Origin of the sequence: Streptomyces sp. D2-8, assembly GCF_023184515.1 — a bacterium.
Lineage (GTDB): Bacteria > Actinomycetota > Actinomycetes > Streptomycetales > Streptomycetaceae > Streptomyces.
Map to the genome: position 1 here is coordinate 1 of NZ_JAAHBP010000018.1, position 56,776 is coordinate 56,776.

The following is a 56,776-nucleotide window of genomic DNA, read 5'->3' on the forward strand; positions in this document are numbered from 1 at the left end:
ACCAGCAACACCGAACGCACCGAGGCCCTGGCAGACTTCCTCCACACCTACAACCACCACCGCTGCCACACCGCACTCGGCGGCCACCCACCGATCAGCCGTGTGAACAACGCTTCAGGTCAATACAACTAGCGGGTATGAGGAGGGCACCGCGGAGTGGAGGCGCATGCGGCTTCCTGGGCAGCCATGACCTCATCGCCATGCTCGAAGGCCCATGCTCCGACGGCGTCGATAGGTGCCAACAGGGTCCGGCCCAGAGCGGTTGAGTTGGTACTCGACCCGTAGCGGCGCTCCGGGATGGGCGTGCCGTGCCACCAGTCCGTTGAACTGCAGGCGCCGCAGGGTCTCGGTGAGGACCTTGGAACTGATTCCGCCGATGCGCTCGCGCAGTTCGGCCGGGCGCCTGGGACCGTCACGCAGCGCCCAAAGCACCACGGCGTTCCAGGTGTTGGAGAGCAGGTCGAAGGCGAGGCGGGCGCGGCAGTCGGCGAGAAGGGCGCCGGTGGTCACGTACCACATGGTGCCCGACGGGCCACCTAACCTCGTCGCGAACGGTCGAAGCAGGCATGGAGGGAGAACGCACGATGAGAATCGGCGTACTGGGAACGGGCAACATGGCGGACGCACTCGCCACTCACTGGGCGCGAGCCGGGCACGAGGTGACCATCGGCGGACGGGACACGCACAAGGCGGAGCGGCTCGCGAGGCGCATCGGCAGCGGCGCGATGCCCGCCAGTCTGTCTGCGGCGGCCGAATTCGGGCAAGTGGTACTGGCCGCGCTGCCCTTTGAGGCAGGGGCGGGCGTGGTACGAGAGCTGCGAGCGGCCCTGGAAGGCAAGGTGCTGCTCGACTGCTCCAATCCGCTCGGGCCTGGCTTCCGGCTTCTGACGGACGGAGGCCCCTCGGCCGCGCAGCAGCTGGCCGCGGCGGCACCGGGAGCCCACGTGGTCAAGGCGTTCAATCTGTGCCACGAGGACGTGTGGCGCATGCGGCCACCGGTCTTCGACGGGCGGGCACTGGCCGTTCCGGTCTGCGGGGACGACCAGGTGGCCCTGGCGTGTGTACACGAGTTGGTGCGGGATGTGGGCTGTGAGCCCGTGGCCGGCGGCGGTCTCGCACGGGCAGGACTCCTGGAGGCGACCGCCGCACTGTTCATCGCCCTGTGGGTGGGCGAGGGAGCGGATGCCCAGGCCATCGCACCTCCGCTGGCGTATGCGGCCGGCGCATGAAGTACGTCCTGTTCGATGTCGACGGCACGTTGATCGACGCCGTGAGCAACCAGCGCCGGGTCTGGGGAACCTGGGCGGAGCGGTACGGGCTGGATGCGGACGAGGTCTACCGGGTGGCGCTGCGGACACGGCCGATGGAGACGTTCGCTCAGGTCGCCGCGGACCGTGATCCGCGCGAGTGCCTGGCCGTGCTCCACGAGTTGGAGGACGAGGACGTGCGATCCGGCGTCTATGCGGCTTTCGACGGCGCCTCGGAGCTGCTGCACAGCCTGCCGTCGGGGGCCTGGGCCCTGGTGACGTCGAACTACGAGCACCGGGTGCGCGGCCGTTTCCTGCGGACGGACCTGCCCGTGCCGGACGTGATCGTCGACGCGGCCGCCGTCGAAGAGGGCAAACCCTCTCCCATGCCCTATCTGCAGGCCGCCGCACGGCTGGGCGCCGAGCCGGGGGACTGCCTCGTCATCGAGGACGCGCCCTCCGGAGTACGGTCCGGGCTGCGCGCCGGGATGACGGTGTGGGGCGTGAACGCAGCCGCCGCGGTGGAGGGCGTGCATCGCCACTTCGGCAGTTTGCGGGAGGCAGCCCCTCACATCCTGGCCTGCATGTCCAGCCCTCAATGAGGCGGCTGCGACAACGCCAAGTCGGGTCACCTGCCCCTCGTTCGATCAGTCGATCAGGACGCCAGGGTTGAGGATGCGATGGGGGTCCAGGGCCTCCTTGGCGGCGCGCAGCGCCAGCGCAAAGGGCTCCGGGCGCTGGGAGTCGTAGCCGGGGCGGTGGTCTCGGCCGACGGCGTGGTGGTGGGTGATGCTGGCGCGGTAGCGGTGCAGGACGTCGCTCGCGGCCGCCTTGATGTCGTCCCAGACGGCGACTTCGTCGCCGGGGCGGCCGGCGACGGCCACGGTGAAGTAGGGGGCGGCGCCGTCGGGATAGACGTGCGTCAGGCGGCAGTTGACGGTGGCCGGGTGTCCGGTGGCCTTCGCGGCGGCGGAGCCGACCTCGGTGCGGACGGCGTCGATGAGGGCGGGAATCCTGTCCCAGGTGGCGGCGGTCTCGAAGGTCTCGACGACGGCACCCATGCGGGCCAGGCCGTCGCGCAGATAGGGCATGCGCAAGAACGCCGAGCGCCAGGCGCGCACCGCCGCGTCGGCCGGGACGGCGCGATCCGCCGAGGCGTCGCCGCCGTTCGCCGTCGGCGCCCCACCCCGGCCACCATGAGCCCGCGCCACCTCCAGGGCGCTCACGAGGCGGTCGTCGACACGACGAGTGGCGGACTCGAAGCCCAGCACCAGGACGGAGGAGCCGTCGCGCGAGGCGCCGGACAGCAGCGCCTCGCCGGGATCGAACAGGCGGCAGTTGGCGGGGGAGAGGTCGGACTGGGCGAGGGTGCGCACTGCCTCCAGCGCCTGTTGGAAGTCGCTGAAGGCCACCGACGCCGAGGCCTTGTGGCGGGGGCGTTCCTGCAGGCGCATCCACGCCTCGGTGATGACGCCGAGCGCACCCTCGGAGCCGAGGAAGAGACGGTCGGGTGACGGCCCGGCCCCGGAGGCGGGCAGCCGCCAGGACGTGCCCGAGCCGGCGGGCGTGACCACGCGCAGGGACTGTACGAAGTCGTCGATGTGGGTGTGGCCGGTGGCGTAGTGGCCCCCGGCCCGGGTGGCCAGCCAGCCGCCGAGGGTGGAGAACTCGAAACTCTGAGGGAAGTGGCGCAGGGTGAGGCCGTGGGGCCGCAGCTGCTCTTCCAGCACGGGACCGAGCGCCCCGGCCTGGATGCGGGCCGAGCGACTGACGGTGTCGACCTCCAGAACCCGGTCCATCGACGTCAAGTCGAGCGACAGGACGGCACGGTGGGTGTCACCGCGGTACTCCACGCCACCGACCACCGAGGAGCCGCCGCCGAACGGGATGACGGCCACGCCCTGCCCGCCGGCCCAGTCCAGCAGGTCGGCCACCTCCCCGTCGTCGGCCGGACGGGCGACCAGGTCGGGGATCCGTCCCGGCCGGCCGCGCAGGGCCCGGATGATGTCGCGGTAGGCCTTGCCCATGGCGTGGGCGGCGCGCACGTCCGGATCGGCGGTGACGAGGTGCGCCAGCGCGGGCGGGGGTGTCACGCCGGGCCGGGCGATCGCCAGGTCGGCGACCCGGGGCGTCGGCAACGGGCGGGCCAGGGTGCCAGGCAGCAGGGCACCCATCGCGACGCATTCGGCATCGTCGGGGTGGGCGTCGGCGTAGCCCCAGCCCCACCAGGAGCGGGTGCGGGAGGTGCCGTGACCGGAGGGTGAGGCAGGCATGCGTGTGCTCCCAGCGAGGCCCGTGAATTTACCCTACGGAAAATTACCGTAGGGTAATATCGATCCCATGACAACGCCCCCCTCGAAGGCCGGCACCAAGGGCGTCCCCCGCGCCGCCCGCGTACGACAGGTCCTGGCCGAGGCCACCGAGGAGTTCGGCCGCCGCGGCTACGAAGCCACCACCATGGCCTCCATCGCGACCCGAGTCGGCGTCACCAAGCCCCTGCTGCACCACTACTTCGGCAGCAAACAGGACCTCTACCTCGCGTGCCTCAACCCCGTGGGCGACCGGCTCCTGCACGCCATCGACACCGCCATGACCGAACCCGCCTCCCCGGCGCAACCCACCGCCCTGCGCGTGCTGCACGCCCTGTTCACCACTCTGGACGGGCAGCGCGAGGCGTGGTTCGTCCTCTACGACGCCACGCTGCCGCCCGACAGCGACGCCGCCCACCGCGCGGCGTACTACCGCCGCGCCATCGACGACCTCGCTGCCACCGGCACCGCCGACCTCCTGCGGACGGCCGGATCCAGCGACCCACTGGACGCCGACGCCCTCACCTACGCCTGGCGCGGCCTGTGCACCGCACTGGTCCGCTGGTGGGTCAACCACCCCGACCAGTCACCCGAAGCCATGACCCGACGCTGCGCACGACTCTTCGCGGCCGGCCGCACCCTCCTCGCCGCCGGCGACGAGCCCCTGTGATCACCGGACCGCCGAATGGCCTCTGGCGGGCGCGCGCGTTGCCGGTGACGGGCAGCAGCCCGGTCACTTGAGGTCGCGCGGGAACGCGGGGATCTCGTCGCGGGTCGGATGGTTCGGCAAGGGTGCCGGCCTGCCCTGAAGGAACGCGGTGATGAGTGGCCGCCGCTGCCGACACGTCGACAACGGCGGTGTACTCGCTGCTCGGTGGCAAGGACGGGTTGATCGGCGCCGTGCGCGACCGAGCCGTCGCCGGCCTGTTCCAGGACGTGTCGGCGGTGCCGACCTCCGCGGACCCGCTGGCCGACCTCTACACGCTGGCCGTCGCCTACCGTCGCTGGGGCGCGGCCACAGCCACCTGTACACGGTGCTGTTCGGTGGTGTGCAGTCCTTCGACACGTCGGGGGAGGTCGGCGCGAGCGACCCGATCCGCCCGCTCCTCGCGGCCATCGATCGCGCCCTGACGGAGTCGGTCCTCGCCGGCGAGGCGACGTCGATCGCCCTGTCGATCTGGGCAGCCATGCACGGAGTCGTGACGCTCGAACTGTCCGGGGCCCTCGACGCCGCCACCGCCGAAGGCGCATTCCGGTCGACGATGCACGCCACGCTGCGCGGATGGACGACCCCCGCGGTGTTCAGCGGCCTGCGCCGGGCCGAAGTCGCTCCTTGACGCGACGGATGCACGCGCGCTCGTGCTTGGACCTCGGTGGCGTCAGGCGGTGCGGCGGATCAGGAGTACGTGATCGGTGACCTCGGCCGTGCGCCCGTCCGGGCCGGTCGTGATCCTGCGGGGCGCGTCGGCCCGCTCGACCGTCCATGTCCTCGGGTCCAGGTCGATTCCGGCGGCGACCTCCCGCGGGCTCGGGTACCGGGTGTCGAAATCCTGGTTCCACGACCACGGTGCGGCCGATCCGTGGTCCACCACCAGCAAGCGTCCGCCCGGGCGCAGCGCATGCGCGGCTGAGCGCAGCACGGTCGACCGGTCCAGACCGAAGGGGGTGTGCAGATAGTGGGCGCAGACGAGGTCGAATTCACCGGGCGGGAAAGACGCTTGCAGGTCGTGCCGCACCGCGGTGACGCGCTCGCCCAGGCTGTGTGAGCGCGCGAGGCCGGTGAGCCGCTCGACCGCCACGGCCGAGATGTCGACCGCGGTGACCTGCCACCCCTGGCCGGTGAGCCACAACGCGTCGCCGCCCCCGCCGCATCCGAGGTCCAGCGCGCCACCGGGCGGAAGGCCGAGGCCGGTCACCGTCTCGGTGAGGCGAGCGTTGGGTTGTGGGCCGTCGACTGCCGGGCGGGCCGCGTACACGCCGTCCCAGAACGCGACCGCATCGGTGGTGCTCATCAGGCCTCCTTGTGGCGGAATGCGCCCAGTCTTGCCAGGCCCCCGCGGCTCGGCACGGATTCTTGCGGTTACGGCAAACGGCCTCCCCGGCCGGAGACCGGCGGCGCCCCGGCCGACGGGATGTCCCTCGGCCGGGGGCGGCTGGTACGGGCTCGTCACCGGGGCGGGGGGGCATGGTGCCGCCCCGCCGATGGGTGACGTTGCTGTCATCGGGCGCGGTGCGAACGCCCGGCGCGGGGCGTCAGTTCGAGAAGGGGACGGCGTCGGCCGGGTCGGCGTGCCAATTCGTGGCCTCGGGCCGGTCGACCGTCGTGGTCTCGGGGAGGGCGAGGGTGACGGCGTTCGTCTCGTCGCCTGCGACGGAGAGGTGGAGGAAGTCGAACTCCCTGCCGTGGTCGTCGTTCGTGGTCTTGGGGTTGATGCCGGCGTAGGCAGCGGTGGAGCCGGACAGCGTGACCCTGTCGCTGACAGCATGCTCGGCCGGCGCCACCTCGGTGTCGGCTGAGGAGCCGAAGGAGGCGGAGGGGAAGACGCCCTCCAGGTAACAGGTGACGCCGGACTTGGCCTTGGCCGTGACGAGGAAGTAGCCGCCCGCCTGTGTCTTCAAGCTGATCTTGAAGCTCAGGTCCTTGGTGGCGCAGGCCCGCACGGTGGTGCTTCGGCTGTCGGCCGTGGCCGTCGCGGTGGCGGTCGCGGTCGCGGTGGCAGTGAGGGCCACAGCCGCGGTTGCGGCCAGGGCGAGTCGGGCGGAGGGGGCGGCAAAGCGCGAACGCATCGAGATCTCCATCGTGCGAAGTGGGTTGTCCAGCGGACTGCTTGGACGACCTCAGCCTGTTCCGTGACGCGTCCCACCCGCCACAACGGGCGGTCATTCCGGGACGCCGGAACGCTGGAACGGGTTCTGACCAGCGCGGACGCCGACTGCCTGGAACGGCATGCCGGGATGCGGAGGGTGTACCGCGTCAGCTGCCGAACGCCCGGCTGAACGTCGGCCTGTCAGGAACCCCCGGGGGCCCGCTCGACAGCTCAGGGCGCGATGCCCACCGAGGGCAGTCGGCTCCACTCCTTGTCCTGGTGAGCGGAGAGGGCCGGCCAGTTCAGACCGTCTGGGCGCGGGCTCCTCGCCCAGGGGTCCGGCCCGCCGTGTGCGGTGTATGACCAGGGCGCCGTTCCACCGCTTGGGAAGGACGATCGCGTAGTGGGCGCCGTCCGCGCTCTGCCCGGTGGCGGCGGCAACGACCGCGGGAAGCCCAAGGCAAGCACGCCGGCGCATGGCCCGCGGTCCGCGCGGTGCTCGTCCCGACCGCCCAGGGCGCGGGCTGGCCAACAAGCGTGCTCAGGTCGGCCCACTGTGGCGCTCAGTCACATCAGGATGAATTTCCATAGCGGGTGGCAAGCTCGGCGGCACGGTTGTGCAGGGACGTGCGCAACGCCCCCGGGGCCAGGGCTTCCGCGTCCGTGCTGAGCTGCCACAGCGCCCACTCGGCGTGTCGTAGGTCCTGGAAGGTGACCTCCAGCCGCAGCCAGCCGTCGGTGTCGGGTTCCGCGGCGCGGACGGCCACCGCGGTGCTCAGCAGGTCCTCCCGCCGCTTCGGGTTCACCCGTACCAGCACGGCGATGTGGTCGCTGGACAGAAACCGCGCGCAGCGTTCCCGCCAGGCCCGGTCCAGATCAACCCGGTCCGGTCGCTGTGCCGGTTCGGGGAGTTCCTCGGCGGCCCGCACCCGCGACAGCCGGTAGGTGCGGTCCGCTCCGGATCTCGTGGCCAGCAAGTAGCTCCGGTCGCGTACGGTGACCAGGCCGATCGGGTCCACCGTGCGCCATTGTGGTGCCTGGTCCGTGGCCGCGTAGTGGATGCGCAGTCTGTGTCCGGCGAGCACCGCGCGCCGGATCTCGATCATCGTCGTAGCGGGCACCTCCTCCGTGGCCGGCCGGCGTGAGAGCAGGTCGGTCTCCGGTTCGACGAGGAACCGCTGCGCCGCGTCGCTCGCGGTGGCCTGATGGCTTTCGGGCAGTGCGTCGACCACCTTGCGCATGGCGGAAGCGAGCGCCGAGCCGAGGCCGAACACCCGCTCGCCGCGCCCCGATCCGGCGGCCAGCAAGGCAAGGGCCTCGTCGTGGTTCAGTCCCGAGAGCTCGGTCCGGAAACCGGGCAGGAGCGCGAACCCGCCGTGCCGGCCGCGTTCGGCGTAGACCGGGACACCGGCTGCGGACAGCGCCTCGATGTCGCGCAACACGGTACGGGTGGACACCTCCAACTCGCGGGCGAGCGTGTCCGCGGTCAGCCGACCGCGCTGACGGAGCAGCAGCACCAGCGAGACCAGCCGATCAGCGCGCATACGAAAACCCTATCCAATACATGACCAAGGGTGTCGTGATTGTTCGGAAGGCTCGTGAGCACGGACGTCGACGATGGCGGCTACCGCGCCGAAGGACGTGCGCACGTACTCCCATGACGGGAATGGAGCTGATGTGACAGTGGAACGAACGGCCGTCAACCCGGTGACGTGGTCGGTGGGGATGGGGTTCAACCAGGGTGAGATCGTCTCCGGGCACACCCGGACCCTGTACTGCTCCGGACAGACCGCGATGAACGCCGACGGCAAACCCGAGCATGACGGTGACATGGCCGCACAGTTGGCGCTCAGCCTCGACAATCTGGAGGCCGTGCTCGGCGAGGCCGGCATGTCCCTCGCGAACCTCGTCCGGCTCAACGTCTACACCACCGACGTCGATCAGCTGTTCCCGCACTACGGCGTGCTGGCGTCCCGGTTGGGCGCGGCCGGGGTGGCACCGCCCACCACGATGCTCGGGGTGACACGGTTGGCCATTCCCGGCCAGATGGTCGAACTCGAGGGGACCGCCGTCGCGTGATGCGACCTGGCCGCCTCTGCTGCCCGTGCCGGATCAACCGGCACGGGCAGCAGGCAGAAGGGTGATGGCCGATGCTCAGAATGGTGACGATCGGTGTCTACGGCTTCGACGGTGACTCCTTCCTGCGACGCCTGCGGCACGCAGACGTCCGCGTTCTGCTCGACGTACGTCAGCGCCGAGGCGTCCGCGGACCCGAGTACGCCTGGGCGAACTCACTCCGGCTGCGGGCGGCCCTCGCCCACGCCGGGATCGCCTACGAGCACCACCCCGAGCTCGCCCCGACCACCGAACTGCGCCGGCTCCAGTACGCCGAGGACGACCGCCGAGGCGTCGGCAAGCGCACGCGCCGCGAGCTCGCCGCCGAGTACACCCGCCGCTACACCACCGAGATCCTCGACCGCGCCGACCTCACACCGGTCGTGGCGGCGCTGCCGAGCAGCGGAACCGCAGCGCTGTTCTGCGTCGAGCGCGACCCGGAGGCCTGCCACCGCTCGCTGATCGCTCAGCGATTGGCCGAGCGGCACCACGTCACGATCGAGCACCTGCGCCCGGGGTGAGGGACGAGCCGAATGCCGGACCGCACCGGCTCTGGTTGCGGAACCCCTGAGTCCTAGGCCCAGGGGTCGGTGATCTGCCTGAGCAGGGTGAGTGCTTCCCGCAGTTGCTTCATCCGCCGTTTGCCGAGATGCGCCTCCCACTCCCTCTCCACCTCGGCGACCACCGCGTCGGCGACCTCCTTGGCCGCCCAGGCCTTCTCCGCGCCGCGGACCAGGCGGGCCCGCTTGTCGGTGGGGTCGGGTACGCGGGTGACGTAGCCCGCCTTCTCCAACTGGTCGACGAGGAAGCCCGCGGTCTGTTTGGTGATCTGGGCCTGTTCGGCGAGCTCGGTGAGGCGCGTGCCCTCGGGGCCGATGCGTTGCATGACCCGGGCCTGGGCGGGCGTGAAGTCGTCGAAGCCGGCCTCGGCGAGCGCGGCGAAGATGCGGTTCTCCAGGGCCCGGTAAGGCAGGAACAGGAGCACGCCCGTGTTGAGGTCGCTTTCCGTCACCCTTGCCGGCTCGCTTCCCGCACCCATGGGTCGGTGCACACCCCGCTCCCCTTGACAGTAGTCAGCCTCCCTGACTACTTTGGTCAGAGAAGCTTACCATTTGGGTGGGTGATGTCGTGGGTGCAGTGCTGGACACCGACGAGCTCTGGCAGATCGTCGACCAGGAGCGGACGAGCTTGGCCGACCTGCTGGACGGCTTGAGCCTTGAGGAGTGGGAGACGCGCACGCGGTGCGGGGACTGGCGGGTGCGGGACGTGGCCGAGCATCTGACCATCGCGGCGCGCTACTCCCACGGGCAGGTCGTACGGGAGATGGTCCGGGCCCGGGGCAACTGGAACCGGATGATCCACGACTCGGCGGTGCGCGAAGCGGCGCTGCCCGTCGCCGAGATCGTGGCCAATCTCCGCTCCATCGTCGGCTCCCGCCGCCTGGCACCCACCACCTCACCCCGCGAGCCGCTCCTCGACCTCCTCGTCCACACCCAGGACATCGCCCTGGCGCTCGGCCGGACGCACCAGATGCCCCTGACCGCCGCCCGTGACGCCGCCGACCGGGTATGGACCATGCGCATCCCGCCCCGCCCCTGGCCCCTGCCCAAGGCCCGACTCGTCGCCACCGACACCGAGTTCACGCGCGGGGACGGCCCGGAGATCCGCGGACCGATCGCGGCCCTGCTCCTCCTGCTCACCGGCCGCCCGGAGGCGGCCCGGGAGTGGGCCGAACGCACCGGGGAGCCGTGGACGGGGGTTGCGACTCCCCGGTAGTACGCCCGGTAACTGTAGTACGCCCGGTAACACGGCTCACTCCACCGGCCGCAACACTGCCCGTCCTGCGCCGACGGCCGTATTGCGTCGCTTGCCTGGACTCAACGCATCCAGGGCAGGCGACGCAGCTCGTCGACCTTCAGCAACCGAGCGAGAAGGAGGTACGTCACGGCTGTCGCGACTGCTCCGGCAGCCAATGCGACGGCAGTAGGCCACGTTCCCTCTCCCGGGCCGGCGCACCCACGTGCCACGGCCCAGCCCAGCCCTGCGGCCGGACCGGCGGCGCAGAACAGCTTCACGTAGGTGCGGCGCAGTCCGCCGTCGTCGATACGAACCCCGAGCCGCCTGCGCAGCAGGACCGCGGTCAGCGCGAGACCGGCCACGTAGGAGAGGGTGTAGGCCCCGGCCATGCCCACCACCGCCCAGCGGGCGGACAGCAGCAGATGACAGGCCGTGGCCAGGGCGATGTTCACGCCCGCGATCCAGGCCGCCATGAAGAACGGTGTGCGCGTGTCCTCGAAGGCGTAGAAGCCGCGCAGCAGCAGGTACTGGGCGGAGAACGGGATGAGCCCGAGCGCGAAGGCCTGCAGCATGTACCCCAGCGGGCGGACCGAGGCGGCGTCGGACGCTCCGTGGGCGAACAGCAGCGAGGAGATCTGCGGGCCCAGGGCGAGGAAGAGGAAGGCGGCGGGCACGATGACCACCCCGCTGATACGCAGCGCCCGAGACAGATCCGCGCGCAGATCCGGGATGCGCCCCTCGGCGACGGCCCGGCTCATGCGCGGCAGCAGCGCCGTCACCAGGGACACCGTCACGATCGACTGCGGCAGCATCCAGATGGCCTGCGCATAGGTGTAGGCCGAGTAGCCCGCGCCGGCCTGGGGCAGTTCCTGGTCGGCGGCGTTGGCGTAGTTCGTCACCACCGTCAGAGCGACCTGGTTGGCCAGGACGAACAGCAGCGTCCACTTCGCCGCGTGGACGCTCTTGCCCAACCCGGTGCCACGCCAGTCGAACCGCGGCCGGAACCGGAATCCCGCCGCCCGCGCGAACGGAATCAGCGCCAGCGCCTGCACGGCGATACCCGCCGTCGTTCCGATCCCCAGCAACCGCACCTGGCCGGCGGTGATGTCCTCCACCCGGTCCGGCACCGTCATCAGCCCCAGGTAGGCGGCGAACATGCCGATCAGCACGACGTTGTTCAGCACCGGCGTCCACATCATCGCGCCGAACTTCTCGCGGGCGTTCAACACCTGTCCGTAGATGCTGAACAGCCCGTAGAAGAAGATCTGCGGCAACAGGAACCGGGCGAACGTCACCGTCAGCTCGAACGCCGCATGGCTGTCCGCAGTGTCCCGCATGTACAGGCCGACGATCTGAGGCGCCGCCCACACCGCCAGCGCCGTCCCCACGCCCAGCACGCACAACACGAGGGTGACCAACCGCTGCTCGTAGGCCCGCCCGCCGTCGGGCTGCGTCGTCCGGGCCCGCACCAACTGCGGCACCAGCACGGCATTGAGCGCGCCGCCGATCAGCAGCGTGTACAGGCTCGTGGGCACGGTGTTCGCTGTGTTGTACGTACTGGCCAGCAGGCCCGTTCCCAGTGCCGCGGCCTGCAGCACCTGACGGATCAGTCCGGTCGCCCGTGACACCACCGTGCCAACCGCCATCAGCAAAGACGAACGAGCCGGCCCGCCCTTGTCCTTGTTCCGCCGGACGGCACGCCGCCCCCTCGTCTGCTGCTCCTGCGGCATGGTCTGCTGCGCCGCGGAGTTCGCCCCCTCCACCATGCCGTCAACCTATGCCCCAAGGTTCTACGGCCCCAATTCGCCGGTCTCACCTACCGGTTCAGCGAACCCTGTCCGGCACAGCCGTGACCGTAGCCAGACGCTTGGCGACGGGAGAGACATCGTGACGAAGCAGGCCGAGAGCGCAGCCGTCGAGCGCCCGGCCCGCGGGCGCGGGCGCCGCCCGGCCGACGAGGTCCGCGCGGACGTCTTCCGCGCGGTCGGAGAGGTGCTCCTGAAGGAGGGGATCGCCGACCTGACCTTCGAACGGGTGGCCCGCTTCGTCGCCCTCCCCTCCAACCTGATCGACGGCATCACCCCACCGACCGGACACCGCCCCGCCAACTCGTCCCGGCGTGCTCGGACTGTCAGCTGTTGGCCAGCGTGCGTCCGAGGAGGGGGAGCAGGCGGTCCCAGTGGTGCTGCAGGGCGGACGGGTTGAAGGCATCGGTGTCGGACATGGTGAAGCCATGGGCGGTGCCGGGGTAGATCTCGGAGGTGTAGCCGATACCTGCGGCATCCAGAGCTTGGTTGAGCTCGCCGAGGGCCTCGGGCGCCAGGTCGGTTTCGGCGTGACCGAGGTGGACCTCGGCGGTGAGCTTGGACAGGAGGCCGCGCAGACTCTCGGGACCGTCGGCACCCACGGGCCCGTGGAATGAGGCGAGGGCAGCCACCTGGCCGGGGTGGGCCGCGGCGGTGCGCATCGCCAGGAGGCCGCCGATGCAGTAGCCGGTCACCCCGACCGGCCCTGCGTTGACCTCGGGCCGGCTGGTGAGGAACCTGAGCTAGGCGTCGGCGTCACTCAGGACGCGCTCGTCGGTGTGCGCCTGGATCAAGGGCATCAGCTGGGCGAAGAGCGCAGTCCGGGCTTCTTCTCCGATGTGCTCGGGAAGTTCGATCACCGGTGCCGGACCGTGCCGGTAGAAGAGATTGGGGACCAGCACGTAGTACCCGTGCCCGGCGAGTTCGCGGGCCATCTCCCGCAGCACGGGCCGGATGCCGAAGCCGTCCGCGTACATCAGCACCCCGGGGTGCCGCCCGCCCTGGTCGGGAAAGGCGGCGAAGGCGTCGGCCCGGCCGCCCGCGGTGGGAATCTCCAGTGTCTTGATGGGCAAGATCTGCCTTCCTTGAAGTTCACTCGAGTACCGTTAGTCATACTAACGGTTAAGGGTCCGAGTGAACCTACGTCGTTAGTCGCACTAACACAACGAGTAGGGTCGGTGCCATGATCAGAGCCGAAGCAGCGGACATGCCCGACGACGGCATCCGCAAGACGCCCGACCGGCTGCGTCGGCGGGCGAGCCGACTGCTGTCGCAACTGACCATGCGGTCGGACCGGCTGATCACCGAGGGGCTGGCCCAGGCCGACGCCCGCAACTGGCATTACGCCGTGCTCGCTTCACTCCAGGAGTTCGGTCCGGCAAGCCAGGCGGAGCTGAGCCGGCGCTCCGGCATCTACCGCAGCGACATGGTCGGTGTCCTCAACGAACTGGCCGAGCGCGACCTGGTCGACCGGGCACCGGACCCCGACGACCGGCGCCGCAACGTCATCACGATCTCCTCCCGAGGCCGCCGCCACCTATGCCGCCTGGACAAGGTCCTGGACGACCTCCACGACAACCTCCTCGCACCCCTGAGTCCGGCTGAACGCGACCAGTTCGTGCACTTGCTCACTCGCTTGCTGGACCACCACACCCGGGGCTCTTGAGTCGTGCGGCGGGCTCGAACCTGGGGGTATGAACCGGTGGAGACGGTCAGCCGGGCCGTCCCGCACCTCGAGCCGGGATCTTGATCACGAGGCGTCCCGCCTGTGATCATGGAGCGTGTTGATCGCAGATGAGAGCAGGGCGGAGAGCGAGCAGGAGCCCGACGGGTGGCCGGACATACCCGGCGACACAGCCTTCACCATCAAGATCCGAGAGGCTGATCCGCTGGTCCGGGCCGGATTTCCCGCCCATGTGACGGTGCTCTACCCATTCGTCCATGAGGACCGCATAGACGCCCTGGTCCACCATGAACTGTCCGGCATCTTCGCAAGGCACCGCTCCTTCGCCCTGACCTTCGCCGCATTCGGCCGCTACCCCGGTGTGCTGTACCTCGATCCACACCCGCACGACCCGGTCAAGGCGCTCACCGCGGACCTCACTCAGCGCTGGCCCGAGCTCGTTCCGTACCGGGGCATCTTCGGCCCCGGACTCGACCCCCACCTGACGATCGCGAACCACGAGGGCCCCGCGACTCAGGACGCCGCCTACGACACCTTGCAGGCCGAACTCGCGCCGCTGCTGCCGCTGCGGTGCCACGTCGACGAGGTCGAACTCATCGTCTGGGACGGGGAACGCTGGCGGAATCGAGCCACGTACCCGCTCGGCGTCGCGCAGCGCGGTGTTCGCGCCGATGCCGTCTCCGTCGAGCGGATGGCCGAGAGCTGATAGAGGGCGCAGATCGGGGTACCTGCGTCGGCATGGCTTCCGAAACTGATCACGCTGAATCCGTACGAGCCCTGCGGCAGCTGCGCCGGATGCGCACCTTCTACGCCGGGGGTGCCATCTTGTGGGCTGTTTCGGCCACATCGGCGGGATGGGACGACCCTGGAAGCCGGCAGATGTGGGTATCGGGACTGCTCCTGGTGGTCTTCGTAGCTCTGCTGGCCATGACCTGCCTGTGGCTGAGGCGTCACCAGGCTGACCACTCGGATGAGCCCGTGCACCATGCCGCTCCGCGCAGGACGGCCTGGCGTCGCCACGCCAACGCCTGAGCGCGGGCGTTCGGCCTTCGGACCGTTCCGTTCCTCGCCTAGGACGTGTGATCGTCTCCCACCGGCCGGGTGGACTGCGACCGGTCGTACTCTTCCGGGCTCGGCCGGAAGTCGCCCGGCCGGTCGCGGCGGCGTTCCTCGTACCGCTGCGCGTAGGCGTCGACGGCCTGGTGAACCGTGCAGCCCAATGTCTCGTGGATCGTAGCGATCGCGGCGATGCTCCTGTGCGCCAGGATGTCGTGGTCCACGCTCGCGGGCAGTCGGTCCATGAGGGTGAGACTACCGGGCGGACGTGGTCGGCCATCAGGTGAGCGGAACGGGGTGGCGACCGAGCACGCTCGCTCGCCACGATGTCCGCATCTTGACGTGATCACTCCGCCGTTCGAGGACGGTTCGGTTCGTTGCGCGTGTGAGAACCCCCGGCGTCGGGAGAGGCGGGATTACGCTCCGTGTCCCAGGAGGTGGGACATGCGTAGACGAATGAGGCGCCTACTGGCCGGCGCCGGTGTCCTGGCGAGCGTCATTCTGCTCGCCTCGTGCAAGGGCTCGTCCGATCCCAGTCGCGATTCTTCCCCCACGCCGTCGCAGTCGGAAACGGCACCTTCGGAAACCGAGACGCCCCCCACCACCGCAACGACCCTGGGCAATCCGACCCCCACTACCGGGCCTGCCGACACGACGGCGGACCCCGGCAGAACGTCCATCCCTCCGCCCCCGCCTCCGCCCACCCGTACGCGCAGGGCTACCCCAGGGCCTTCGCTGGCCCCCTCCGAGACGGTGGTACCGGATTCGCCGCCGGCTCCTGAGGTCACATGACGGAGCCGCGGGGCAAGCCCGGCGCCGGCACCGTCACTCCCGAGCAAGAGGAACGAGGACTGGCCGACGCGGCGACGCTGGGCAAGGCCGTCGTGGCGCAGGCATCCTTCATCGCCGCCCTGATGTTCTACCTGGGCGCGATCTACACCAGCGCCTACTACGCCTACTACCACGTCTCGCTGAGCCTCCTCGGATTCGGCTTCGCCCAGCTGGTGCTGCAGAGCCTCCATCTGCTGCGGTACGAGGTCCTGATCGTGGTGGTCGTCGCCCTGCTCGCCATCGAGGCGTCAAGGAACCCCGGGCGCCTGCGCCTTCCCCGCTCGCTGAGGCGCGGCCTGCGTGCGGGATGGAAACTGCTGGCGCAGTGGCACCTTGTAGTCGTCGCTGCCGGGCTGGCGCTGCTGGTGATGTGGCCGTACGTCCAGCCCTATGCGTGGACGGCTCCCCTCACGATTGCCTTGGGGCTCCTCCTGGGGCAGAGCCGCACGGCTCAAGGCGACCAGCCGCGGCAGCGTGGCAGCAGATCCGTGATGATCCTCGCGGCCGCAGCCTTCCTGTTCTGGACGGTCACTCAGGCCGCCTGGCAGTTGGGCGATCACGACGCACGGACACGTGCGCGCGAGGTCGTGAGCTGGACAGGCGTCGTCGTCCACAGCACCGAGCGCCTTACCTTCCCCACCCAGTCGGTAGCGGAGGAAGACTTCAACACAGGATGGCGACACCGCTACCGCTACACCGGCCTACGACTGCTCCTGGAACGCGACGGCCGCTACCTCGTCGTGCCGATGGACTGGGACGCGGACAAGGACCCCATCTACGTGGTGCTGGAAGACGCGAACACGTGGATCGGCCTCACTCCTGGCGAGCAGCTCCCTGTCTGAGCCTGCGAGTTCCGGGGGCCGGCCAGAAGTCCGTACGGGTCAGTGGAGGGTGGGTCGGTAGACGAGCTCTCACCGCTCACGACGGTTGCGTTCGGCCAGTCCAGGGGGGTCTTCCAGCGTCGTCGACACGACCGTTGTCGGCAGGCTCCTCATCCGCGTCACTCATGGGTCGCGCACGTCGGATTCCTCAGTGCTCGAGGCCAGCATCTGTGCGAAGGCCCGATAGGTGTGGGCCCCGAAGACCATCCGCTGCTCCCCTCCGTATTGGGCGAGGCGGTGGTCCAGCAACTCGGGTCCTTGCTTACCCCAGTAGCCGGTCCAGTTGGCGCTGGCGGCGCCGTAGCCGTCGAGGCTGGAGAAGACGTCGAAGGTGTAGGTGGCGGTCATGCCGTTCTCCTTGCATGGGGTTGATCGTCGCACCCATATGGACCCAGCACGATCCCGGAATTCATCGCCGGGCCCGCCGGACATGGCCTTCAACCGCCCGGACGGCGGAAGTCACGCGGAGCACCTGCGCAGCTCGCTCCACTCCGCCGCCCGTCCTCATCAATGTTGGACTGCCGCCTATTCAGTTGCAGACGGGTCTCACAGCTCGGCACTGTGCGTGCAAGCCTGGTTTCGCATCACCTCCAAGAGAAGCGGGAGGGCAGCGCGGCGGCGGACCCGGGCGAACGGGAGCCGGCCGGCTGGGCGTCGGCAGTCTCGGCGTCGGCCCGCTTCGCCGCGGCCGTGCGGAAGGCCTGCTCGATGAAGCCGTCGCCCAGCAGGTTCTGGAACACCGAGGGGCGGTGCTGGCCGCTGCCGCCGTCGGCGAAGGCCTCGGTCACCACGTCCCAGGAGTGGTGTGGCCGCACGCGCTGACCGCGGGCCGTCGCCCGGTTCACGATCTGGTCGGCGGGGCCGAACGTGAACGAACCGCCGGCGGCTGCGGCCAGCGCTCGACGGCGTCCCATGTCTTGATGAGGGCATGACATATCCATGTCGGTCTCCTTGTGTGGCCGAGCCGTTGCTGGTGGGCGCTGTGACTCGGCGAGTCTCACGGCCGAGGAGGGGGGCGCTGTGCTGACGTGCTGTGTGTGGGGGCGTGCTTCGTCTCGCGATAGCGCAGCGGCCGGGCCCGTCCATCTCGGCCGGACCCGTCCATCTCGTTCGGGATGTCGGACCACTGCCGACACATCGAGCAACCTGAAGGATCAAAGGCTGGAGAGGCCCGTCAATACCTCTCGCATGATTCGCTTTTCACTTCGAAATGTTTCGCTCCGCCTGAGCGCTCCGAGTGGTCGGGCGCCGATCGCGTCTCAGGGGTGTCAGGTGCTTGATCCATGCCTTCGCGGTGATGAAACACTGCGGTCCGTTCCTCCGTGACCCTTCCGAGGGCCGTGTTGATGCAGGCTGCGGAGCGTTTCCCGGATCGCGCCAGCTCGTCCGCGGCTCAAATGGGACCGGCGTGCGCGGGATCCGTCGACAGGTCCGTGGCGCCACCCTGTGGTGTCGTGGACCGCAGCCGATGAATCGAAAGATGCTGCCAGTTGCCCCTTGCATCAGGCCTTGGTCGCCCAACTTGATCGATAGACTGAGTCGATATACTCGGGTTCATGGCTCACGTTTCCGCGGCTGAGCGCCGCCCCCAGCTCATCAAAGCGGCCATCGACCTCATGGCCCGGGAGGGTGTCGCGGCCGGAAGTACCCGGGCCATCGCGGCCGAGCTCGGCGTGGCGCAGGCCACCGTTCACTACACCTTCGGCACGAAGGAGGAGCTGTACCGCGCCGTCATGGAAAGGCTCACCGCAGACCTGATCGCGCAGGTCGAGCAGGCCACCCCCGAGCAGGCGGGATTCGAGGAGACCATCGGCGCTCTGGCCGCTGCCCTGTGGCAGACCGTGCGCGAGCAGCCTGCCAGCCACCAGTTGCTGACGGAACTCCTGATGTTCGCGTTGCGCACACCCTCTCTTGTCGAAGCACGGCAAGCCCACTACCGCGACGTGACCAAGGTGGCGGCGAGGATCGTGGCCGAGGCGGCCGAGCGAACGGGACAGGCGCTCGTCCAGCCCGGGGAGACCATCGCTCGTTACTTCCTCGCCGGATTCGACGGCCTCGTGATGCAGCACCTTTCCCTGCCCGACGAAGAGGCCGAGCAGATCTGCCTGCGAGCCCTCGTCTCCGCGGTGCTGGCGCTCGCCGACGGCCGGCTGGAGCCCACCGCGATTCCCGCCGAGGCGAGCTGACCGCGAGACCGTCCCCGGCACAGCGCAGGCCCGCCGGCACCGAGGTGGCGGCGGGGTGGCTCCACCGCAACTGCGACCTGGCCACCCGACTATGATCGACATCACCCCTGGGTATGCGGCATCCCGAGCAGGTGACAAGGAACGTAGAACTCCATCGCCGGCACGTCCCCGATGGCCTCTGGGGTGATCTTCGCACCCAGGACCCGGTCAGGTCGGACGTGCCCGCGAGAACGGTCACGGAAGGAGTTCGCGTTGTCTTTGACGGACAAGGCCATCGAGCAGATCCGTGAGCTGATCCGCACCGGCGCCCTTCCTCCCGGCTCGAAGCTCCCTCCGGAGGCGGACCTGGCCGCACAGCTGGGCCTCTCCCGGAACCTGGCCCGTGAAGCGGTCAAGGCACTGGCCGTGGCGCGAGTCCTGGAGGTCCGGCGGGGCGACGGCACCTATGTGACCAGCCTGCAGCCGAGCCTGCTGCTGGAGGGGCTCGGCGGGGCCGTGGAGCTGATGCAGGGCGACTCGGCCGCCCTGCTGGACCTCATGGAGACACGAAGGCTCCTCGAACCGGTCGCGACGGCGCTTGCCGCCACTCGGATCTCCGACGCTCAACTGGCTGAAGTGAAGCGGCACCTGGATGCCATGCGTGAGGCCCGTGACGACGTCGAACGGCTCAACGCTCATGACGCCGCCTTCCACCGGGCCGTCATCTCGGCCACGGGCAACGAAACGCTCCTCACCCTCCTGGAAGGGATCTCCGGCCGCACCCTGCGGGCCCGCATCTGGCGGGGCCTGGTCGACGACAAGGCCGCGGGCCGCACGCTCGCAGAGCACGAGGCGATCTTCAACGCGCTGTCCACCCGTGACTCCGCCCTCAGCCAGGCCGCAGCCCTGCTTCACGTGAGCAACACCGAGCATTGGCTGAGGGAGTACCTGACCTCAGGCGAAGCCCCACTCTTTGGAACGACAGCGCGCGCGTGAGGCGGCGGGTGCCCCCACGCGGCCGCTGATGTCCGGTCCGTGGCCGCGCGGGTCAGTTCTCGCCGGATGCCCGGTGAATACGTTTCCTCCAAGCCCGTGAAGCGGGATGAACGAGGAGGCAGGCCGTGCAGGAAAGCCAGTTTGATACGTGCGTGATCGGGGCGGGACCCGCCGGGCTGGCGGTCGCCAGAGCCCTCGCGGAGCGGAATCTGCCGTACACCCACCTGGAGCGGCACACCGGGCCCGGCGGCATCTGGGACATCGACAGTCCCGGCAGCCCGATGTACGAGTCGGCCCACTTCATTTCCAGCAGGACACTCTCGGGGTTCGGCGGTTTCCCGATGCCCGACCACTTCGCGGACTATCCGCCGCACCGGCAGATCCTGTCGTATCTGACGTCCTTCGCCGATGCCTACGGGCTCACCGACCGCATCGAGTTCGGCGTAGAGGTCGACGGTGTCGAGAAGAACGCGGACGGCACCTGGACGGTCACGCGGGCCGACGGGCGGGAGAGCGTGCATGGGCAGGTCGTCGTGTGCACGGGCTCGCAGTGGCACCCCAACATCCCCGAACTGCCGGGGGAGTTCAGCGGAGAAGTGCGGCACACCGTCGGCTATCGCAGCGCGGAGGAGCTGCGGGGCAAGCGCGTCCTGGTCGTCGGCGCCGGGAACTCCGGCTGCGACATAGCCTGCGACGCGGCCCGGAGCGCGGACCATGCGGTGATCAGCATGCGGCGCGGGTACTGGTTCATCCCCAAGCACCTCTTCGGCCGGCCGGTGGACACCATCGCCAACAGCGGCCCGCACCTGCCGATGTGGCTGGCGCAGCGGGTCTTCGGCGGCCTCCTCCGGATCATCAACGGCGACCCGACGCGGCTGGGGCTGCCGAAGCCGGACCACAAGCTGTTCGAGACCCACCCGGCCATCAACTCGTTGCTGATCCACCACCTCCAGCACGGCGACATCACCGCCAAGCCCGGGATCTCCCGCGCCGAGGGCAGGACCGTGCACTTCACCGATGGCACGAGCGACGACTTCGATCTCGTCCTGCTGGCCACCGGCTACGTCCACAAAGTGCCGGTCGCGCAGCGGTACTTCGGCGACGAGCAGCACCCGGACCTGTACCTGTCGTCGTTCTCGCGCGAGCACGAGGGCCTGTTCGGCATCGGCTTCGTCGAGACCAACTCCGGTGCGTACCAGCTCTTCGACGCCCAGGCGCAGCTGATCGCCGGGTACCTTCACGACGCGCGGCACCGGCTGCCGAACGCGGAGCGCTTCGCCCGCATGATCCGCACCGACCGGCCGGATCTGTCCGGCGGGCTGAAGTTCGTCGACTCGCCCCGTCACACCGGCTACGTCGACAGCGGGGCCTTCGTGAAGTACCTGGGCAAGGTCGCGGGACAGCTGGGCTGGAGTACCGAGGGCCGACCGCCGCGGGTACGGCCCTCGCGACCCGCGGAGGCGACGGCATGAGCGGGTTCGACTTCACCGGCAAAGTCATCCTGGTGACCGGCGGCGCGGGCGGCATCGGGAGCGCGCTGTGCCGCCGCTTCGCCTCCGGCGGCGCCCACTGCATCGTCGTCGATATCGACGGGTCCCGCGCCATGAACGTGGCCGCGGACCTTCCGGGCGCCGGGCACAAGGGCATCGGATGCGACCTGCTGGAGCGCGCCAAGGTGGAGCGGCTGTTCGAGGTGGTCGCCGAAGACCACGGTCGCCTCGACGTACTGGTCAACAACGTGGGCATGACCAGCGCGGAACGCTTCGACGTCCGCAGTGTCGAGAGCATCGAGCGGGAGATCACCCTCAATCTCACCTCACCTCTGGTCGCGACCCGGATCGCCATTCCCCTTCTCATGGCTTCCCGGGACCCCCGAGTGGTCACCACGGTCTCCCTCGGCGGGATCTTCCCGCTGGGCGAGACGCCGATCTACACCGCTTCCAAGTTCGGGCTGCGTGGCGCGATGCTGGCAATCGGGCTCGACCTGCGGAGCAAGGGCATTCTGGCCGGTTCGGTGCTCCCGTCGGCGACCGACACCCGGATGCTGCGTCAGGAGGCCGTGGACGGCGGGAACTCCCTGCAGTTCCAGGACCGGCCCCAGCAGCCCGCCGACGTCGTCGCGGCCGTGGTGAGCCTACTGGACAAGCCCCGGCTGGAGGCCTACCCCCGGGCCGGTGAGTCCCGTCTGGTGCGGTTCGCGATGCTCGCGCCGAACCTGCTGCCCCGGGTCTTCCCGCTGTTCCGCAAGCGCGGTGACCGCGGCATGGCCCGCTATCTGGAGGAACTCCGCGGGCGCGGACTCGCCCGCCGGACCGACGGGCGCTGGGAGCTGGTGGAGGAAGCATGACCACGAACGAGATGCTGCAGGTCGTCAACCCCGCCACCGGTGAGCCCCTCACCACCCTGCCCGCCGCGAGCGCCGACGACGTCGCCACGGCCGCCGAGCGGGCCCGGCAGGTCCACGACACCGGGGTGTGGTCGCGGCTGCCGGTCCGCGAGCGCGGCGCGGTGCTGCTCCGGCTGGCCGGCCTCATGGAACGCGACGCGGAGATCCTCGCCCGGCTGGACAGCGAGGACGCGGGCAAGCCGGTCACGGAGTGCCGTACGGGTGACGTACCGGGCGCGATCGAGTCGATCCGCTGGTTCGCCGATGCGGCCGACAAGCTCTTCGGCCGCATCGCGCCGAGCGGGCATGAAGGCCTCGGTCTCATGAGCCGCGAACCGGTCGGGGTCGTCGCGGCGATCCTGCCGTGGAACTACCCGCTCGCCATGACCGCATGGAAGGTCGGACCGGCCCTGGCCGCAGGCAACTGTCTGCTGGTCAAGCCCGCGGAGGCGACCCCGCGCTCGGCCCTGCACCTGGCCGCGCTCGCCGCCGAGGCCGGCTGCCCGGCGGGGTGCTCACCGTGCTGCCCGGGTACGGCCGGGAAGCCGGCGCGGCCCTCGCCCGTAACCCCCAGGTAGGAACGCTGTCCTTCACCGGGTCCACCGCGACCGGCCGCCGCATCCTCAAGGACGCCGCCGAGAGCAACTTCAAGCGCGTCTCGCTGGAGATGGGCGGCAAGAGCCCCCAGGTGCTGATGGCCGACGCGCTGTCCTACGGCGACGAACTCATCGACAACATGATCGAGGCCGCGTTCCTGACCATGGGGCAGAACTGCACGGCCGGCTCCCGGGTTCTGGTGCACCGCAGTATCGCCGAGGAGGTCCTGGAGAGGTTCACGGCCGCGGCTAGGGAACTCGTCATCGGCGATCCGGCCGACCCGCGCACGCAGATGGGGCCGCTCATCGACCACACCGCCTTCGACCGGGTCGCGGGAGTCGTGGAAGCCGCCCGGGCCGGCGGGGCCCAGATCCACACCGGGGGACTGCCCCACGGGTTGCCTCCGCGCGGCGCCTACTACCCGCCCACCGTGATCACCCGAGCCCCCGACGACAGCGACGTCCTCACCAAGGAGTTGTTCGGCCCCGTCGTCACCGTCCAGACCTTCACCTGCGAGGACGAGGCGGTACGCAGGGCCAACGCCACCGAGTACGGGCTCGCCGCCTCGGTCTGGACCCGCGACCTCGACACCGCGCTGCGGCTGGCCCGCGGCATCGAGGCCGGCGTGGTCTCCGTCAACGCCTACAGCGAGGGCGACATCACCACCCCCTTCGGCGGCTGGAAGCAGTCCGGATTCGGTGGCGTGGAGAAGTCCACCGATGCCTTCGATCAATGGACCCGGGAGAAGACGATCTGGATCCGCACCCGCTGACCTCGCCCTCAGAGGCGATCCGAACGAATCCGCTCCCGCAGGCGGCCGGGGGAGGCGCCGTGCCAGCGGTGTACCGCGCGACGCAGCGCGCGTTCGTCGGAGAAGCCCGCCCGGCGGGCGATGTCGCGCAGTGTCATTTCCGGGCGCAGCAACAGCTGCTCGACACGTTCCCGGCGCACTCCCTCGACGAGTGCCTCGTACGTCGTGCCGCAGTCGGCCAGACGACGGCGCAGCGTCCGCTCGCTCGTCGCGTACCGTCGCGCCTGCTCGCCGAACGACGGCACCACCGGGAGGCTCTGCGCGACGGAGACCTCCAGGACCTCCAGCAGATCCTGCTGATCACGGCGGGAAGACATCTGCGCGTCGAGCATCTCCAGCGTCGACGCGTAGCTCACCGAATCCCGGCCGGGCATCGGGGTACGGGCCCACGCGCCGTCGATGACCATGCGGTTCGCGGGGGCAGCGAAGCGGACCGGACAGCGGAACAGCGCCTCGTGGAGGTCGAGTCGGCGCGGTGGCGGACACGAGAACTCCACCGCCCGTGGCGCGAAGGCCCGGTCGACGGCCAACCGGGACAGGGTGACCACGGACGCGAACGCCTCCTCGCTCAGGAAGGAGGCCACGGCCGGGTCCATGGCGGGATCGGGAAGATCGGCGCGCAGCTCGAAGGCGTCGTCCTGCTCACCCGCACAGGCCGACCACACCACCATCGCCCCGGACAGGTTCTGGTATTTCACCCCGGTCTCGATGGCGTGCTGAAGCGTGTCGTCGGCCATCAGGGCGAAGCCGAGCAGCCCCCATGCGGTCAGGTGCTGCGCCGCGCCGACCTTCAGCCCCAGGTGCTCGTCCCCGGTGAGCTCCAGCGCCCGACGGATCACCGCGCTGCCCTGCCGGTACGACACCCGCAGCGCGGCGGAGCGCATGACCGTCTCGTCCAGTCCCATCTGCTGCAGCAGGGGGCGCAGATCGACGCCGCGCTCGTCGGCGACCACGACGAGACAGCGCAGGATGTTCGGCTGGATCGTCGCCGACGTGCTGCGGCTGGTGCCGGGAGGGTCTGCCGGGCCGGGGGCAAGGGACATCGCACTCACCTTCTGCTGGGTGGCCACCGTAGGCACCGGACGCCATCGGTCGCATGCTCTGGCCGCCGGAGCCCCCTGTACGACCCCTGGTGTCCTGAGCCAGTCCTCTGCGCATGGCTACGTATTCAGTGTGTGCACGCCCTTCCGGCGGATCGACCCGCTTATAGATCCGATGTGTAGGGAATCCTCGTCGGCGTAGCCGCCCCTCAGGCTCTCGTCACCTTCGAGAATGCTCCAGAGAATCGCTTCTGTCAGGGACTTCTATCCCACCCCTAGACGTGGCTGCCACCTCGCCCATATACATACATCCGATGTCTCTCTTCGACTCTGCGCGGAACAGAGTGCTCAGGCCGGAGTTCCGCTCCCAACTCCCCGCCCTCCCTCCCCCCTTGACACATGGAGTCGCACCCATGTCCTCAGCTCCCCTCAGCAGACGCTCTCTGATGAAGGCCGCCGCCCTTGCCGGAGGAGTGGCGGCCTTCGGGCTGCCGCAGGTCTTGTGGCCTTCCACCGCCGAGGCGTACACCGTCCCCTCGAAGCTGGACTGGTGGTACCAGGCGCGGTTCGGGATGTTCATCCACTACGGGTCGTACTCGCAGCTCGGCCAGGGCGAGTGGGCGTTCACCACCCAGCAGTGGAGCAAGGCGAACTACCAGACCCAGGTCACCCAGAACTTCAACCCGAGCCAGTTCAACGCCTCCCAGATCGCCGAGCTGGCCAAGAACGCCGGCATGAAGTACCTCGTGATCACCGCCAAGCACCACGAGGGCTACGCGATGTGGGACTCCAACGTCGCGGGCTTCACCGACACCACCGGCACCAAGCAGTACAACCTGCGCGACTTCAACGGCATCCAGAGCGACCCGCTCATGAGCCTCAAGACCGAGTGCGAGAGCCGCGGGATCAGGTTCGGCCTGTACTACTCGATCCTCGACTGGAGCCACCCTTCCCAGACCGATCGCCACGACAACGGCCTCACGACGATGTCGTCGCAGGCCGCCCGCACGGGCTACATCGCCGACATGAAGGCGCAGCTTCAGGAACTGCTGGACCGCTACGACCCGGCGGTGCTGTGGTTCGACGGCGACTGGTTCGGCGAGCCCTCCAGCCCCACCCTCGAGAACTGGTGGCTGGAATCGGACGGCGTCGACCTCTACAACTGGCTGATCGCCCGCAAGCCCGGCCTCATCGTCAACGAGCGGGTCAAGCGGGGTCACCGTCTCGGTGACTACACGGTCGCGGAGTTCGGGATACCCGACGAGCCGCTGGGCCGGCCGTGGGAGCGGTGCGTCACCATGAACGACGCATGGGGCTACAACGCGGCGAAGGAGAACTCCTACCGATCCGTCAAGGACATCGTCCAGGAGCTCGTCACGGTTGTCTCCCGGGACGGCAACCTCCTGCTGAACATCGGCCCCAAGGGCGATGGCTCGGTCACAGCGGGATCCCAGACCGTCCTGAACGGCCTGGCCTCATGGATGTCGACGCACAGCGACAGCATTTACGGCACCAGCGGCAGCCCGTTCGCCGGCGAACCCGCATGGGGGAAGGTCACCAAGAAGAGCGGCAAGCTCTTCGCCCATGTCTTCACCTGGCCCACGAACGGCCAGCTGCGGATCCCGAGGGTCGACAACACGATCAACCGCGTCCATCTGCTGAACAACCCCTCGGTCTCGCTCTCGTACACCGTCACCGACCAGATCAATGTCTCCGTGCCGGCCACCGCGCCGAACGTCACCCTCCCCGTGGTGTGCGTCGAGGTCCAGGGCATGCCCACGAGGGTCTCACCGTCGGTGTTCCAGAACGTCGACTACCAAGGCACCCGCGGCGTTCTGCAACTGGGCAGCTACACTTCCTCCCAGCTGTCCGCCGCCGGTCTGGGGCCCGCGATGGCCTCCTCCATCCTGGTGCCCAACGGCTACCGCGTGACGGGCTACTCCGGTGACAACTTCACCGGCACCGCCTGGACGTTCACCTCGAACGCCGCCGACCTCCGGGCGACCGGCAACAATGACGCCATCGCCTCGCTGAAGGTGACGTTCAACCCGGCCACGTACTTCCGCCTGGGCAACGTCACCAGCGGCCTGGTGCTGGACAGCGGCGGCAGCTTCTCCAGCGGCTCGAACCTGAAGCAGTGGGAGCCGATAGACCACCCCAATGTCCAGTGGCAGGCGATCGACCTCGGAAACGGCTACTACCGGCTCGTCAACCGCGGCAACGGCATGGCCGCCGACGGCTGGGGCGCCACCAACAACGGCGACCCGGTCCGGCAGGCTCCCTGGAACGGCGGCACCAACCAGCAGTGGCAGATCACCGACCGCGGTCAGGGCCGGTACTCGATCCGCAACCGCAGCACGGGGCTGGCCCTCGACGGCGGCGGCATGGTCTCCGAAGGGGCCGTGGCCAAGCAGTGGACGTGGCAGGACAGCACCAACCTGCTGTGGACGTTCGGGGCTTGACCGGAGGTCCGTGCCCGGCGTCGAGGACGCGGCCGGACGGCGGGACCGTCTGTCGACCGTGGCGGCCCGCACCTGCCGTCTGCGAGCGCGGCCCTCTCGGCCGCGCTCGTCCGCCCCGGCGGCATGGCCACCGCCCGGGCGACGGTCGGTTCCGCACAGATAAGCCCTGCTGCCGCCGAAAAGCCGTCCCGCCGCTCGACGACCACCGGACGGACACACGGCGATCCGGGCGTAGGCGTCGAGCGCGATCGGTTTGAGCCGGGCGAAGACGCTCACGTCGGGCCGACCGACAGCTCACATTCGGCCGCCTCGCCCGTCAGTGGCCTTCCCGGGGCGCCGACCGCGGTCAGCCTGCTCGTCGAGGAGAGCGCGGCCGAGGCGCCCCGATCCTTGGCGATGCGAGCCAGGGCGATGCGCATGTCCGGCAGGGCGAGCAGGTCGGGCGGGGTGTGGCCGGAGAAGTGCTTGGCCTTGCCGTCGTGGACATAGAGGGTCTCGCGGGGGACGACGGCCTGGTAGGTGCCCACGCCCACTTCCTGGGCCAGTGCCAGGATGTGGTCCTGGGTGGGGCCGACGAACTGCCTTCCGATCTCCGTGACGTGGCCGTCGCCGAGGTCGTGGTCGAGCAGCCGGCCGCCGACCCGGTCACGGGCTTCGAGGACGGCCACTGACGTGCCCGCCGCGACGAGCTCCAGGGCCGCGGTCAGCCCGGCCGGCCCCGCACCGATCACCATGACGTCCGTGGTCCGCCTGCTGCTCATGATCATTCTTTGTCACTCGACAAGATCGTGCGGTCATGTCGTCCGACTGGATTTCTCGGGTGAGGAGAAATCGCTGTTCAGAGGTGTCTTGACTGAGGTGTGACCTAAGTTATTCGATCGACAAGGCCAAGTGACTTGAGCGACTGATAAAGTCGGCCGCTCAAACCGATCCCCTCACCGACTCCAGGGAGTTAGCCATGGCCGTCCTGCTCCATCGGCTGGGCCGCAGTGCCTACCGCCACCGCAAGCTGGTGCTGGGCATCTGGCTCGTGGTCCTCGCCGCGCTCGTCACGTGCGTCAGCGTCTTCGGCGCCAAGCTCGACGACCGCTTCACCGTGCCGGGCACTGAGTCACAACGGGCGCTGGACACGCTCGGCACGACACTGCCCGAGGCCTCCGGAGCGGACGCCCAGATCGTCTTCACCGCACCCGAGGGCCATCGCGTCACCGAGAAGTCCTACGGGACGGTCATCGCCCGATTCGAGTCGGCGGCCGCGAAGGCGCCCCAGGTCGGTACCGTCATAGGCCCGGGCGCCTCCGGCGCCGTGTCAGCCGACCGGACCACGGCGATCGTGCAGGTGCAGTACTCGCAGCAGCGGGCAGAGGTGCGCGCCTCATCGCTGGACGCGATCGAGCAGGCGGCCGAGGCGGCGGAGCGGAGCGGGCTCAAGACCTTCGTGGGCGGGAGTGTCTTCGGCAGCAACGGTGTCCACATCGGCCCGTCGGAGATCATCGGTGTCGTCGTCGCCTTGGTCGTCCTCGTCGTCACGTTCGGCTCGCTGCTCGCCGCCGGCATGTCGCTGCTGCCGGCCCTGCTCGGTGTGGCGGTCGGACTGACCGGGCTGCTCGCCCTCTCCCCGGCGGTAGGCATCTCCTCCACGGCGGTCACCCTCGCGCTGATGCTGGGCCTGGCCGTCGGCATCGACTACGTCCTGTTCATCCTCTCCCGCCACCGCCAGCAACTCGCCCGTGGCATGGACCCCCAGGAGTCCATGGCGCTGGCCAACGGAACAGCCGGCAGCGCGGTGGTCTTCGCCGGCAGCACCGTGATCATCGCCTTGGCCGCACTCGGTGTCATCGGCATCCCGTTCCTGACCACGATGGGTCTCGGTGCCGCAGGAGCCGTCCTCGTCGCCGTCCTGGCCGCGATCACCCTGCTCCCGGCCATCGCCGGATTCGCCGGTGCCCGGCTGACTCCCCAGCGCGGCGGCAAGGCGGCACAGCGAGCGGCCGGCCCCGACGCGTCCACCGGACGGGCCGCCCTGGGCGCCCGCTGGGTGAAGACGGCCGTCGCCAGGCCTTGGCTGACCCTTCTGGGCGTCGTGGGCATCCTCACCGCGCTCGCCCTCCCGGCGGCAGACCTGCGCCTCGCCCTGCCGGACAACGGTTCGGCCCCGGTCAGCTCCACCGAGCGCAAGGCCTACGACGTGGTCAGCGACAAGTTCGGCCCCGGCTTCAACGGCCCGCTCCTGGTGCTGACCGAGACCGGCGACAACTCCGGTGCACAGGCGGGTGCTCAGGCCGCACAGAGGCTGGCGGCTCTCAAGGGAGTCAAGGCGGTGCTGCCGCCGCAGCCCACCCGCGACCGCGCGCAGAGCGTCATCCAGGTCGTCCCCGAGACCGGTCCCGACAGCGCCCGCACCGACCGACTCGTCCGCGACATCCGAGCCGCCGCGCCGGGCATCCATGAGGCCACCGGAGCCTCCGTCGCGGTCACCGGAACCACCGCCGTCAACATCGATGTCTCCAACCGGCTCAGCGACTCCCTGCTGCCGTTCATCGCGATCGTGGTCGGTCTCAGCCTGATCCTGCTGACCATGGTGTTCCGCTCGCTGGTCATCCCGCTCAAGGCCGCCGTCGGATTCCTGCTGTCGGTGGCCGCCTCGCTCGGCACGGTCGTCGCCCTGTTCCAGTGGGGCTGGCTGGCGGACACCTTCGGCCTGGCCCACACCGGTCCCGTCGTCAGTTTCCTGCCGATCATCCTGATCGGCGTGCTCTTCGGACTCGCCATGGACTACGAGGTGTTCCTGGTCTCAGGCATGCGGGAGGAATGGGTCCACACCGGCAGGGCACGCCGGTCCGTGACCGAAGGCGCGCGGCACAGCGTGCGGGTCGTCACCGCGGCGGCCCTGATCATGTTCACCGTCTTCGCCGGGTTCTTCCCCCTCGACGACGCCCTGATCAAGCCCATCGCCTTCGCGCTGGCCGTCGGCGTGGCCATCGACGCCTTCGCCGTCCGCCTGACCCTCGTACCGGCAGTCCTCGCCCTCGCCGGACGACACGCCTGGTGGCTGCCCGCCTGGCTGGGCCGTGTCCTGCCCGATCTCGACGTCGAGGGCACGTCTCTCCAGAAGACCCCCGCGGCGCAGCCCAAGGAGCCTGAGCGAGTCTCCTGACCGGATGGACCGTGACCGAAATGGCCCGCCGCCACCCGGTCGGGGCATGGGAGGGGGAAACCGGATGGCGGCGGGGGCGGAGGGAAGGGCGAGGTCAGTCGTCGATCGCTCGCAGCGGGTCATCGGTCAGACTCGTGGAAAGCCACTGCTCCACGGCCGTGATGTGGACGGTCGCCGCAGCGGCGGCGAGCAGCGTCGCGTGACTGCAGCGCGCTGAGGATCTGCTCGTGGTCCTCGTGAGCGTTGTTCAGGGCGTCCCTGGTCTGGCTGCCGCGGACGATGCGGACACGCTGGGTGCGGGTGGAGAGCACTTGCAGCAGCATCGACAGCACGGGGTTGCCGACCGCTTCGACGATCCTGAGGTGGAAGGCGATGTCGTGGGCGACGAACTCCTCCACGGTGGCGACGGTCCGAGACCGCTTGAGGATGTTGCGCAGTTCCCTGAGGTCCTCCGGCTTGAGCAGCGCGGCCGCCAGCCCCGTCGCCTGCGGTTCGAGCAGGCGTCGCACTTGGAGCAACTGCAGAGCCGTGTGGCCATGGGAGACGTCGGCGGCGAAGGAGAGGCTCTCCAGCAGGAGGTGGGGCTCCAGGCTGGAGACGTATGTGCCGTCGCCCTGACGGGTGATCAGGATGCGCATGGCGGTCAGCGCCCGGACGGCCTCACGCAGGGAGTTCCGGGACAGGCCGAGCTGTCCGGCGAGGATCTCCTCCTTGGGCAGCCGGGAGCCGGGCGCGAGTTCCCCGGCGACGATCATCGCCTTGATCTTGTCGATCGCCTCGTCCGTCAGTGCCACGAGGGTGCCTCTCTGAGTGGGGGACGCGCCGGCCGGCGACTTTGCCCGGCCCGACGCGGACCGGCGGAGCCGCTCGCGGTGCGGGGCTATTCCTGCTTCTCGCCGGAGGCGAACCGGGAGATGATCAAAGCGACGATGATGATGGCCCCGTTGAGGAACTGGTTCCACAGCGCCGGCACTCCCGCCAGGGTCATGACGTTCACGACCAGTTGGAGGGTGAGGACGCCGGTGAGGGCGCCGAACACCGAGCCCTTGCCGCCGTTGAGGCTGACCCCGCCGATGACGGTCGCGGCGAAGACCTGGAAGATCCAGCCGCTGCCCTGGGTGGCGGAGATGGAGCCGTAGTGGCCGCTGTAGAGAATCCCGGCGAACGCGGCGAGGACGCTGCCGATGATGAGGACGCTCCACACGATGCGGTCGACGCGGATGCCCGCGGTACGGGCCGCCTCCGCGTTGCCGCCGATCGCGTACAGCGCCCGGCCGTGACGCAGCCAGGCCAGTGCACTGCCGCCGAGGGCGAAGAGCACGGCGCACACCCAGATGGCCGCGGGTACACCCAGCCAGGACGCCTTGCCCAAGTAGGTGAAGGAGGAGGGCAGCTCGACGATCGACTGGCCCTCGGAGAGGGCGACCTGGAGGCCTCGGAGCATGGTCAGGGCGCCGAGGGTGACGATGAAGCCGTTGAGGCGCAGCTTGAGGATGAGGAAGCCGTTGACGGCACCGATCACCACGCCGACCAGCAGACAGAGGGGTATCGCCGTCCACTCGGGAAAGAGACCGAGCCCGTTGAACCGGCCGCCGCTGCTCGGCAGGACGAGCCACACGGCGATGACGGGAGCCACACCGATGGTGGACTCGAGTGACAGGTCCATCCGTCGGGCGACCAGGATGAAGGTCGTGGCGAGCACCAGCAGGCTCAGTTCGGTGGACTGCTGGGCCACACCGATGAGGTTGTCGGCGGTCAGGAAGGCCGGCGAGACGATGAACCCGATCAGGCCGAGGAAGAGGATCGCCGGGACCAGGGACAGTTCACGGAAGCGCCCGAAATCGACCCGGCGGCGCGTGGCGTCCACGGCGACCGGCTCGGCCTTGCTCACTGCGGGGTCGGTGAGATCTGTGGTGGCGGACATGACTACCTTCCGTGCTCGTCTGCGCCGTTGGAGGCGGGTACGGCGGATGCGGGGGACGCGGTGGCGGGGGCCGTCGCGCCGCCGACGCCCTCGATGGCGGCGACGAGGACCTCGTCCTTCCAGCCGCGCTCGAACTCGGCGACCAGGCGCCCGTGGAACATGACGACGACCCGGTCACAGACCTTCAGGTCGTCCAGTTCGTCGGAGACGATCAGCGCGGCCTTGCCGCCGTCCGCGACCTGCCGGATGCGTCCCAGGAGGAATTCCTTGGACTTGACGTCCACCCCGTTGGTGGGGCGGATGGCCACCAGGACGTGCGGATCGGTGGCCAGGGCACGGGCGACGACGACCTTCTGCTGGTTGCCGCCCGAGAGGGCCGAGACCGGCGTCGCGGCTCCCGGGGTCTTGATGTCGAGGTCCCGGATCATGCGCCCGGCGAACGCCCTGGTGCGGGCCGGCAGCACCGTGCCGAACGGACCGAGCTGGTCGGTGACGGTGAGCGTCGCGTTCTCCGCCACGCTGCGGTTGTGCACCAGCCCCTGGAGGTGGCGGTCCTCGGGAACCAGACCGACGCCGACGGTGAGCGCGGACGGCACACTGCCGGTGCGCACCCTCCTGCCGCCGACCGTGATCCGGCCGTCCGTGGCACGGTGCAGACCGGCGATCGCCTCACCCACCTGGACATTGCCGCTCGCGGTGGCGCCGGCGAGCCCGACGACCTCACCGGAGCGGACCGAGAGGGAGATGTCCGTACAGACGCCGGGCAGCGTCAGGCCGTCGACCGCCAGCAGTTCCGGGGCATCCGCCCGTGCGGCCGGAGACCGGCCGGCGGTGGCGGTGACCGTGGAGGCCGACTCGCCCGTCATGGCCTCCACCAGTGCCTGGTGGCCGAGTTCGGCGACGGGCGCGGTCAGGATGTGGGCCGCGTCGCGGTAGACCGTGACCGTGGTGCACAGGTCGTACACCTCTTGCAGGTGGTGCGAGATGAAGAGGAAGGCGACGCCCTGACGCTGGAGGTCGCGGAGCTTGTCGAACAGCCGGTCGATGCCGCGGGCGTCGAGTTTGGCGGTCGGCTCGTCGAGGATGATGAAGCGTGCGCCGAACGACAGGGCCCGGGCGATCTCGACGAACTGCCGTTGCTCGACGGTGAGGTCCTTGGCCCGCGCGGTCGCGTCGACGGCCACGCCGTACTCGCCGAGCAACTCCTCGGCACGCCGGCGCAGTTGCTTCCAGCGGATGGGCCGCACCGCCCCGGCGCTCTGCCGGTTCAGGAAGAGGTTCTCGGCGACGGTCAGGTCACCGATGGTGGTGGAGTGCTGATAGACGCAGGCCACGCGTGAGCGCCAGGCGTCGATGTCGCCGAAGGCGGGGGCCGGTTCGCCGGAGAAGCGCAGGGTGCCGGTGCCGGGTGGCAGGAGGCCGGTGAGGATGGACACGAGCGTCGACTTGCCGGCGCCGTTGCGGCCGACCAGGGCGTGCGCCTCGCCGGGGGCGACGGTGATACAGGCGTCGCGCAGCGCGACGGTCGCGCCGAATCGTTTGCTGATGCCGGTCGCCTCGGCCACAGGGGCCGGGGTGCCGGGGCCGGTCGCCGGGGCGGTCGCGGTGTCCGCCATGGTGGATACCGTCCTTCGTGTACGGAGGCTGGAGCCGAGGGGCGCGGGGGCTACCCGCGTCGGCGGGGCGTCAGGGGCGGGGGATGTGCGCCCCCGACACGGCGGGCGGGAGGTGCGGGTCGTCAGCCGACGTTGTTGCCCCACAGGGTCTTGTCGTCCACGTTGTCCTTGGTCACCAGCGGAGCCGCGAGCTGGTCCTCGAGGCCGTTGGGCAGCTTGATGATGGTGGAGTCGTGGTCGGTCTCGCCCGGCTTGAAGGTCTTGCCCTCGGCCGCGGCCTTGGCGTAGTACAGCGCGTACTTGGCGTACAGGTCCGCGGGCTGGGAGACGGTGGCGTCGATCTGACCCTTGCGGATGGCCTCGAACTCCTGGGGGATGCCGTCGTTGGAGACGATCGAGATGTGCCCCTTCCGGCCGGCGGGCTTCAGCAGACCCTTCTGCTCGAGGAGGGCCAGGGTCGGCTGGAGGAAGGCACCGCCGGCCTGCATGTAGATGCCGTTCAGGTCGGGGTGCTGGGCCAGCAGGCTCTGCAGCTTGGCGGAGGCCACGTCGCCCTTCCACTCGGTGGGCAGCTCGAAGACCTTGATCTTCGGGAACTTCTCCTTCATGCAGGCGGCGAACGCCTCGGAGCGGTCCCGGCCGTTGATGGAGTCCAGGGAGCCCTGGAACTCGGCGACCTTGCCCTTGCCGCCCAGCTGCTTCCCGAGGAACTCGCAGGCCTTGGTGCCGTACGCCCGGTTGTCGGCGCGCACGACCATGTAGACGTCGCCCTTGTCGGGCCGGGTGTCGACGCTGACCACGGGGATCTTCTTCGACGCGAGGGTGTCGAGGGTGGAGGCGATGGCCCCGGTGTCCTGCGGAGCGATGACCACGGCCTTGGCCCCGGTGTTCTGGAACACCTGCACGTTGGCGACCAGCTTGGTGACGTCGTTCTGCGAGTTGCTGATCGGCAGCGCTTTGATGCCTTCGGACTTGACGTCCTTCTTCAGGTACTCGGCGTAGGAGTTCCAGAAGTCGGAGTCGGAGCGCGGCAGGTCGATGCCGATGGCGGGCTTGTCGCCGCCCGAGGCGGCCGAGTCCGTGCCTTCGCGGTTGCACGCGGTGGCGAGGGCCAGTACCGCGAGGACGGCGGTGGCGGCTGCTGCGGTGGAGCGGGTGCGAGCGAGGTTCATGGCCGTGTTCTCTCCTTAGCCAGGGGCACTGGGCCGCAGGGCAACGGTGGGGAGGGCGTCCCTGCCTGCGGGGGAGGTGCGAGGTCGCCGGACGGGCAGTTGCCGATCCGGCGCGGAAACGCGCGGATCATGCCCTGAGGGGTGGGTGTGAGGGTGAGCCGGGGACCGAGCATGCGGAGATGGGGCGACCGCATCCTTGTGAGCCGAAGGGGCGCACTGGAAGGTGCAAACCATTCCTCCGATGTATCTCGGACGTCGAGGACGTTACGACGGCGTTGACGACGTTGACAAGAGTTCGCCGCCAGAGATTTGCGGGACATCAGGCCGTAGGACGCCCCGGCGCCGCCCCGACCTCGCGACTTCGCACCGGTACCTGCTGCGACCTGCAAAGTTCCGGTCCTCGTACGTGACGGGCGAGGCGCTGCGGCTGCTCACGATTCGACAACGCAGCCGCCTGGGCCGGCTGAGGGAGGGGCGGGAATGGGCGCCCGGCGGAGCCGCGTCTCCCTCGGGCAACCGGGGAATGCCTGTCCGTATCGCTCTCACCAGTGGAGGAGGCGTCTGCGGATCACATCGGATTCATCGGAGGGCGCCTCGCGTGTCGGTCCCATTCCCTTGCGCGGCCATGGTCAACATGCCTTTGTGAGTCCTTGAGCGGCAACGTCCGAACAAATACATCCGAGGAATCCATTGTCAGGTGCGGTCTCCCCCTCTAGGGTCACTGTGCCGCCATACATCCGATGACTATGGATGTGGGTGAGCGAAGCCCGCCGGCAGGCCCGGCCCGGCGCACTGCAGGCGGCTCAGCCCCACGGCCGCCCGTCACTCAGACGAAAACCCGCATGACGAGGGAGCCCCCAGTGAAACTGCTACGAGTCGGCGCCCCCGGTGAGGAGCGACCCGCAGTCCGGACCGACGACGGCCGGCTGCTGGACCTGTCCTCTGTGACCCGGGACATCGACGGCGACTTCCTCGCCTCCGGGGGAGTGGACCGGGCCCGCGCGGCCGTGGTGGCGGGCGGGCTGCCCGAGCTCGACACCGACGGCCTGCGGATCGGCGCCCCCCTCGCCCGACCCGGCAAAATCATCTGCGTCGGGCTGAACTACCGCGACCACGCCACCGAGACCGGCGCCGCGATCCCGCCCCGCCCGGTGGTCTTCATGAAGGACCCGGGCACGGTCGTCGGCCCCTACGACGAGGTGCTGATCCCCCGGAACTCGGTCAAGACCGACTGGGAGGTCGAACTGGCGGTCGTCATCGGACGGCGGGCCCGCTACCTCGACGGCCCCGAGGCCGCGCGGGCCGTGATCGCGGGCTACGCGATCAGTCATGACGTCTCGGAGCGCGAGTTCCAGCTGGAGTACTCCCCGCAGTGGGACCTGGGCAAGTCCTGCGAGACCTTCAACCCGCTCGGCCCCTGGCTGGTCACCGCCGACGAGGTCGCCGACCCGCCGGACCTCGGCCTGCACCTGAGCGTCAACGGAGTGAAGCGGCAGGACGGCCACACCGCCGACATGATCTTCTCGGTCGACCACATCGTGTCGTACCTGAGCCAGTACATGGTCCTGGAGCCGGGTGACGTGATCAACACCGGTACGCCCGCGGGCGTGGCTCTCGGCCTTCCCGGCCGGCCCTTCCTGCGCCCCGGCGACACCGTCGAGCTCTCTGTCGACGGCCTCGGCAGCCAGCGCCAGACCTTCGCGCAAGCGTGAAAGGCAGGACCCCCTTGACTACCACCGCCGCCCGGATCACCGCCGTCGACACCTACGACGTCCGCTTCCCCACCTCGCGGGAACTGGACGGCTCCGACGCGATGAACCCCGACCCCGACTACTCCGCCGCCTATGTCGTGCTGCGCACCGACGCCGCCGACGGGCACGAGGGCCACGGCTTCACCTTCACCATCGGACGCGGTAACGATGTCCAGGTCGCCGCGATCGGCGCCCTGCGGCCCCACCTCGTGGGCCGCTCCGTGGAGGAGCTGTGCGCCGACCCGGGCTCGGTCAGCCGCGACCTGATCGGGGACAGCCAACTGCGCTGGCTGGGCCCCGAGAAGGGCGTGATGCACATGGCCATCGGCGCGGTCGTCAACGCCGTGTGGGACCTCGCCGCCAAGCGCGCCGGGGAGCCGCTGTGGCGACTGCTCGCCCACGCCGACCCCGAGTGGCTGGTCTCCCAGGTCGACTTCCGTTACATCGCCGACGCCCTCACCCCCGAGGACGCCCTCCGACTGCTGCGCGAGGGCCGCGCCGGGCTCGCGGAGCGCGAGGCCGACCTGCTGGAACGCGGCTACCCCGGCTACACCACCTCTCCGGGCTGGCTCGGATACTCCGACGAGAAGCTCACCCGGCTGGCCAAGCAGGCCGTCGCCGACGGCTTCACCCAGATCAAGCTCAAGGTCGGCGCCGACCTGGCCGACGACGTCCGCCGCATGCGCACCGCCCGCGCCGCCGTCGGCGAGGGGATCCGCATCGCCATCGACGCCAACCAGCGCTGGAACGTCGGTGAGGCGGTCGAATGGACCAATGCCCTCACCGAGTTCGACCCGTACTGGATCGAGGAGCCCACCAGCCCGGACGACATCCTCGGCCACGCCGCCGTCCGCCGGGGCGTAGCCCCCGTGAAGGTCGCCACCGGCGAACACGTGCAGAATCGCGTCGTCTTCAAGCAGCTCCTCCAGGCCGACGCCATCGACGTGCTCCAGATCGACGCGGCCCGGGTCGGAGGGGTCAACGAGAACCTCGCGATCCTGCTGCTCGCCGCGAAGTTCGGGGTGCCGGTGTGCCCGCACGCCGGCGGAGTGGGCCTGTGCGAGCTGGTGCAGCACCTGTCGATGTTCGACTACCTGGCACTGTCCGGCACGACCGAGAACCGCGTCATCGAGTTCGTCGACCACCTCCACGAACACTTCGCCGCACCCGTGGTGATGCGCGACGGTCACTACACCGCGCCGCTGACCCCGGGCTTCTCCGCCACCATGCACCCCGAGTCCCTCACTGAATACCGTTACCCGGACGGCACCTTCTGGGCCGCCGACCTCTCGGGACGGAAGGAAGAGGCATGACCGGTCTGTCAGGGCTCAGGGCCGTCGTCACCGGGGGCGCGTCCGGCATCGGGCTCGCCACCGCCCGCGCACTGGCGGCGCAGGGCGCGGCGGTCGCCGTGCTCGACCTCGATCCGCGCGGCGCCGGCGAACCGCTGCTCGGCCTCCGGGCCGACGTCAGCGACGACGTCTCCGTACGCGCCGCCGTGGAACAGGCCGCCGAGCGGCTCGGCGGCCTGGACATCCTCGTGAACAACGCCGGCATCGGCGCGGTGGGCACCATCGAGGACAACCCGGACGAGCAGTGGCACCGGGTGCTGGACGTCAATGTCCTCGGCATGGTGCGCACCACGCGCGCCGCCCTGCCCCACCTGCGGCGCTCCGCGCACGCGGCCGTGGTCAACACGTGCTCGATCGCCGCCACCGCGGGACTTCCTCAGCGCGCGCTGTACTGCGCCAGCAAGGGTGCGGTCCTCTCCCTGACCCTCGCCATGGCCGCCGACCACGTCCGCGAGGGCATCCGCGTCAACTGCGTCAACCCCGGCACCGCCGACACCCCCTGGGTCTCCCGCCTGCTGGACGCGGCCGACGACCCCGAGGCCGAACGCGCGGCCCTCAACGCCCGCCAGCCCATGGGACGTCTGGTGACGGCCGACGAGGTCGCCGCCGCCATCGTCTACCTCGCCAGTCCGGCCGCGGCATCCGTCACCGGCACCGCGCTCGCGGTGGACGGCGGCATGCAGGGACTGCGGCTGCGCCCGGTGGAGCGGTCGTGAGGACCATCCCGCTGGGCGGCAGCACGGTACGGGTCTCGGAACTGGCCCTGGGGTGCGCCGCCCTCGGTAACCTCTTCCACCCGGTTACCGACGAGGACGCCCACGCCACGGTGGAGGCGGCCTGGGACGCCGGTGTCCGCACCTTCGACACCGCGCCCCACTACGGTCTCGGCCTGTCGGAACGGCGGCTCGGCGCCGCGCTGCGCGACCGCCCCCGCGACACTTACACCCTCTCCACCAAGGTGGGCCGGCTTCTCGTGCCCCACCCGGAGGGCGGCGCCGAAGACGACCTGGCCCACGGCTTCGCCGTCCCGGCCGCCCATCGCAGGGTCTGGGACTTCAGCGCCGACGGAGTCCTGCGCTCGCTGGAGGCCAGCCTTGAACGCCTCGGCCTCGACCGCGTCGACGTGGCCTTGCTGCACGACCCCGACGACCACGCCGAGCAGGCGTTGCGTGAGGCGTACCCGGCGCTGGAGCGGCTGCGCGCCGAAGGCGTGGTCGGAGCGATCGGTGTCGGGATGAACCAGTCCGCCCTGCCTGCCCGGTTCCTGCGTGAGACCGACATCGACGTGGTTCTGCTGGCCGGCCGCTACACGCTCCTGGAACAGGACTCGCTCACCGAACTGCTCCCGGAGGCGGCCGCCCGCGGCCGGAGCGTGGTCATCGGCGGAGTGTTCAACTCCGGGCTGCTGACGGCCCCCCGGCCCGGCGCCACCTACGACTACGCACCCGCGCCGCAGCCGGTCCTCGACCGGGCGCTGCGGCTCCTGGAGGTCTGCGAACGCCACGGCGTGCCGCTGCGGGCCGCCGCGCTGCGCTTCCCGTTCGGCCATCCCGCGGTCACGAGCGTCCTGACGGGCGCGCGCTCCCCCCAGGAGGTGCGCGACACGGTGGAGCAGCTGCGGCGCCCGATTCCGGACGCCCTGTGGGAGGAACTGCGCGCCGAGGAACTGCTGGACCCGGACACCCCCGTCCCCGCAGCCGCGCCGACCGGGAAAGCCGCGCCGTCGAAGGAGACGTCATGAGGGTCGCCCTGCACACCAAGGTCCGCGCCGACCGTATCGAGGAGTACGAGGCCGCGCACCGGGAGGTGCCCGAGGAGCTCACCGCCGCGATCCGCGCCGCGGGGGTGCGGGAATGGACGATCTGGCGCAGCGGCACGGACCTGTTCCATGTGCTGGTGGTCGAGGACTACCAGGCGATGATCGCCGAACTCGACAAGCTGCCCGTCAACATCGCCTGGCAGGCCAGGATGGCCGACCTGCTCGACGTCGTCCACGACTACTCCGCGCAGGGCGCGGACGCCTCACTGCCGGTGGTGTGGGAATTGTGACCGGACCGGAGACCGTGCCCGGCATCGTGGACGCCCACCACCATGTGTGGGACCTGTCCGTGCGCGACCAGGACTGGATCAGCGGAGCCGAACTCGCCCCGCTGCGACGCGACTTCACCCTCGACGACCTGGCACCGGAGGCCCGCGCGGCCGGTGTCACCGCCACCGTGCTGGTGCAGACGATCACCGTGCCGGAGGAGACGCCGGAGTTCCTGGCCCTGGCCGCCGACAGCGACCTGGTCGCCGGAGTCGTCGGCTGGACCGACCTGACCGCCCCCGACATCGCCGATACCCTCGCAGGGCTGCGCGCGGGCCCCGGAGGGGAGCACCTGGTGGGCATCCGCCACCAGGTGCAGAGCGAACCCGACCCGCGCTGGCTCGAACGCCCCGACGTACTGCACGGCCTCTCCGCGATCGCCGAGGCGGGACTCGTCTACGACCTCGTGGTGAAGCCGCACCACCTCGCGGCGGCCGTCGCGGCCGCGGAGCGCCTGCCGGGCCTCACCTTCGTCCTCGACCACATCGGCAAGCCGCCCATCGCGTCCGGCGAAATCGACCCCTGGGCCCAGCAGATCCGGCGCCTCGCCGGCCTTCCCAACACCGTCTGCAAACTCTCCGGCATGGTCACCGAAGCCGACTGGGGCTCCTGGAGCGTCGCGGCCCTCACGCCGTACGCCGACACCGTGCTCGACGCCTTCGGACCCGCGCGGCTGATGTTCGGCTCCGACTGGCCCGTCTGCCGGCTCGCCGCCACGTACGCCGAAGTGCTCGCCGCCGTACGCGAGCTGACGGCCGGGCTCGGGCCGGCCGAGCGCCACGACGTCTTCACCGGCACGGCCGCGCGGACCTACGACCTCTCCGTCACACGGCCGGCCCCGCCCCAGGAACCCCGCCGGCGAACGTCCCGCCGCTGACCGTCATTCAACTCGACGCGGCGGAGGCAGTGTTCACCACCGTCGCCCCCGCAACCGCCGTGACCGGCACCGTGATCCTCGACCACGGTCCGGGCCATCGGGGCGGGTCCTGACCCTGATCTCCGGCCCCTCGGCCACCAGCGACATCGAACTGGACCGTGTCGAGGGCGCACACGGGCCCGGGACGCTCGACATCGTCGTCGTGCCGCACTTCCCTTCTCTGACCGGACCTGGTTAGAGATCCCATCGGAATTTTGCGTCCTCGCTCTGGATGGGGAGTGGGGCTGTGTCTGTTAATACATCCGATGTTCATGCCCGGCACCCGACCCGCCCGAAAATCGGCGGCAACCTTTTCGCCCCCCGCGGCCACTGAGCAGTGCAACACCGACACGCTCTTCCGAACGGATGAACATGCAAGAGACACGCCAGGCCGCGCGGCAGCGCAGGCAGAGACGTCGGCTGATGGTGGGCACCGCTGCGGGGCTGGTCGTCACAGGTCTTCTCGTCTGCCTGGTCATGACGATGCAACCGGACCGCAAGGAGGATGCCGGGCGGGCCCCGGCCACGGCCGTCGCCAACTCCCAGGAGGCTCTCCCGTCGGCGTCGCCAGGGCAGAAGTCGTCGACACCCTCCCCGTCCGCCACCTCCGCGACGCCGTCGGCCGGCGCTACGAAGACCCCGAAGGCTTCCGCGGGCAAGTCGACTCCGCGCCCGTCAGCCTCCACGCGAGAGGCTCAGGCTCCGGTCACGTCATCCCTGGCCGGACGGATCCGCCCCCAGAGCACGTACCAGGGGGTCGCCACCGTGTACAAGGCCGGCGTCGGGGACGGCGCCTGCTCCTACGGCCCGAGCGGCGACATGATGATCGCGGCGATGAACACCACCGACTACGAGGTCTCCAAGGCCTGCGGCGCGTACGTACGCGTCCGCGCGGCGAACGGCGCCTCGGTCACGGTCCGGATCACCAACGAATGCCCGCTGCCCTGCGCGCCGGGGCAACTCGACCTCAGCGAACAGGCCTTCGCCAAACTGGCTCCCGTCTCGACCGGCCGGATCTCGATCAGCTGGAGCCTGTTGAGCCCCGACACGGCGGGCACGATCTCGATCCGGTACAAGAACGGATCCAGCCCCTACTGGTGCGGCGTCCAGGCCATCGGCCACCGCAACCCGCTCGCTCGGCTGGAAGTCCGCGCCGGCGGCGGCTGGCGCCAGCTGACCCGCACCGACTACAACTACTTCCTCTCTCCCGACGGCAGCGGTTGCGGCGGTGCGATCAGGATCACCGACATCTACGGCGAACGACTGACCATCAACGGGATCGCCCTGAGGCCGGACGCCGTGCAGTCGGCGGGGGTCCAGTTCGCCCGGCACTGACCCGGCTGCCGGGCGGCTGTGCGGCCTCCGGGGACCCGCCTGTCGGCGTGGAGGGACCAGGCGGGCCCCCAGGAACGTGTGTCACGCGGTGCTGCAGGCGGTGCCGTTCAGGCTGAAACCGGAGGGCTTGGCGAAGGCGCCGCTCGAGGTGCCCTGGAACCCGAAGGTCGCCTGGCCACCGGCGGCCACCTCACCGTTGTGGGCCACGTTGCTCGCGGTGACGGCTCCCGACGAGCCGGACAGGTTCGCGTTCCAGGCGTTGGTGATCTGCTGCCCGGACGGGAGGGTGAAGGCGAGCTTCCAGCCGCTCACGCGGGAGGAGCCGGTGTTGGTGATGGTGACATCGGCGGTGAAGCCGCCCTGCCAGGCGTTCGCCCCGTACGACACCTTGCAGGCCGTGGAGCCTCCGGGGTTGCCCGGGCCGCCGGGGTCACCGGTGGAGCCCGTGTTGACGGTGGAGGAGAACGAGTTCACCGCGAGGCCCGCGCCGTTCTGCCAGGGCTCGAACCCCGCCTGAACACTCGTCATGTACCAGTTGTTCTGGGCGAGTCCCCGGGACACGGTCTGCCGGACGAAGTCCATGACGTCGAAGGACCAACTGGTGATCGCCGACGGTGCGACGAACGACAGCACGTCGTTCGAGCCGTTGCTGCCGGACCACAGCTGCCACTCGCGCCCGGCCACGGTGGCGGTGCCGACCGGGGATCCGATGGGCTGGATGGGACCGACCTTGTTGAACCAGATCATGATCTCGGTCCGGTTCACGCCGTCGGTGCGGGGCGTGGGGTCGAGCCAGATGTCGTACGAGGCGTTGTACGCCGCGTTGTTCACGTAGGTGTAGGAGATGCTCGAGGGTGCGGAGGAGATGGTGCTGAGCTGAGCGGGAAGCTTGGTGCCGGGCGAGCAGTTGGTGTAGTGGCAGCCGTTGTAGACGGACGGGTAGGACTTCGGAGCGCCGTTCGTGGGGACGGAGCCGTCGGCCTGGGTGATCCTGAACCCCGAGTCGGTGGCGGCGACGCACTGGGTGTCGTTGGTGCCCCAGCGGTTGTTCTGCACCACGTAGCGGCCCTGGATGGTCGTGGAACCGAAGGGTTGGCAGATCGTGGTGTCGGCCCGCGCCGCCGAGGACGCGGTCAGCAGCGCGGCGAGTGAGACGAGCGAGGTGAGCAGCGCGCCGAGCAGGCCACGCGCGCTGTGGGCATGGTGGGGTGAAGGACGCATGCGGATCCTCTTCGAGGGGGGAGGTAAGGAAGTGTTCCCGGGAACTCGTGAATGGGAGCGCTCCCAATTCTGGGGATCGGCACGGACTGTAGGGGTGCTTCAGGTCCCTGACAAGACTGCCGGCATGAACCCGTCGGAACTGATTCCGGAGACGCGGGTCAGACGAGGGCGTCGAGCCACAGCGCGCCCCGACTCCGGTGCGGTTCACAGGCGTTGGCCGGTGAACGTCAGGTCGAGTCGCGGACCACCAGCTCCGTACGGAGGATGACGTGACGCCACGCCACGGCACCTTCCTCCATCTCCTCCAGGAGGAGCCGGACCATGGCACGTCCGATCTCCTCGATCGGCTGGCGGACCGTGGTGAGCCGTGGTTCGGTCCGCTGAGCCAGCGGAAAGTCGTCGAAGCCGATCACGGCGACATCCTCCGGCACCCGGCGCCCGGCCGCGCGCAGCGCCTCCAGAGCCCCTGCGGCCGTGGTGTCCGACGCGGCGACCACGCCGTCGATGTCCGGATGGCGTTCGATGAGCTCGGCCATGGCGCGGCGTCCGCTCTCGGCCGTGAAGTCGCTCTCGGCGACACGGGTCCGCTCGCCTTCCAGGCCCGCCGACGCCAGAGCCTCCTGGTAGCCGCGCAGTCGGCACTGGGCGGCGTACAGGTCCAGCGGCCCGGTGATGGTGGCTATGACTCTGCGGCCTCGTTGCAGGAGATGGGAGACGGCACTGCGGGCTCCGCCGATGTTGTCCGCGTCGACGTAGCTGACGTACTCGTCGCCCGAGCGGCGCCCCAGCAGCACGGTCGGCATCCGGGCCTCGGCGAGCATGTCCGGCAGCGGATCGCCGGCGTGCACGGACATCAGCAGGACACCGTCCACCCGGCCACCGCGGGCGTACTCGAGGAAGCGCTGCCGCTCGGCGTCGGAGCGGACCAGGGTCAGCAGCAGCTGTATGCCGGTGTCCGTCAGCGCGTCGCCGAGCGAGCTGACGATCTCGGAGAAGAAGGGCTCCGCGAACTGCCGCCAGTCCGGCTCCGTCATGACCAGGGCGACGGCGTCGGCCCGCCGCCCGGCCAGCGAACGGGCCGCGAGGTTGGGCACGTAACCCAGTTCGTCGATGGCCTGTTGCACGGCTCGACGCGTCGACTCCCTCACACCCGCCGCGTTGTTGATGACGCGGGAGACCGTGCCTCGACCCACCTGCGCGTGGGCGGCCACCTCCTCCAGCGTCGGTGTCCCCGGGCGTCGCCTGCCCATGACCACCTCCCCCACGAGATCACCGATCTTACCGGCCGGAGGTAATCGAGCACATGACTTCGGCAATGGCACCGGGTCAGGCGGTCACGCCGCAACGCGAGGTTGGGAGCGCTCCCGTCCTGGTGGGGAGGTATGGGGGTCTATCGCTGGTGGTCGAAGGCGGACTCGCTGTTTCAAGGCTTCGGCCAGCGGGTTCTGGTAGCCGCTGCGGGCGAAGCTGGATCCGATCCGCCAGGACCAGCCGGCGCTGGTCATGTACTTCTCCATGATCTCCCAGAGGCCGTTGAACTTGGTCCAGTCGCCGGTGATCTTTCCGTACACGGCCTGGAGCCAGAGGAGGTAGCTGTACGCCTCGGACGTGGTCTCGTGGCCGTGGTCGGGGGCCTCGACGATCAGCGTCTCGAAGTACTTCAAGAAGATCGGCGACTGCGTCGGACCTCGACCTGCCCGGCCGGCACCGGCAAGGAGGGACGGCCGCACCTACGCCTTCGACCACTACCGCCTGGAAGGCCGCGCCACCGTCCGCAATCCACACCGGCATCGGCCGTGACACCGACAGTGACCTCTACCAGGACCGCCGCCACTACGCCTGGGACAACCGCTCCGACACCGCCACCCTCCGCAACGTCGACAGCGGCCACTCCCGGACTGCTTCCGACACCGACCGGCGAGATGCGAGTGCGGACGGAGAAGCCCGCGGCGACTGCTGGCCGCAGTTCGGGCGATCAAGAGTTCTCCTCCCTGCCGAGGGCAGAGCGCAGCCGGCGGTGTGCTTCTCCAGGACCGCCGCCCTCCTGACCTTCCAGCAGGGCGGCTGCGATGGCGTCCAGCTTGCGCTGGACGGCACGTTCGGCCCGCAGCTCGGAGTTCTTCAGCAGCGCCACCAGGAGCAGGGTCACCGCCGACATTGCCTCACCCATGAACAGAAGCCACGTAATCGGCAGACCGATCACGTGCAACGTGACAGCCACGGCAACCAGGATCAGGCAGATCCCGAAGAACGGTGCCGAACTGGTGAACCGGGAGGCATTCTCGGCCAGCCTCTCAAACGGCTGACTCCGCTGGACCCCGCGGTCGGACGGATGCTTGAGAATCATGCTCATTCTCTACAGCGGACGGTGGCATACCCGAGGGCTGCCACACCCGGCCAGGATGCGGACTTCCTCCCCGCGGGTTCGGCGAGATCCCGTCCTGGTGTGCGGCGAAGGGGTCCTGGTCGACGCGATGGGCTCGTGCACTCGCTCCGTGTCGTCGCCGAAGGTACGGCGACGCTTTTCGAAAGCGGGCACCCGTTTCCGCCCCGGCGTCAGGGGCAGGCGCATCGTAGAGCGTCGACGAAGGGACCGACATGAGCACCGGGGAGAAGGCCAAGGCCACGACCGAGCAGGTTGTCGGGAAGGCTGTCAGGAAGCTGGCCCACGCGATGGGCAAGGACACCACCGCCGCCAAGGGCGCCGCACTGGAGGCACGGGGCAAGGCCCGAGCGACCAAGGAGGGTGCGAAGGGCAGCTTCCGCCACTGATCGCCTCCAGGGATGGAGCGAAACGATTCCGTATTGATGCCCGTGCCGCCGATGCGCGTCGGGGCGCATCCCGGCCAGGCCGAGGGCGCCCACCACGACGTCGGCCTGCCGGGCGAGTCGCAGGTCGACCTCGCGGGCCCGGTCGGCGCCGCCCCGGCCGGCCCACAGGCTCGGGCGGTGGTTGGGGTCGTAGGCGACCGTGACGCCGTGGCGCCGGGCCGCTGCCATCGCCTCCTCCGCGACGTCCACCGTGGTCTCGGACAGGCCGGCGAAGATGCCGCCGGTGTGGAACCACCGCACACCTGGGGCGAAGACCGTGTCCCAGTCGACGTCCCCCTTGCGGAGCTGGGAGACCGCCGTGTGCGCGCGGTCGCTGACGCCCAGTGCGCCGCGGATGCCGAAGCCGCGCTCGACGAGGTTGAGGCCGTTGCGGGCGGTGCGTCCGATGCCGTCGCCGGGCACCCAGCGGATCAGGGAGGTGTCGACGCCGCCCTGGAGGACGAGGTCCTCCACGAGCCGCCCCACCGCGTTGTCGGCCAGGGCGGTCACGACGGCCGTGCGCAGACCGAAGCAGCGGCGCAGCCCGCGTACCACGTTGTACTCGCCTCCGCCCTCCCAGACCTGGAAGGAGCGGGCGGTGCGGATCCGTCCCTCGCCCGGGTCGAAACGGAGCATCACCTCGCATAGGGCCACCACGTCGGTCACGTCGAACTCCTTTCCACGGCATCGGCGGTCAGCCGGCGGATGCCCTCGTAGTCGCCCTGCCGAAGGTGTGCCGAAGTGGCCGTCCAACTGCCGCCGACGGCCAGGACGGCGGGCTCGGCGAGGTAGGCGGCGGGGTGGTCGGCGCCGATGCCGCCGGTCGGCACGAATCGCACGTGCGGGAAGGGCACCGCGAGCGCCCGCAGCGTCCGGACACCACCGAGGGGTTCGGCGGGGAAGAGCTTGACGGTGTCGAAGCCGGCTAGCGGCTAGCAGTGCGCCCATCAGCTCGGTGGCGGTGGCGATGCCGGGCACGAGAAGAACCGCCAACTCCCGGCACTTCGCTACGTCGTCGTCATAGCCGGGGGAGACGATGCAGCGGGCCCCGGCGGCGACGGCACGCTGGGCCCAGTCGATGGCGGGCTGGACGTCCCATCTCTTCTCTGGTTGGCGTCCACGGCGATACGGATGCCGTCGCCGACCGTCTCGCGGGCGGTGCGCATGCGCCGTACGTCGTCTTCCAGATCGGCGCCGACCTTGAGCTTGATCTGGGTGAAGCCGTCGGCGACGGCCTCGCGGGCCAGGCGGGCGAGCTTCTCGTCGGAGTAGCCGAGCCAGCCGGGGGTGGTGGTGTACGCGGGATAGCCCCGGTCGAGCAGACGGCCGATGCGATGTGCCCGGCCCGGTTCGGTGCGACGCAGGATCTCCAGTGCCTCCTCGGGGGTGAGGGCGTCGCTCAGCCAGCGGAAGTCGACCTGCGCGACCAGTTCTTCGGGTGGCATTTCGCCGAGGAAGCGCCAGACCGGCTGTCGACGCGCTTGGCGGCCAGGTCCCAGGCGGCGTTGACGACGGCGCCGGTGGCCATATGGATGGTGCCCTTCTCCGGCCCAGCCAGCGCGGTTGGGGATCGTGGACGAGGGAGCGCGAGAAGGCGCCGAGATCGCGGCAGGCTTCTTCGACCGAGCGGCCCACCAATGCGGGGCCGGGGTTTGGATGGCGGCGGCCCGGGCGTCGTTGCCGCGGCCGGTGGTGAAGGCGGGGGCGTGGCCCTCCAGCCCGTCGCCGGCGTCGGTGCGCAGGACGACGTAGGCGGCGGAGTAGTCGGTTAGGGGTTCATCGCGTCCTACCCATCCAGGTGCCCGACGTCGGGAAACGCACGTCCAGCACATCCAGGGCGGTGATGCGGGCGGATGCCGGGGCAGCGGACTGGACGGATGACATGGCGCGACTCCTGTGCGGGCGGGGCCGATGCGGCACCCTGAAGACTTGGGATGTATGTAGTTCCAGGCTTACCTGTGCGGGCTGCGCGGCAGCCCGAGGTGAGGGATGCATCCCATCAATGGTTTCCAAGCTTCCTGGTGAGCCGAGCATCGACCATCGGCGAGACATGCCATGTCTGTAACTCAATGAACATGGCAATACAGAGTAAAAGCCCTAAAGAGTCATGCCGGAAAGCGCCTTACATCCCTGCACGACCGTTGACATCCCAGGTGTGCATGGTCGATCTTCATGCGTAATCCCCCCGCCCCCTCTGTCAGGGATCCCTCCATGCCGAGCTCTTCGATCAGCAGACGTCAGTTACTGGCCGGTGCCTCCTGCGTGGCCGCTGCGGCCGTCGCCGGAGGTGTCTTCGGCGCGGGTGGCGCGCACGCTGCGCCCCGCAGGTACACGCCGGATTGGGACTCGGTCGATCAGCACCCACCCGCCCCCGAGTGGTTCCAGGACGCCAAGTTCGGCATCTACTTCCACTGGGGCGCCTTCAGCGTCCCCGCCCACGACAACGAGTGGTACCCGCGCAACATGTACCTGAGCGGCAGCACCGCCAACAGACACCACAAGGCCATCTACGGCGACCCGTCGGCGTGGCCGTACCACAACTTCGTCGACGGAGGGCGGGACCTGGCGGGCAACGCCGTCAAGTTCGCGCCGAAGCTGAAGTCGGCGGGCGGCGAGTTCGACCCCGACGAGTGGGTGCAACTGTTCGTCGACGCGGGCGCCAAGTTCGCCGGCCCCGTGGCCGAGCACCATGACGGCTTCTCCATGTGGGGCAGCCAGGTCAACGAGTGGAACTCGGTGGACAAGGGCCCGGGTCTGAACCTGCTGCGGCTGTTCACCACGGCCATCCGCGCCAAGGGGCTCAAACTCCTGGTGGCGATGCACCACGCGTACAACTTCAACGGCTTCTACGGGTACGCGCCCGCGCAGTCGGACCCCAGCCTGAAGAAGCTCTACGGGCAGCTGAGCCGGGAGCAGGAGAACCAGCTCTGGTACGACAAGCTCAAGGAGGTCGTCGACCTCGCCCAGCCCGACATCCTCTGGCAGGACTTCAGCCTCGACGCCGTCGACGAGAAGCAGCGGCTGAACTTCCTGTCGTACTACTACAACCAGGCCGACAGCTGGGGCCGTGAGGTCGTCGCCACGTACAAGGACGGCATGAACGGCAAGGGCGAGGTGTTCGACTACGAGCGTGGGGGCCCCGCGGACCTGGCCGCCCCCTACTGGCTCACGGACGACAGCATCTCCAGCTCCAGCTGGTGCTACACGGAGGGCATCGGCTACTACAGCATCCAGCAGATGCTGCACTCGTTCATCGACCGGGTGAGCAAGAACGGCAACATGCTGCTGAACATCGCGCCGATGGCCGACGGCACCATCCCGCAGGCGCAGAAGAGCATCCTGCTCGGCATCGGCGACCACCTGAAGCGCTTCGGCGAGTCGGTGTACTCGACCCGCGCCTGGACGGCTTACGGCGAGGGTCCGACGAAGATGGGCGGCGGGTCCTTCACCGCGCCGACGGCCGGCACCGCGCAGGACATCCGGTTCACCCGGAACAAGGCGGACGACGTGCTGTACGCCACCGTCCTCGGCTGGCCCGGCAGCTCTCTGACCGTCAAGACCCTGAACTCGGACCGGATCGACCTCTCGTCCCTCACGTCGGTCAAGCTCCTCGGCGCGACCGCCGGTACCTACATCGACCTGCCGACGCCGGCCCAGGGCTCCTCCGGACTGACGGTCACCCTGCCGTCCTCGGCGCCGTACAGCGCGGGCGCCTACGTCCTCAAGCTCGCGTTCTCCGGCCGGATACCCGGCTTGCGCCCGCTGGCCGGTGCCGTCGGCTTCGGGGACGTCGACTACTCGGGCCGCGCCGCCGTACTCGCCCTCGGCGACTACACCACGGACCGGGTGATGTCGGCGGGGCTGGGCCCGCGTACCCTGTCCTCCCTCCGGCTCGCCCCCGGCTACCAGGTCATCGGCTACTCCGATGACGATTTCACCGGCACCTCCTGGACCTTCAACGTTGACAACCCCGATCTCCGGAACACCGGCAACAACGACCAAGTCGCGTCACTCAAGGTGCAGTTCCAGCCCTCGACGTACTTCCGGATCACCAATGTCACCGACGGCCTGGCCCTGGACAGCGGCGGCGACGTCGCCGCCGGGGCCAACCTCAAGCAATGGACCTGGAACGGCAGCAACAACCTGCAGTGGCAGGTGGTGGACGTCGGAGGCGGCTACTACAGGCTGGTCAACCGCACCAACGGCATGGTCGCCGACGGCTGGGGTGCCACGTCGGACGGCGCCGCGGTCCGGCAGGCGCCGTGGAACGGCGGAACCAACCAGCAATGGGCGATCACCCACCGGGGCGACGGCCGGTACTCGATCGCCAACCGCACCACCGGTCTGGTCCTCGACGGCGGAGGCAATGTGCCCTCCGGCTCCGTCACCAAGCAGTGGACCTACGGCAGCAGCACCAACCTGCTGTGGACCTTCACGGCCTTGTGACCCTCGTGGGACGTGACGAGCGGCTGCGGTTGAGCGCGTCGTGGCATCTGTCCCGCGGAGGGTAGGGGCAGGAGGGGACGATCCGTCACTGCTGGTGCGTCTGTGACGTGTACGGCTGCTGCTCGATGCCGGCTCCGTTGGCGGTGCTGCCCTCGTCGACGGCGAGGGCGAGCCCGCTGTAGCGGTTGATGAGGAGGTAGTGCCCGTCACCGGTGGGCGTGACGGCCCAGTGCTGCTGGGGGGGGGCGTCGGCGTCTCCCCAGACGCCGACGGTGCCGCCGTCCGCGCGGGACAGGCTCTGGATTTCAAGAGGCACTTCCTCTACGCCGGGGGCAAGACCAACGCGGCCGCCCCACATGAAATCCCCAAGGTCAGTTGTAGACGTTGAATTCTGCGACTGACCACCAGCTACGCGCAACATTGCCGGTATTGACGACCTTGATGTAGCGAGCTGTCTGCGTCGGGAAGGAAATCAAGTGGACTCGTTGGCCGTCCGCTACGGACGTGACCTTGGTCCAGTCGGTTTCATCCGTGGATACGTATACGTCTGCGCTTCGCGCATAGTCGCTGACACTGCCGCCGACATCCAGCACGATCTTGTCGAAGGTCTGTGTCTGCCCCATGTCCACTTGGATCCAGAGGCCGTCGTACTGCCCTGTTCCGGAGCTGTACCGGGTGTCGGAATGGCCATCGAGCATGTTTCCGGGCGCATCCCACTGGCTTGCGTCCGAAGCCTTTGCGGTCCAGCCTGTCCGCGGCAGCGCAGGACCAAGATCTATGACGTCGAACGATGATCCACCTGCGTCTGCTCCGCTGGCCCCCTTCACGGAAACCGTGACCTTCCCCGCTGGAAGCCCCTTCGGAACGTAGGCGCTGATGCTCGTGTCCGACCAGGTGTCTATTTCGGCATAGCTCGATCCGAAGTACACCGTACCCAGCCCCTGTGCATCGCCGAAACCAGAACCGCGAATCGTGAATTTGGAGCGCGGCATTCCTCGTTCCGGCTTCAATTCGCTGAAGGCCGGCGATGGGAAGCTTGACAGCTTCTTGGTGGTGAACATCGCCGAGGTGCCGCTTGGCAGCGTATAGGTGTACGAGCCGTCGGTGGATATCTTGAAACTCTTGTTTTCGGTGGTCCCGTTGAATACTACGGATACCTGTGCCCCCTCCTTGCTGGTCCAGGTCTTCAGCTGGAGGCCGTTCGATACTGCTGTAGGAGCTGTGATCGAGCCGGTTCCACGCGCAGACCCGTACACCTCGATGTCGCCGATGGCCCACCAGAAACCGGATGCCGCGGTACTGACGATGCGAATGTACTGTGCCGTTCGGGTCGGCAACGTGACGGCTATCTTGCCGATGCCCCCGCTGCCGCTCGCAACCGCGCCGCCCCAATCGGCACCGTCGTTCGAAACGTAGATCTGGTACCTGGTGACGTAGTCGAACGAATTGTTCACGCCGGTGTCGAGGACGATTCTGTTGAAGCTCGTGGGGCTCCCCAGGTCGATCTGGAACCAGTCGCCGCTCGTCGTCCCGTGCCCGAGGCTCCACTTTGTGTTGATGTCGCCGTCGATCGCGTTCGCGGCCACCCCCCAGTCCGGCTGCGCGGAAGCCGTGGCGGTCCACTTGCTACGGCTCAGTGCCCTTCCTGTCGTCTGGACGGAAGCTCCGATCGGAAGGGAGTACGTGACCAGCTTGTTTCCGGTACGGATGGCGTTCTGGTAGGGCAGCAGTGCCGGATCGTACGTGACGGTGATCGGGCCGGATGTCGACGTGAATGTGAAGTCGTGTGTCGGGTCCGAGACCTTGGTCGCTGCGGGGGTACGGCCGCTCTGCGCAGGCCCGGAGTACGTGAAGGTGACGGCGTCGCCGGCGTTCAGGGTGTAGTCGAACGAGTGTGTCCCGTCCGCGACGCTGAAGGTTCTCGCGGCGCTGCCCGAGTTGTGGGCGATCAGGACCTTCGATCCGTCCGGGTTCTGGAACGCGACGTTCTCTATGCTTCCTTCGCCGAAGGTGTTCGAGTAGATCCGGCGTGCTCCGGGCTTGACGAACCTGCTGGCGTGGGCGAGGGCGTGGTAGTCCACGTTGTAGGTCACCCGTCCGTCGGCCGGGTCGATCGTGAGCAAGCCCCGAAGCATGGGTATGCCGGCCGTGTCGCTGTTGAGCGGGCCCCGATCGGGGTCGAGTGCGATGTTCCACAGCATCACCCCGTTTGCCCAGTTGCGCGTTCCGTTGATGATCCACGTTCCCAGTGCTTCGCTGAACGCCGTCTGGTCGCTGTCCTGCCAAACGCCTCCGGTGGCTTCTGTGATGAAGGTTTCCTTGCTCGGGTAGTCGTTGTGGACCACTGTCTGGTAGTTCGGGTTGCCGCTGTAGATGTGCCATCCGGTTCCCGCGGTGTACTTGGAGGCTGCGGGATCGCTGAAGATCGTCTCCGGATACGAGGGCACGTCCCAGTTGTGGTCCCAAGCCAGGATCCTCGTGGAGATTCCGTTGGCTTCGAACGCCTTGCCGATCTCCTGGATCAACTCGGCTTCCTGGTACGCGGACAGGAACATTCCGGGCCAGGTGGGAGTACCCATGGGTTCGTTCTGCGGGGAAATGTAGGAGATGGGCACGCCGGCTTCGCCATAGGCGTGGATGAACTTGACGAAGTAGTTGGCCAGCGCGGAGGTGTACTCGCTCCTGAGGGTGCCTCCGATCATGGAGTCGGAGGTCTTCATCCAGCCTGGTGGGCTCCACGGGTTGGCCATGATCTTGATGGACGGGTTGAGTGAGAGGGCCTGCCGCAACGCCGGAATGATGTACGGCACGTCATGCTGGACGGAGAAGTCGGACAGCGTGGGGTCCGTTTGTCCTGCGGGCATGTCGTTGTAGGAGTAGTTCCCGGACGCGTTGAAATCCGTGGCGCCCATCGGAGAGCGGAGCAGGCTGAGGCCGATTCCCTTCGAGGGATCGAACAGCTTCTTCATCAGCTTGGTCCGCTCGGCGGTGGACAGCTTGTCGATGAGCCAGGCGGAGGAGTCGGTCATGGCCGCGCCGAAGCCCTGGACCTTCTGGTACTTGACGCTGTCGTCGATCTTGATCGTCAGCGGGTTGGCCGTTCTCTTCGCCTTGAAGAGCACATCGTCCTGGCCGGCGACCCACTTGTCGGCCGATACGTCCGTCAGCCACACACGGACGGAATTGTCACGTGAGGCTCGCTTCAGCTGCGGGGCGGCGATGGCGTTGCCGGAAACCTGGGTCCAGGCGGTGGCGACACCGACTGCGGTGGCCAGGAACCGGCGTCGTCCGAGACCGTATGACCTCATGGAAGATCCTCCTTCGGACCTGCTTGTTCAGTACGTGGGAGAGTGGGTGGGACACAGTGCCGAGGTGGGGGATCGACCGGTTGGAGTCGGTTCTACGGCGACGGCGGCGCCGACTCTGCGGCGCCGGTGCTCGGCTCCTTGATCACGAGCGGGTGCAGGTCCCACGCGTCGACCGCGAAGCCGAGGCGCGTACCCGGGGCGGTGCGGGCCTGCAGTCGCCACGGGCTCTGCCCTGTGGGGTAGAAGCGCAGGGTGAGGACCTGGCCGGTGGTGATCAGGAAGATTTCGGCGATGGAGTGGTCGACGACGACGCGCAGGTCGACGGGCCTGTCCGGCGGGCAGTGCATCCGGTGGGAACCGCCGCGGGCCCGGCTGTCCAGTGAGGCGTGGTCACGGTCGACGACGAGTTCGCCCGCGTCCACGTCCAGACGGATGTCGAGGTACTCGGCGCCGTCCGGGGTGGTGACCAGCCGCAGGCCGGCGTTTCCGGTCGGCTCCAGACGGGCCGTCAGGTCGAAGGCGCGGCCCACGGTGCCCAGGTCCACCGGCTGCGAGCCGTGCGTCGCGCCTGTGGCGGTGATGGTGTGTCGGCCGCGCAGGGCGAGCAGTTCGGTGGCGGGCCGCTGGCGCAGTGTGCCGTCGTCGTGGACGTGGATCTCGCGGGGCAGGGTGAGGACCCCGGTCCATCCGTCCGCGACGGCCCAGGCTTCGTCGCGGGCTTCCCACGACCAGCCCCACAGCAGCCACCGGTCGCCCGGTGCGCGCAGCAGGGCCGGTGCGTAGCAGTCGGGGCCGTGGTCGACGGGCACCGCTGAGCCCGCCTTGAAGTGGCCGTCATGCTCGTCGCCGATCAGGGCCGCGACGCTCTGCGGACCGGTGGGTTCGGTCCAGGTGCTGAAGAGGAGGGCGCCGCGTCCGTCTGCTGCCGGGAGGTATTGCGGGCATTCCCAGCCCTCCCCGGTGAGCAGGTCGGTGCCATCGACGGGCTCCGGATGGCGGGTGGCGAAGGGCCCCCGGTAGGCCCAGTTCTCCAGGTCGGGCGAGTCGTAGACGAGGGCGGCGGCGCGGCCGTCCGCTAGGGCGGCGCCGACCAGCATCCGCCAGCCGTCGCCGTCCTGCCAGACGTACGGGTCGCGGTACATGGTGCAGCCCTCGGGCAGCTCGGGGATGACCAGTTCACCACTCGGGCTGAACGTCCGGCCGCTGTCCCGGGAGACGGCGCGGGTGACCGGCTGGTGCTGGAACGAGCGGTCCTCGCGGTGCGCGGAGTAGAAGGCGACCAGCCGTTCGCCGTCGGAGACGGCGTTACCGGAGAAGCAGCCGTCGGCGTCCAGGCCACCGGGGGTCGGGGACAGGGCGATCGGCAGCGGCTCCCAGCTCAGCAGGTCGGGGCTGCGGAAGTGGCCCCAGTGCATGTTGGCGTGGGTTGCTCCGTGCGGGTTGTACTGGTAGCACACGTGGTAGTGGCCGTCGTGGAAGACCAGCCCGTTGGGGTCGTTGATCCAGTTGCGGGGCGGGCGCAGGTGCGCGACGGGGAAGTGTGGATCGCGGGGTGGGGTGGACACACGCGTGCCTTTCGGTATGACAGGGGACCGCCCCGCCGGCCCTCTGGTTCGCGGGGCGGCGGGCCGACGGGGCGGTGGTCTTCAAGCCGGTGTGCGGCCTTCAGGTCCGGATGCGGAATTCCACGTTCAGCTGCTGCTCCCGCCGTGAGCTGGGGCCGACGCGGAGTGCGAACTCGCCTGGTTCGACCACTCGGCGGTTGTCGGCTGTGACGAGAGAGCACTGGGAGGCAGGGATGCTGATGCGGACGTCCAGGCTTTCGCCGGGAGGTATTTCAACCTGGGTGAAACCCTTCAGCTCCTGCTCGGCCCAGGTGACGCTGGTGGTCAGGTCGCTGACGTACGCCTGGACCGTTTCCACGGCCCTGCGGCTGCCGCTGTTGGTGAGCCGCACCGTGGCGTCGACGGTGCCGTCGGCGGAGACCTCCGGGTCGTGCACGACCAGGTCGGAGTAGGTGACCGTGGTGTAGGTGAGGCCCTCGCCGAACGCGTACAGAGGGTCCTGTGTGAGATCCGCATAGCGGCTCCCGTGCTGGCCTCGCACTTGGTTGTAGAAGACCGGTTGCTGTCCGACGTGACGTGCGAAGGAGACCGGGAGCCGGCCGCTGGGTTCGATGAGTCCGAGAAGCAGTTCGGCGACGGCGCGGCCACCGCGCATGCCCGGGTTGAACGCCTCGATGAGGGCTGCCGCGTTCAGTGCCGACTCCGGGAGGGTGCTCGGCTTGGACTGGGCCAATACGACGATCATCGGTGTGCCGGTGGCGGCGACCGAGTCCAGCAGCGCGATCTGGCCTCCCTGGAGGTCGAGCGTCGCCGTGGAGCGCACCTCGCCGGTGAGGGCGATGGTGTCCCCCACGACCACGATGGCGTAGTCGGCGGCCTCCGCGGCGGCGGTGGCCTTTCGAAGCTGTGCCTGGTCGACCGGGGCGGGGGTGAAGACGGATGGCTGCGGTTGGCCGTCGGGCCCGAGGGACCACTCGGGGTTGGATGCGGGGCTTTCGATGTCGGCTCCGCGGGCGTACGTGATGGTCCAGTCGGCCGGTGCGACGGCGCGAAGGCCGTCGAGCACCGTCTCCACCGACTCGCGTGGATGTCCTTCGGGCATCCACGGGACCTGCCCGGTGGCGCCC

The 56,776-nt window shown here is 69.3% G+C and carries 45 protein-coding genes and 11 pseudogenes (1 of these 56 cut by a window edge); 28 read left to right on the top strand and 28 right to left on the bottom strand.

All coding sequences use genetic code 11. From position 1 onward, the window contains the following. Positions 1–132 (top strand): annotated as a pseudogene (locus G3I77_RS27215) (IS481 family transposase); the annotation flags it as partial. Here the strand turns inward: G3I77_RS27215 and G3I77_RS27220 are convergent. Further along, positions 129–510 (bottom strand): annotated as a pseudogene (locus G3I77_RS27220) (winged helix-turn-helix transcriptional regulator). The pseudogenes G3I77_RS27215 and G3I77_RS27220 sit on opposite strands and share 4 nt — an antisense overlap. A gap of 74 nt (positions 511–584) precedes the next feature. Between G3I77_RS27220 and G3I77_RS27225 the strand changes: the two are divergent. After that, complete coding sequence (locus G3I77_RS27225; RefSeq protein WP_248507963.1) at positions 585–1,229, top strand: NADPH-dependent F420 reductase; 645 nt, start codon at positions 585–587, stop codon at positions 1,227–1,229. Beyond that, the gene (locus tag G3I77_RS27230; protein WP_248507964.1) at positions 1,226–1,849 is read left to right on the top strand and encodes an HAD family phosphatase; all 624 of its coding nucleotides are present in this window, start codon (positions 1,226–1,228) and stop codon (positions 1,847–1,849) included. The genes G3I77_RS27225 and G3I77_RS27230 overlap by 4 nt, the downstream gene beginning before the upstream one ends. A 45-nt stretch (positions 1,850–1,894) precedes the next feature. Here G3I77_RS27230 and G3I77_RS27235 read toward each other — a convergent pair whose 3' ends face one another. Then, positions 1,895–3,520 (bottom strand): FAD-binding oxidoreductase, encoded by a 1,626-nt coding sequence (locus tag G3I77_RS27235; RefSeq protein ID WP_248507965.1) that lies wholly within the window; start codon positions 3,518–3,520, stop codon positions 1,895–1,897. A 67-nt stretch (positions 3,521–3,587) separates the two neighbouring features. Between G3I77_RS27235 and G3I77_RS27240 the strand changes: the two genes are divergently transcribed. Further along, a complete protein-coding gene (locus G3I77_RS27240) occupies positions 3,588–4,226 on the top strand; it encodes a TetR/AcrR family transcriptional regulator (RefSeq protein ID WP_248507966.1) in 639 nt (212 codons plus the stop codon). Between the two features lie 155 nt (positions 4,227–4,381). After that, positions 4,382–4,893: pseudogene (locus G3I77_RS27245) on the top strand (TetR-like C-terminal domain-containing protein). A 42-nt stretch (positions 4,894–4,935) separates the two neighbouring features. Here the strand turns inward: G3I77_RS27245 and G3I77_RS27250 are convergent. The 3 genes from G3I77_RS27250 to G3I77_RS27260 all read right to left on the bottom strand — a co-directional run bounded on the left by G3I77_RS27250 (position 4,936) and on the right by G3I77_RS27260 (position 7,907). Then, on the bottom strand, positions 4,936–5,568 hold the full coding sequence (locus G3I77_RS27250; protein ID WP_248507967.1) for a bifunctional 2-polyprenyl-6-hydroxyphenol methylase/3-demethylubiquinol 3-O-methyltransferase UbiG: 633 nt from the start codon (positions 5,566–5,568) through the stop codon (positions 4,936–4,938). Between the two features lie 241 nt (positions 5,569–5,809). Beyond that, on the bottom strand, positions 5,810–6,343 hold the full coding sequence (locus tag G3I77_RS27255) for a DUF4232 domain-containing protein (RefSeq protein WP_248507968.1): 534 nt from the start codon (positions 6,341–6,343) through the stop codon (positions 5,810–5,812). Positions 6,344–6,935: 592 nt separating this feature from the next. Beyond that, the gene (locus tag G3I77_RS27260; RefSeq protein WP_248507969.1) at positions 6,936–7,907 is read right to left on the bottom strand and encodes a YafY family protein; all 972 of its coding nucleotides are present in this window, start codon (positions 7,905–7,907) and stop codon (positions 6,936–6,938) included. Between the two features lie 139 nt (positions 7,908–8,046). Here G3I77_RS27260 and G3I77_RS27265 point away from each other — a divergent pair, with 139 nt between their 5' ends. Beyond that, the gene (locus G3I77_RS27265; RefSeq protein WP_248508124.1) at positions 8,047–8,442 is read left to right on the top strand and encodes a RidA family protein; all 396 of its coding nucleotides are present in this window, start codon (positions 8,047–8,049) and stop codon (positions 8,440–8,442) included. Positions 8,443–8,513: 71 nt separating this feature from the next. Next, positions 8,514–8,999: a DUF488 domain-containing protein gene (locus G3I77_RS27270; RefSeq protein WP_248507970.1), complete on the top strand. Its 486-nt coding sequence runs from the start codon at positions 8,514–8,516 to the stop codon at positions 8,997–8,999. A 53-nt stretch (positions 9,000–9,052) separates the two neighbouring features. On the opposite strand, the gene G3I77_RS27275 is transcribed toward G3I77_RS27270, so the two are convergent. Next, positions 9,053–9,517 carry a MarR family winged helix-turn-helix transcriptional regulator gene (locus G3I77_RS27275; protein ID WP_374386925.1) on the bottom strand — a complete coding sequence of 155 codons (465 nt, stop codon included), beginning with the start codon at positions 9,515–9,517 and terminating at the stop codon, positions 9,053–9,055. Positions 9,518–9,615: 98 nt separating this feature from the next. Here G3I77_RS27275 and G3I77_RS27280 point away from each other — a divergent pair, with 98 nt between their 5' ends. Beyond that, entirely contained in the window at positions 9,616–10,254 is a 639-nt protein-coding gene (locus G3I77_RS27280; protein WP_248508125.1) for a maleylpyruvate isomerase family mycothiol-dependent enzyme, read from the top strand. Positions 10,255–10,355: 101 nt separating this feature from the next. Here G3I77_RS27280 and murJ read toward each other — a convergent pair whose 3' ends face one another. Together murJ and G3I77_RS27290 are read right to left on the bottom strand one after the other, a co-directional pair. Further along, positions 10,356–12,041 (bottom strand): murein biosynthesis integral membrane protein MurJ, encoded by a 1,686-nt coding sequence (gene murJ / locus G3I77_RS27285; RefSeq protein ID WP_282574024.1) that lies wholly within the window; start codon positions 12,039–12,041, stop codon positions 10,356–10,358. 365 nt (positions 12,042–12,406) lie between these two features. Next, positions 12,407–13,153 (bottom strand): annotated as a pseudogene (locus G3I77_RS27290) (dienelactone hydrolase family protein). Positions 13,154–13,263: 110 nt separating this feature from the next. Here G3I77_RS27290 and G3I77_RS27295 point away from each other — a divergent pair. After that, positions 13,264–13,746, top strand: coding sequence for a MarR family winged helix-turn-helix transcriptional regulator (locus G3I77_RS27295; RefSeq protein ID WP_248507972.1), 483 nt, complete (start codon positions 13,264–13,266; stop codon positions 13,744–13,746). Positions 13,747–13,861: 115 nt separating this feature from the next. After that, positions 13,862–14,470 carry a 2'-5' RNA ligase family protein gene (locus G3I77_RS27300; protein WP_248507973.1) on the top strand — a complete coding sequence of 203 codons (609 nt, stop codon included), beginning with the start codon at positions 13,862–13,864 and terminating at the stop codon, positions 14,468–14,470. Positions 14,471–14,834: 364 nt separating this feature from the next. Here G3I77_RS27300 and G3I77_RS27310 read toward each other — a convergent pair whose 3' ends face one another. Next, on the bottom strand, positions 14,835–15,065 hold the full coding sequence (locus G3I77_RS27310; RefSeq protein ID WP_248507975.1) for a hypothetical protein: 231 nt from the start codon (positions 15,063–15,065) through the stop codon (positions 14,835–14,837). 543 nt (positions 15,066–15,608) lie between these two features. Between G3I77_RS27310 and G3I77_RS27315 the strand changes: the two genes are divergently transcribed. Next, the gene (locus G3I77_RS27315) at positions 15,609–16,493 is read left to right on the top strand and encodes a hypothetical protein (RefSeq protein WP_248507976.1); all 885 of its coding nucleotides are present in this window, start codon (positions 15,609–15,611) and stop codon (positions 16,491–16,493) included. A 65-nt stretch (positions 16,494–16,558) separates the two neighbouring features. Here G3I77_RS27315 and G3I77_RS27320 read toward each other — a convergent pair. Next, positions 16,559–16,880: pseudogene (locus G3I77_RS27320) on the bottom strand (deaminase); the annotation flags it as partial. A 314-nt stretch (positions 16,881–17,194) separates the two neighbouring features. Next, positions 17,195–17,410: pseudogene (locus G3I77_RS27325) on the bottom strand (endo-1,4-beta-xylanase); the annotation flags it as partial. Positions 17,411–18,088: 678 nt separating this feature from the next. On the opposite strand from G3I77_RS27325, the gene G3I77_RS27330 reads away from it, so the two are divergent. The 5 genes and pseudogenes from G3I77_RS27330 (at position 18,089) to G3I77_RS27355 (ending at position 23,448) form a co-directional block, all read left to right on the top strand. Next, positions 18,089–18,718 (top strand): TetR/AcrR family transcriptional regulator, encoded by a 630-nt coding sequence (locus G3I77_RS27330; protein WP_248507977.1) that lies wholly within the window; start codon positions 18,089–18,091, stop codon positions 18,716–18,718. A 252-nt stretch (positions 18,719–18,970) separates the two neighbouring features. After that, positions 18,971–19,693: a FadR/GntR family transcriptional regulator gene (locus G3I77_RS27340; protein WP_248507978.1), complete on the top strand. Its 723-nt coding sequence runs from the start codon at positions 18,971–18,973 to the stop codon at positions 19,691–19,693. A gap of 125 nt (positions 19,694–19,818) precedes the next feature. Continuing rightward, positions 19,819–21,165, top strand: a complete 1,347-nt coding sequence (locus G3I77_RS27345) for an NAD(P)/FAD-dependent oxidoreductase (protein ID WP_248507979.1) — start codon at positions 19,819–19,821, stop codon at positions 21,163–21,165. After that, positions 21,162–22,040 (top strand): SDR family NAD(P)-dependent oxidoreductase, encoded by an 879-nt coding sequence (locus G3I77_RS27350; protein ID WP_248507980.1) that lies wholly within the window; start codon positions 21,162–21,164, stop codon positions 22,038–22,040. Before G3I77_RS27345 ends, G3I77_RS27350 begins: the two co-directional genes overlap by 4 nt. Beyond that, positions 22,037–23,448: pseudogene (locus G3I77_RS27355) on the top strand (aldehyde dehydrogenase family protein). The gene G3I77_RS27350 and the pseudogene G3I77_RS27355 overlap by 4 nt, the downstream one beginning before the upstream one ends. Before the next feature lie 8 nt (positions 23,449–23,456). Here the strand turns inward: G3I77_RS27355 and G3I77_RS27360 are convergent. Beyond that, positions 23,457–24,530, bottom strand: coding sequence for an AraC family transcriptional regulator (locus G3I77_RS27360; RefSeq protein WP_248507981.1), 1,074 nt, complete (start codon positions 24,528–24,530; stop codon positions 23,457–23,459). Positions 24,531–24,940: 410 nt separating this feature from the next. Between G3I77_RS27360 and G3I77_RS27365 the strand changes: the two genes are divergently transcribed. Then, a complete protein-coding gene (locus G3I77_RS27365; RefSeq protein WP_248507982.1) occupies positions 24,941–26,989 on the top strand; it encodes an alpha-L-fucosidase in 2,049 nt (682 codons plus the stop codon). Between the two features lie 272 nt (positions 26,990–27,261). On the opposite strand, the gene G3I77_RS27370 is transcribed toward G3I77_RS27365, so the two are convergent. Continuing rightward, positions 27,262–27,750 carry an FAD-dependent oxidoreductase gene (locus tag G3I77_RS27370; RefSeq protein WP_374386936.1) on the bottom strand — a complete coding sequence of 163 codons (489 nt, stop codon included), beginning with the start codon at positions 27,748–27,750 and terminating at the stop codon, positions 27,262–27,264. A 197-nt stretch (positions 27,751–27,947) separates the two neighbouring features. On the opposite strand from G3I77_RS27370, the gene G3I77_RS27375 reads away from it, so the two are divergent. Continuing rightward, entirely contained in the window at positions 27,948–30,146 is a 2,199-nt protein-coding gene (locus tag G3I77_RS27375; RefSeq protein WP_248507983.1) for an MMPL family transporter, read from the top strand. Between the two features lie 94 nt (positions 30,147–30,240). On the opposite strand, the pseudogene G3I77_RS27380 reads toward G3I77_RS27375, so the two are convergent. The 4 genes and pseudogenes from G3I77_RS27380 to G3I77_RS27395 all read right to left on the bottom strand — a co-directional run bounded on the left by G3I77_RS27380 (position 30,241) and on the right by G3I77_RS27395 (position 34,858). Beyond that, positions 30,241–30,940: pseudogene (locus G3I77_RS27380) on the bottom strand (FadR/GntR family transcriptional regulator). 86 nt (positions 30,941–31,026) lie between these two features. Further along, entirely contained in the window at positions 31,027–32,070 is a 1,044-nt protein-coding gene (locus G3I77_RS27385; RefSeq protein ID WP_248507984.1) for an ABC transporter permease, read from the bottom strand. Positions 32,071–32,072: 2 nt separating this feature from the next. Further along, positions 32,073–33,686, bottom strand: a complete 1,614-nt coding sequence (locus G3I77_RS27390) for a sugar ABC transporter ATP-binding protein (RefSeq protein ID WP_248507985.1) — start codon at positions 33,684–33,686, stop codon at positions 32,073–32,075. Between the two features lie 122 nt (positions 33,687–33,808). Beyond that, positions 33,809–34,858, bottom strand: coding sequence for a sugar ABC transporter substrate-binding protein (locus tag G3I77_RS27395; protein ID WP_248507986.1), 1,050 nt, complete (start codon positions 34,856–34,858; stop codon positions 33,809–33,811). Between the two features lie 860 nt (positions 34,859–35,718). Between G3I77_RS27395 and G3I77_RS27400 the strand changes: the two genes are divergently transcribed. The 8 genes from G3I77_RS27400 (at position 35,719) to G3I77_RS27435 (ending at position 42,298) form a co-directional block, all read left to right on the top strand. Beyond that, positions 35,719–36,570 (top strand): fumarylacetoacetate hydrolase family protein, encoded by an 852-nt coding sequence (locus G3I77_RS27400; RefSeq protein ID WP_248507987.1) that lies wholly within the window; start codon positions 35,719–35,721, stop codon positions 36,568–36,570. A 14-nt stretch (positions 36,571–36,584) separates the two neighbouring features. After that, a complete protein-coding gene (locus G3I77_RS27405) occupies positions 36,585–37,922 on the top strand; it encodes an L-fuconate dehydratase (RefSeq protein WP_248507988.1) in 1,338 nt (445 codons plus the stop codon). Continuing rightward, complete coding sequence (locus G3I77_RS27410) at positions 37,919–38,677, top strand: SDR family NAD(P)-dependent oxidoreductase (RefSeq protein WP_248507989.1); 759 nt, start codon at positions 37,919–37,921, stop codon at positions 38,675–38,677. Before G3I77_RS27405 ends, G3I77_RS27410 begins: the two co-directional genes overlap by 4 nt. Next, positions 38,674–39,702: an aldo/keto reductase gene (locus G3I77_RS27415; RefSeq protein WP_248507990.1), complete on the top strand. Its 1,029-nt coding sequence runs from the start codon at positions 38,674–38,676 to the stop codon at positions 39,700–39,702. Before G3I77_RS27410 ends, G3I77_RS27415 begins: the two co-directional genes overlap by 4 nt. After that, on the top strand, positions 39,699–40,010 hold the full coding sequence (locus tag G3I77_RS27420) for an L-rhamnose mutarotase (RefSeq protein WP_248507991.1): 312 nt from the start codon (positions 39,699–39,701) through the stop codon (positions 40,008–40,010). The genes G3I77_RS27415 and G3I77_RS27420 overlap by 4 nt, the downstream gene beginning before the upstream one ends. Beyond that, the gene (locus G3I77_RS27425; RefSeq protein ID WP_374387053.1) at positions 40,004–40,924 is read left to right on the top strand and encodes an amidohydrolase; all 921 of its coding nucleotides are present in this window, start codon (positions 40,004–40,006) and stop codon (positions 40,922–40,924) included. The genes G3I77_RS27420 and G3I77_RS27425 overlap by 7 nt, the downstream gene beginning before the upstream one ends. Before the next feature lie 151 nt (positions 40,925–41,075). After that, a complete protein-coding gene (locus tag G3I77_RS41275) occupies positions 41,076–41,162 on the top strand; it encodes a hypothetical protein (RefSeq protein WP_374387056.1) in 87 nt (28 codons plus the stop codon). 173 nt (positions 41,163–41,335) lie between these two features. Then, on the top strand, positions 41,336–42,298 hold the full coding sequence (locus G3I77_RS27435) for an RlpA-like double-psi beta-barrel domain-containing protein (RefSeq protein WP_248507993.1): 963 nt from the start codon (positions 41,336–41,338) through the stop codon (positions 42,296–42,298). 81 nt (positions 42,299–42,379) lie between these two features. Here G3I77_RS27435 and G3I77_RS27440 read toward each other — a convergent pair whose 3' ends face one another. From G3I77_RS27440 to G3I77_RS27450, 3 genes and pseudogenes are all read right to left on the bottom strand, one after another. Further along, positions 42,380–43,519, bottom strand: a complete 1,140-nt coding sequence (locus G3I77_RS27440) for a cellulose binding domain-containing protein (protein ID WP_248507994.1) — start codon at positions 43,517–43,519, stop codon at positions 42,380–42,382. 227 nt (positions 43,520–43,746) lie between these two features. Then, positions 43,747–44,769, bottom strand: coding sequence for a LacI family DNA-binding transcriptional regulator (locus G3I77_RS27445; protein WP_248507995.1), 1,023 nt, complete (start codon positions 44,767–44,769; stop codon positions 43,747–43,749). Between the two features lie 252 nt (positions 44,770–45,021). After that, positions 45,022–45,171, bottom strand: a pseudogene (locus tag G3I77_RS27450) (glycoside hydrolase family 48 protein); the annotation flags it as partial. A gap of 64 nt (positions 45,172–45,235) precedes the next feature. On the opposite strand from G3I77_RS27450, the pseudogene G3I77_RS27455 reads away from it, so the two are divergent. Beyond that, a pseudogene (locus G3I77_RS27455) lies at positions 45,236–45,399 on the top strand (lamin tail domain-containing protein); the annotation flags it as partial. Between the two features lie 95 nt (positions 45,400–45,494). On the opposite strand, the gene G3I77_RS27460 reads toward G3I77_RS27455, so the two are convergent. The 4 genes and pseudogenes from G3I77_RS27460 to G3I77_RS27475 all read right to left on the bottom strand — a co-directional run. Beyond that, positions 45,495–45,872: a low affinity iron permease family protein gene (locus G3I77_RS27460; RefSeq protein WP_308311421.1), complete on the bottom strand. Its 378-nt coding sequence runs from the start codon at positions 45,870–45,872 to the stop codon at positions 45,495–45,497. Positions 45,873–46,075: 203 nt separating this feature from the next. Further along, positions 46,076–46,996, bottom strand: a complete 921-nt coding sequence (locus G3I77_RS27465) for a hypothetical protein (RefSeq protein WP_248508128.1) — start codon at positions 46,994–46,996, stop codon at positions 46,076–46,078. Next, entirely contained in the window at positions 46,993–47,199 is a 207-nt protein-coding gene (locus G3I77_RS27470) for a hypothetical protein (protein ID WP_248508129.1), read from the bottom strand. Before G3I77_RS27470 ends, G3I77_RS27465 begins: the two co-directional genes overlap by 4 nt. A 139-nt stretch (positions 47,200–47,338) precedes the next feature. Beyond that, positions 47,339–48,214 (bottom strand): annotated as a pseudogene (locus tag G3I77_RS27475) (enolase C-terminal domain-like protein); the annotation flags it as partial. A 327-nt stretch (positions 48,215–48,541) separates the two neighbouring features. On the opposite strand from G3I77_RS27475, the gene G3I77_RS27480 reads away from it, so the two are divergent. Next, entirely contained in the window at positions 48,542–50,776 is a 2,235-nt protein-coding gene (locus G3I77_RS27480; RefSeq protein WP_248507996.1) for an alpha-L-fucosidase, read from the top strand. An 85-nt stretch (positions 50,777–50,861) separates the two neighbouring features. Here G3I77_RS27480 and G3I77_RS27485 read toward each other — a convergent pair whose 3' ends face one another. The 4 genes from G3I77_RS27485 to G3I77_RS27500 form a co-directional block, all read right to left on the bottom strand. Further along, the gene (locus G3I77_RS27485) at positions 50,862–51,092 is read right to left on the bottom strand and encodes an RICIN domain-containing protein (protein WP_308311422.1); all 231 of its coding nucleotides are present in this window, start codon (positions 51,090–51,092) and stop codon (positions 50,862–50,864) included. A gap of 55 nt (positions 51,093–51,147) precedes the next feature. After that, positions 51,148–54,084 carry a discoidin domain-containing protein gene (locus G3I77_RS27490; protein WP_248507997.1) on the bottom strand — a complete coding sequence of 979 codons (2,937 nt, stop codon included), beginning with the start codon at positions 54,082–54,084 and terminating at the stop codon, positions 51,148–51,150. 92 nt (positions 54,085–54,176) lie between these two features. Beyond that, positions 54,177–55,649 carry a glycoside hydrolase family 32 protein gene (locus G3I77_RS27495; protein ID WP_248507998.1) on the bottom strand — a complete coding sequence of 491 codons (1,473 nt, stop codon included), beginning with the start codon at positions 55,647–55,649 and terminating at the stop codon, positions 54,177–54,179. 100 nt (positions 55,650–55,749) lie between these two features. Beyond that, a protein-coding gene (locus G3I77_RS27500) for a glycoside hydrolase family 3 N-terminal domain-containing protein (protein WP_374387061.1) crosses the window boundary here: on the bottom strand, positions 55,750–56,776 show its 3' end. Its footprint extends 1,271 nt past the window's final position; only the last 1,027 of its 2,298 coding nucleotides appear in the window; its start codon lies off the right edge, out of view; its stop codon occupies positions 55,750–55,752.

Bases quoted from the DNA above. Each gene is read 5' to 3' on its own strand.
- G3I77_RS27230 (WP_248507964.1), top strand. From the start codon at position 1,226: ATGAAGTACGTCCTGTTCGATGTCGACGGCACGTTGATCGACGCCGTG.
- G3I77_RS27235 (WP_248507965.1), bottom strand. From the start codon at position 3,520: ATGCCTGCCTCACCCTCCGGTCACGGCACCTCCCGCACCCGCTCCTGG.
- murJ (WP_282574024.1), bottom strand. From the start codon at position 12,041: ATGGTGGAGGGGGCGAACTCCGCGGCGCAGCAGACCATGCCGCAGGAG.
- G3I77_RS27440 (WP_248507994.1), bottom strand. From the start codon at position 43,519: ATGCGTCCTTCACCCCACCATGCCCACAGCGCGCGTGGCCTGCTCGGC.
- G3I77_RS27480 (WP_248507996.1), top strand. From the start codon at position 48,542: ATGCCGAGCTCTTCGATCAGCAGACGTCAGTTACTGGCCGGTGCCTCC.
- G3I77_RS27460 (WP_308311421.1), bottom strand. From the start codon at position 45,872: ATGAGCATGATTCTCAAGCATCCGTCCGACCGCGGGGTCCAGCGGAGT.
- G3I77_RS27375 (WP_248507983.1), top strand. From the start codon at position 27,948: ATGGCCGTCCTGCTCCATCGGCTGGGCCGCAGTGCCTACCGCCACCGC.
- G3I77_RS27350 (WP_248507980.1), top strand. From the start codon at position 21,162: ATGAGCGGGTTCGACTTCACCGGCAAAGTCATCCTGGTGACCGGCGGC.
- G3I77_RS27330 (WP_248507977.1), top strand. From the start codon at position 18,089: ATGGCTCACGTTTCCGCGGCTGAGCGCCGCCCCCAGCTCATCAAAGCG.
- G3I77_RS27435 (WP_248507993.1), top strand. From the start codon at position 41,336: ATGCAAGAGACACGCCAGGCCGCGCGGCAGCGCAGGCAGAGACGTCGG.
- G3I77_RS27445 (WP_248507995.1), bottom strand. From the start codon at position 44,769: ATGGGCAGGCGACGCCCGGGGACACCGACGCTGGAGGAGGTGGCCGCC.
- G3I77_RS27420 (WP_248507991.1), top strand. From the start codon at position 39,699: ATGAGGGTCGCCCTGCACACCAAGGTCCGCGCCGACCGTATCGAGGAG.
- G3I77_RS27270 (WP_248507970.1), top strand. From the start codon at position 8,514: ATGCTCAGAATGGTGACGATCGGTGTCTACGGCTTCGACGGTGACTCC.
- G3I77_RS27370 (WP_374386936.1), bottom strand. From the start codon at position 27,750: ATGAGCAGCAGGCGGACCACGGACGTCATGGTGATCGGTGCGGGGCCG.
- G3I77_RS27260 (WP_248507969.1), bottom strand. From the start codon at position 7,907: ATGCGCGCTGATCGGCTGGTCTCGCTGGTGCTGCTGCTCCGTCAGCGC.
- G3I77_RS27410 (WP_248507989.1), top strand. From the start codon at position 37,919: ATGACCGGTCTGTCAGGGCTCAGGGCCGTCGTCACCGGGGGCGCGTCC.
- G3I77_RS27490 (WP_248507997.1), bottom strand. From the start codon at position 54,084: ATGAGGTCATACGGTCTCGGACGACGCCGGTTCCTGGCCACCGCAGTC.
- G3I77_RS27295 (WP_248507972.1), top strand. From the start codon at position 13,264: ATGATCAGAGCCGAAGCAGCGGACATGCCCGACGACGGCATCCGCAAG.
- G3I77_RS27395 (WP_248507986.1), bottom strand. From the start codon at position 34,858: ATGAACCTCGCTCGCACCCGCTCCACCGCAGCAGCCGCCACCGCCGTC.
- G3I77_RS27385 (WP_248507984.1), bottom strand. From the start codon at position 32,070: ATGTCCGCCACCACAGATCTCACCGACCCCGCAGTGAGCAAGGCCGAG.
- G3I77_RS27240 (WP_248507966.1), top strand. From the start codon at position 3,588: ATGACAACGCCCCCCTCGAAGGCCGGCACCAAGGGCGTCCCCCGCGCC.
- G3I77_RS27310 (WP_248507975.1), bottom strand. From the start codon at position 15,065: ATGGACCGACTGCCCGCGAGCGTGGACCACGACATCCTGGCGCACAGG.
- G3I77_RS27250 (WP_248507967.1), bottom strand. From the start codon at position 5,568: ATGAGCACCACCGATGCGGTCGCGTTCTGGGACGGCGTGTACGCGGCC.
- G3I77_RS27275 (WP_374386925.1), bottom strand. From the start codon at position 9,517: ATGGGTGCGGGAAGCGAGCCGGCAAGGGTGACGGAAAGCGACCTCAAC.
- G3I77_RS27225 (WP_248507963.1), top strand. From the start codon at position 585: ATGAGAATCGGCGTACTGGGAACGGGCAACATGGCGGACGCACTCGCC.
- G3I77_RS27315 (WP_248507976.1), top strand. From the start codon at position 15,609: ATGACGGAGCCGCGGGGCAAGCCCGGCGCCGGCACCGTCACTCCCGAG.
- G3I77_RS27255 (WP_248507968.1), bottom strand. From the start codon at position 6,343: ATGCGTTCGCGCTTTGCCGCCCCCTCCGCCCGACTCGCCCTGGCCGCA.
- G3I77_RS27360 (WP_248507981.1), bottom strand. From the start codon at position 24,530: ATGTCCCTTGCCCCCGGCCCGGCAGACCCTCCCGGCACCAGCCGCAGC.
- G3I77_RS27390 (WP_248507985.1), bottom strand. From the start codon at position 33,686: ATGGCGGACACCGCGACCGCCCCGGCGACCGGCCCCGGCACCCCGGCC.
- G3I77_RS27365 (WP_248507982.1), top strand. From the start codon at position 24,941: ATGTCCTCAGCTCCCCTCAGCAGACGCTCTCTGATGAAGGCCGCCGCC.